Source organism: Roseateles sp. YR242 (genome assembly GCF_900109745.1).
In the GTDB taxonomy this organism is placed as follows: Bacteria; Pseudomonadota; Gammaproteobacteria; order Burkholderiales; family Burkholderiaceae_C; genus Roseateles.
In genome coordinates this window covers 230,686-288,035 of record NZ_FOAV01000007.1, presented here as the reverse complement: position 1 = coordinate 288,035, position 57,350 = coordinate 230,686, and the positions used below count along the sequence as shown (strand labels likewise).

General features: G+C 65.8%; 51 protein-coding genes and 1 tRNA gene (2 of these 52 only partly in view). 37 read left to right on the top strand and 15 right to left on the bottom strand.

All coding sequences use genetic code 11. From position 1 onward, the window contains the following. Positions 1-253, bottom strand: partial view of an MFS transporter gene (locus tag BMY53_RS15530; RefSeq protein WP_092947391.1) — the beginning only. 950 nt of this gene lie to the left of the window's left edge; 253 of the gene's 1,203 nt are visible here — the first part of the coding sequence; its start codon is at positions 251-253; its stop codon lies off the left edge, out of view. Further along, positions 250-1,521, bottom strand: a complete 1,272-nt coding sequence (locus BMY53_RS15525; protein ID WP_092947390.1) for an FAD-dependent monooxygenase — start codon at positions 1,519-1,521, stop codon at positions 250-252. Before BMY53_RS15525 ends, BMY53_RS15530 begins: the two co-directional genes overlap by 4 nt. 199 nt (positions 1,522-1,720) lie before the next feature. Here BMY53_RS15525 and BMY53_RS15520 point away from each other — a divergent pair, with 199 nt between their 5' ends. The 8 genes from BMY53_RS15520 (at position 1,721) to BMY53_RS15485 (ending at position 12,628) form a co-directional block, all read left to right on the top strand. Continuing rightward, a complete protein-coding gene (locus BMY53_RS15520; protein WP_092947389.1) occupies positions 1,721-2,701 on the top strand; it encodes a potassium channel beta subunit family protein in 981 nt (326 codons plus the stop codon). Between the two features lie 208 nt (positions 2,702-2,909). After that, a complete protein-coding gene (locus BMY53_RS15515) occupies positions 2,910-4,148 on the top strand; it encodes a cation:proton antiporter (protein ID WP_255370220.1) in 1,239 nt (412 codons plus the stop codon). Further along, entirely contained in the window at positions 4,145-5,272 is a 1,128-nt protein-coding gene (locus BMY53_RS15510; RefSeq protein ID WP_092947387.1) for a YbdK family carboxylate-amine ligase, read from the top strand. The genes BMY53_RS15515 and BMY53_RS15510 overlap by 4 nt, the downstream gene beginning before the upstream one ends. After that, a complete protein-coding gene (locus BMY53_RS15505; RefSeq protein ID WP_177200901.1) occupies positions 5,272-5,961 on the top strand; it encodes a nucleotidyltransferase family protein in 690 nt (229 codons plus the stop codon). Before BMY53_RS15510 ends, BMY53_RS15505 begins: the two co-directional genes overlap by 1 nt. Positions 5,962-6,124: 163 nt before the next feature. Further along, positions 6,125-8,182 (top strand): transketolase, encoded by a 2,058-nt coding sequence (gene tkt, locus BMY53_RS15500; RefSeq protein ID WP_255370219.1) that lies wholly within the window; start codon positions 6,125-6,127, stop codon positions 8,180-8,182. A gap of 81 nt (positions 8,183-8,263) precedes the next feature. Next, positions 8,264-9,361, top strand: a complete 1,098-nt coding sequence (locus tag BMY53_RS15495; protein ID WP_092947385.1) for a hypothetical protein — start codon at positions 8,264-8,266, stop codon at positions 9,359-9,361. 43 nt (positions 9,362-9,404) lie between these two features. Further along, positions 9,405-10,406 (top strand): type I glyceraldehyde-3-phosphate dehydrogenase, encoded by a 1,002-nt coding sequence (gap, locus tag BMY53_RS15490; protein WP_092947384.1) that lies wholly within the window; start codon positions 9,405-9,407, stop codon positions 10,404-10,406. Between the two features lie 311 nt (positions 10,407-10,717). Continuing rightward, positions 10,718-12,628, top strand: a complete 1,911-nt coding sequence (locus BMY53_RS15485) for a S8 family peptidase (RefSeq protein WP_177200900.1) — start codon at positions 10,718-10,720, stop codon at positions 12,626-12,628. On the opposite strand, the gene BMY53_RS15480 is transcribed toward BMY53_RS15485, so the two are convergent. From BMY53_RS15480 to BMY53_RS15470, 3 genes are all read right to left on the bottom strand, one after another. Next, complete coding sequence (locus BMY53_RS15480; RefSeq protein ID WP_092947382.1) at positions 12,605-13,309, bottom strand: hypothetical protein; 705 nt, start codon at positions 13,307-13,309, stop codon at positions 12,605-12,607. The two genes, BMY53_RS15485 and BMY53_RS15480, sit on opposite strands and share 24 nt — an antisense overlap. A 7-nt stretch (positions 13,310-13,316) precedes the next feature. Continuing rightward, positions 13,317-14,264 (bottom strand): biotin--[acetyl-CoA-carboxylase] ligase, encoded by a 948-nt coding sequence (locus BMY53_RS15475; protein ID WP_092947381.1) that lies wholly within the window; start codon positions 14,262-14,264, stop codon positions 13,317-13,319. Between the two features lie 109 nt (positions 14,265-14,373). Continuing rightward, positions 14,374-14,913 carry an SET domain-containing protein gene (locus BMY53_RS15470; protein ID WP_092947380.1) on the bottom strand — a complete coding sequence of 180 codons (540 nt, stop codon included), beginning with the start codon at positions 14,911-14,913 and terminating at the stop codon, positions 14,374-14,376. 118 nt (positions 14,914-15,031) lie between these two features. On the opposite strand from BMY53_RS15470, the gene BMY53_RS15465 reads away from it, so the two are divergent. The 11 genes from BMY53_RS15465 (at position 15,032) to BMY53_RS15415 (ending at position 31,016) form a co-directional block, all read left to right on the top strand. Further along, positions 15,032-17,773 (top strand): DNA topoisomerase III, encoded by a 2,742-nt coding sequence (locus BMY53_RS15465; protein ID WP_092947379.1) that lies wholly within the window; start codon positions 15,032-15,034, stop codon positions 17,771-17,773. A 247-nt stretch (positions 17,774-18,020) separates the two neighbouring features. Beyond that, positions 18,021-19,094: a hypothetical protein gene (locus BMY53_RS15460; RefSeq protein ID WP_143074090.1), complete on the top strand. Its 1,074-nt coding sequence runs from the start codon at positions 18,021-18,023 to the stop codon at positions 19,092-19,094. Between the two features lie 268 nt (positions 19,095-19,362). Continuing rightward, entirely contained in the window at positions 19,363-20,181 is an 819-nt protein-coding gene (locus BMY53_RS25970; RefSeq protein WP_177200899.1) for a hypothetical protein, read from the top strand. 98 nt (positions 20,182-20,279) lie between these two features. After that, entirely contained in the window at positions 20,280-22,115 is a 1,836-nt protein-coding gene (locus BMY53_RS15450; protein WP_177200898.1) for an ATP-binding protein, read from the top strand. 90 nt (positions 22,116-22,205) lie between these two features. Further along, positions 22,206-23,177, top strand: coding sequence for an AEC family transporter (locus tag BMY53_RS15445; RefSeq protein ID WP_092947375.1), 972 nt, complete (start codon positions 22,206-22,208; stop codon positions 23,175-23,177). Between the two features lie 108 nt (positions 23,178-23,285). Then, positions 23,286-26,150, top strand: coding sequence for a M16 family metallopeptidase (locus BMY53_RS15440; RefSeq protein WP_092947374.1), 2,865 nt, complete (start codon positions 23,286-23,288; stop codon positions 26,148-26,150). Between the two features lie 197 nt (positions 26,151-26,347). Next, entirely contained in the window at positions 26,348-27,622 is a 1,275-nt protein-coding gene (locus BMY53_RS15435; protein ID WP_092947373.1) for a glutamate-5-semialdehyde dehydrogenase, read from the top strand. Between the two features lie 260 nt (positions 27,623-27,882). Further along, a complete protein-coding gene (gene queC / locus BMY53_RS15430) occupies positions 27,883-28,638 on the top strand; it encodes a 7-cyano-7-deazaguanine synthase QueC (protein WP_092947372.1) in 756 nt (251 codons plus the stop codon). 9 nt (positions 28,639-28,647) lie between these two features. Further along, positions 28,648-29,196 carry a LemA family protein gene (locus tag BMY53_RS15425; protein WP_092947371.1) on the top strand — a complete coding sequence of 183 codons (549 nt, stop codon included), beginning with the start codon at positions 28,648-28,650 and terminating at the stop codon, positions 29,194-29,196. 207 nt (positions 29,197-29,403) lie between these two features. Beyond that, entirely contained in the window at positions 29,404-29,736 is a 333-nt protein-coding gene (locus BMY53_RS15420; protein ID WP_255370218.1) for a c-type cytochrome, read from the top strand. Beyond that, on the top strand, positions 29,733-31,016 hold the full coding sequence (locus BMY53_RS15415; protein ID WP_092947369.1) for an NAD(P)/FAD-dependent oxidoreductase: 1,284 nt from the start codon (positions 29,733-29,735) through the stop codon (positions 31,014-31,016). The genes BMY53_RS15420 and BMY53_RS15415 overlap by 4 nt, the downstream gene beginning before the upstream one ends. A 73-nt stretch (positions 31,017-31,089) precedes the next feature. Here BMY53_RS15415 and BMY53_RS15410 read toward each other — a convergent pair whose 3' ends face one another. Beyond that, the gene (locus BMY53_RS15410; RefSeq protein ID WP_092947368.1) at positions 31,090-31,527 is read right to left on the bottom strand and encodes a BLUF domain-containing protein; all 438 of its coding nucleotides are present in this window, start codon (positions 31,525-31,527) and stop codon (positions 31,090-31,092) included. 21 nt (positions 31,528-31,548) lie between these two features. Then, positions 31,549-32,265 carry a GTP cyclohydrolase I gene (folE, locus tag BMY53_RS15405; protein ID WP_092947367.1) on the bottom strand — a complete coding sequence of 239 codons (717 nt, stop codon included), beginning with the start codon at positions 32,263-32,265 and terminating at the stop codon, positions 31,549-31,551. A gap of 206 nt (positions 32,266-32,471) precedes the next feature. Here folE and rsmB point away from each other — a divergent pair, with 206 nt between their 5' ends. The 5 genes from rsmB to BMY53_RS15380 all read left to right on the top strand — a co-directional run bounded on the left by rsmB (position 32,472) and on the right by BMY53_RS15380 (position 37,641). Continuing rightward, the gene (rsmB, locus tag BMY53_RS15400; protein ID WP_092947366.1) at positions 32,472-33,851 is read left to right on the top strand and encodes a 16S rRNA (cytosine(967)-C(5))-methyltransferase RsmB; all 1,380 of its coding nucleotides are present in this window, start codon (positions 32,472-32,474) and stop codon (positions 33,849-33,851) included. Next, the gene (locus BMY53_RS15395) at positions 33,848-34,462 is read left to right on the top strand and encodes a DUF4390 domain-containing protein (protein ID WP_092947365.1); all 615 of its coding nucleotides are present in this window, start codon (positions 33,848-33,850) and stop codon (positions 34,460-34,462) included. Before rsmB ends, BMY53_RS15395 begins: the two co-directional genes overlap by 4 nt. Before the next feature lie 75 nt (positions 34,463-34,537). Beyond that, a complete protein-coding gene (locus tag BMY53_RS15390) occupies positions 34,538-36,781 on the top strand; it encodes a sensor histidine kinase (protein WP_092947364.1) in 2,244 nt (747 codons plus the stop codon). Between the two features lie 13 nt (positions 36,782-36,794). Next, on the top strand, positions 36,795-37,511 hold the full coding sequence (locus BMY53_RS15385) for a response regulator (RefSeq protein WP_092947363.1): 717 nt from the start codon (positions 36,795-36,797) through the stop codon (positions 37,509-37,511). Positions 37,512-37,565: 54 nt separating this feature from the next. Next, a tRNA-Phe gene (locus BMY53_RS15380) sits at positions 37,566-37,641 on the top strand. Positions 37,642-37,777: 136 nt separating this feature from the next. Here BMY53_RS15380 and BMY53_RS15375 read toward each other — a convergent pair. Next, positions 37,778-39,163 carry a HipA domain-containing protein gene (locus BMY53_RS15375; protein WP_255370217.1) on the bottom strand — a complete coding sequence of 462 codons (1,386 nt, stop codon included), beginning with the start codon at positions 39,161-39,163 and terminating at the stop codon, positions 37,778-37,780. Then, positions 39,160-39,453, bottom strand: a complete 294-nt coding sequence (locus BMY53_RS15370) for a helix-turn-helix domain-containing protein (protein ID WP_092947361.1) — start codon at positions 39,451-39,453, stop codon at positions 39,160-39,162. The genes BMY53_RS15375 and BMY53_RS15370 overlap by 4 nt, the downstream gene beginning before the upstream one ends. A gap of 570 nt (positions 39,454-40,023) precedes the next feature. Between BMY53_RS15370 and BMY53_RS15365 the strand changes: the two genes are divergently transcribed. Then, a complete protein-coding gene (locus tag BMY53_RS15365; protein ID WP_143074089.1) occupies positions 40,024-40,626 on the top strand; it encodes a hypothetical protein in 603 nt (200 codons plus the stop codon). Here BMY53_RS15365 and BMY53_RS15360 read toward each other — a convergent pair. The 4 genes from BMY53_RS15360 to BMY53_RS15345 form a co-directional block, all read right to left on the bottom strand. Continuing rightward, a complete protein-coding gene (locus BMY53_RS15360; protein ID WP_092947359.1) occupies positions 40,616-41,077 on the bottom strand; it encodes a group I truncated hemoglobin in 462 nt (153 codons plus the stop codon). The two genes, BMY53_RS15365 and BMY53_RS15360, sit on opposite strands and share 11 nt — an antisense overlap. An 18-nt stretch (positions 41,078-41,095) precedes the next feature. Next, positions 41,096-42,172: a DUF3034 family protein gene (locus BMY53_RS15355; RefSeq protein ID WP_092947358.1), complete on the bottom strand. Its 1,077-nt coding sequence runs from the start codon at positions 42,170-42,172 to the stop codon at positions 41,096-41,098. A gap of 92 nt (positions 42,173-42,264) precedes the next feature. After that, positions 42,265-42,684: a VOC family protein gene (locus tag BMY53_RS15350; protein ID WP_092947357.1), complete on the bottom strand. Its 420-nt coding sequence runs from the start codon at positions 42,682-42,684 to the stop codon at positions 42,265-42,267. A 402-nt stretch (positions 42,685-43,086) separates the two neighbouring features. Continuing rightward, positions 43,087-43,968, bottom strand: a complete 882-nt coding sequence (locus BMY53_RS15345; protein ID WP_092947356.1) for a ferritin family protein — start codon at positions 43,966-43,968, stop codon at positions 43,087-43,089. 233 nt (positions 43,969-44,201) lie between these two features. On the opposite strand from BMY53_RS15345, the gene BMY53_RS15340 reads away from it, so the two are divergent. Next, on the top strand, positions 44,202-44,807 hold the full coding sequence (locus BMY53_RS15340; RefSeq protein WP_092947355.1) for a glutathione peroxidase: 606 nt from the start codon (positions 44,202-44,204) through the stop codon (positions 44,805-44,807). A gap of 762 nt (positions 44,808-45,569) precedes the next feature. Here the strand turns inward: BMY53_RS15340 and corA are convergent. Beyond that, positions 45,570-46,559: a magnesium/cobalt transporter CorA gene (gene corA / locus BMY53_RS15335; RefSeq protein ID WP_092947354.1), complete on the bottom strand. Its 990-nt coding sequence runs from the start codon at positions 46,557-46,559 to the stop codon at positions 45,570-45,572. Between the two features lie 854 nt (positions 46,560-47,413). Between corA and hpf the strand changes: the two genes are divergently transcribed. The 3 genes from hpf (at position 47,414) to hprK (ending at position 49,406) form a co-directional block, all read left to right on the top strand. Then, on the top strand, positions 47,414-47,761 hold the full coding sequence (gene hpf / locus BMY53_RS15330) for a ribosome hibernation-promoting factor, HPF/YfiA family (protein ID WP_092947353.1): 348 nt from the start codon (positions 47,414-47,416) through the stop codon (positions 47,759-47,761). A gap of 198 nt (positions 47,762-47,959) precedes the next feature. Next, positions 47,960-48,430, top strand: coding sequence for a PTS IIA-like nitrogen regulatory protein PtsN (gene ptsN, locus BMY53_RS15325; RefSeq protein WP_092947352.1), 471 nt, complete (start codon positions 47,960-47,962; stop codon positions 48,428-48,430). A 7-nt stretch (positions 48,431-48,437) separates the two neighbouring features. Then, positions 48,438-49,406, top strand: coding sequence for an HPr(Ser) kinase/phosphatase (gene hprK / locus BMY53_RS15320; protein ID WP_092947351.1), 969 nt, complete (start codon positions 48,438-48,440; stop codon positions 49,404-49,406). Between the two features lie 285 nt (positions 49,407-49,691). Here hprK and fur read toward each other — a convergent pair whose 3' ends face one another. Continuing rightward, entirely contained in the window at positions 49,692-50,123 is a 432-nt protein-coding gene (fur, locus tag BMY53_RS15315; protein WP_092947350.1) for a ferric iron uptake transcriptional regulator, read from the bottom strand. 82 nt (positions 50,124-50,205) lie between these two features. Between fur and BMY53_RS15310 the strand changes: the two genes are divergently transcribed. The 8 genes from BMY53_RS15310 to BMY53_RS15275 all read left to right on the top strand — a co-directional run. Further along, positions 50,206-50,775: an outer membrane protein assembly factor BamE gene (locus tag BMY53_RS15310; RefSeq protein WP_177200897.1), complete on the top strand. Its 570-nt coding sequence runs from the start codon at positions 50,206-50,208 to the stop codon at positions 50,773-50,775. Beyond that, the gene (dapB, locus tag BMY53_RS15305; protein WP_092947348.1) at positions 50,772-51,596 is read left to right on the top strand and encodes a 4-hydroxy-tetrahydrodipicolinate reductase; all 825 of its coding nucleotides are present in this window, start codon (positions 50,772-50,774) and stop codon (positions 51,594-51,596) included. Before BMY53_RS15310 ends, dapB begins: the two co-directional genes overlap by 4 nt. A 4-nt stretch (positions 51,597-51,600) precedes the next feature. Further along, the gene (locus tag BMY53_RS15300; RefSeq protein WP_092947347.1) at positions 51,601-52,254 is read left to right on the top strand and encodes a MotA/TolQ/ExbB proton channel family protein; all 654 of its coding nucleotides are present in this window, start codon (positions 51,601-51,603) and stop codon (positions 52,252-52,254) included. Between the two features lie 48 nt (positions 52,255-52,302). After that, positions 52,303-52,743 (top strand): ExbD/TolR family protein, encoded by a 441-nt coding sequence (locus BMY53_RS15295; protein ID WP_092947346.1) that lies wholly within the window; start codon positions 52,303-52,305, stop codon positions 52,741-52,743. Positions 52,744-52,818: 75 nt separating this feature from the next. Then, entirely contained in the window at positions 52,819-55,458 is a 2,640-nt protein-coding gene (leuS, locus tag BMY53_RS15290; RefSeq protein ID WP_092947345.1) for a leucine--tRNA ligase, read from the top strand. A 4-nt stretch (positions 55,459-55,462) separates the two neighbouring features. Next, on the top strand, positions 55,463-55,972 hold the full coding sequence (gene lptE / locus BMY53_RS15285) for an LPS-assembly lipoprotein LptE (RefSeq protein ID WP_092947344.1): 510 nt from the start codon (positions 55,463-55,465) through the stop codon (positions 55,970-55,972). Continuing rightward, complete coding sequence (holA, locus tag BMY53_RS15280; protein ID WP_092947343.1) at positions 55,969-57,039, top strand: DNA polymerase III subunit delta; 1,071 nt, start codon at positions 55,969-55,971, stop codon at positions 57,037-57,039. The genes lptE and holA overlap by 4 nt, the downstream gene beginning before the upstream one ends. A 27-nt stretch (positions 57,040-57,066) precedes the next feature. After that, a protein-coding gene (locus BMY53_RS15275) for a methylamine utilization protein (RefSeq protein ID WP_092947342.1) crosses the window boundary here: on the top strand, positions 57,067-57,350 show its start. It continues 334 nt past the right edge of the window; the window shows 284 of its 618 coding nt (coding positions 1-284); the start codon lies at positions 57,067-57,069; the stop codon falls past the right edge of the window.

The window sequence follows — 57,350 nt, the reverse complement described above, 5'->3', positions numbered from 1 at the left end:
GTCGATCCATGCTCTCGGACAGCGCACCCGCACACATGATGGCGAAGGCGAGACAACCTGTGGCCAGAGACAGCGACAACGCGCTGGCTGCCGCGCCCACCTGGAACTCGTGCGCAAACAGCGGCAGCAGGGGCTGCACGCTGTAGAGCAAGGAGAAGGTCGTGAACCCCGCCAGGAACAGGGCGAAGGTGATACGGCGGTAGGCGGGCGTGCCGGGCTGGGCCCAGTCACTGGCGGAAGAGGTACTGCTCACCGTCGCCCGAACATCATCTGGCTGGCCAGCAACCGCTTCACTGGCGGCAAGGCCTGCAAGGCGGCCAGACCGACACCGCGCGCAGCCGGCAGGCCCGGCCAGCGCCACACAAAGCTCCGCGCCAGCGCGTCGGTGGTGACGATGGTGGCCCAGCGGTCCGGCGCACGCTGGAATTCGACACGGCGCAAGGCGCTGTCCACGGATGGTTGACGGCGCAGTGCCTCCACCAACGAGAACGCATCCCGCAACCCCAGGTTGAGGCCCTGCCCCGCCACCGGGTGCAGCGTCTGCGCCGCATTGCCGATGCGCACGCAGCGCCGGTCCACCAAGGTGCGTTCGGCATTCAAGCCCAGCGGGAAGCACTTCAGCGCACTGATGTCCAGCAGCGGGCCCACGGCGTCCGGCAGTTGCTGGTTCAGCACCATCAGACGCTGGGCGTCGCTCAACGAACCCACGTCATCATCATCCTGCGGCTGGCACCAGACGAGCGCGGCGCGGCGGCGGCCGTCCTGGTCGGGCAGCGGCAGCAAGGCCAGCGGCCCACGGCGCGTGAAGCGCTCGTAGGCCACGCCAGCGGGGCTGCCCGGCGACAAGGTCACCGTCCCCACCCAGGCGTTCTGGCGGTAGTCGTGGCTGAGCGATTTACGCGCCTGCTCCGAGAACACACCGCCCTCGGCAATGACGGCCAGGTCGAAGCGCTCCGCGATGTCGGCATCCACCTCGACCTCACCTGCGTTGTCCTGCTTGATCGCGGTCACCGGCTGGCCAAACCGGCTGAACAGCCGTGCGGGTTCCAGAGCAGCTGCGGTTTGCCACGCGGCCTGCAGCGGCGCGACCAATTGGCCGTAGCTCAGCACCGCACCCAGTTGCGGCACGGCCTGCTCCTCGGCAGAAATATGAACCTCGGGCTCGCCCGAGGCGCCAAACCAGGAGGCGCTCAAGGTCGGTGGCGCCTGGCTGACATGCACTTCGCGGATGGCCTGGGCCTGAGCTGCGGGCCACACCTTCAGCCGCTGCAACAGCTGCACGCTGCCCAGCGACAGCGCCAGCGTGCGCGGGTCCCCCGACACATCCCGCTCCAGCGGGCGTGCATCAAAGACGCTGATCTGGGCCAGCGGCAGATAACGCGCGGCGAGCAAGGCCAGCGCCAGCCCGGCCGGCCCCGCGCCCACGACCGCCAACCTCAACGAGGAGGGGCCCGTGGCGCCTTGCGACGAGGAATGGGCGCGCGAAGCGCCAAAGGGGTGGCTGGCAGTGGACTCTGGCATGGCGGTGGCCCCGTACGGCAGGTGCCGCCCGACAGTGGTGGCACGGTCCGGGCACTATAGCGCCGGGCCTGCACCCCGCCCCTTCAACGGCGCGGCCATCGCCCGTCTTCCGAACTGTCTTCTGCGGTTGAGCAATGTTCACGCAACTCCGCTACGCTTGCGTGTTGTCCGTGCGCGCCTTCCAAACAGAGGAACCCCTATGCAATACCGTCGCCTGGGCCGCAGTGGCCTGCAAGTCTCCGAACTGTCGCTGGGCTCCTGGGTCACGTATCACAACCAGGTGGACATCGGCGCCGCCGTGGAGCTGATGGCTGCCGCCCGTGACGCCGGCGTGAACTTCTTCGACAACGCCGAGGTCTACGCCATGGGCAAGAGCGAAGAGATCATGGGCCAGGTGTTCCGCCAGCTCGGCTGGGCGCGCCACACCTATGTGGTCTCCACCAAGTTCTATTGGGGCATCGCACGCGAAGGCCTGACGGTGAACTTCCAGAACACGCTCAACCGCAAGTACCTGATGCAGGCCATCGACGGCTCGCTCAAGCGCATGCAGCTGGAGTTCATCGACCTGGTCTATTGCCACCGCCCGGACCCGCACACGCCGATCGAAGAGACGGTGCGCGCCATGAGCGACATGATCACCCAGGGCAAGGCGCTTTACTGGGGCACCAGTGAATGGAGTGCGGCCGATATCCGCGCCGCCTACGAGATCGCCGAGCGCCACCACCTGCACAAGCCGGTGATGGAGCAGCCGCAGTACCACCTCTTCCACCGCCAGCGCGTGGAACAGGAATATGCGCGGCTGTATGAGGACATGGGCCTGGGCCTGACCACCTGGAGCCCGCTGGCCTCCGGCCTGTTGACCGGCAAGTACCGCAACGGCATACCGGAAGGCAGCCGCGCCTCGCTGGAAAGCATGAGCTGGATGCGTGATCAGTTGCAGGACACGGCGAAGAACGGGGCGGTGGTGCAGCTTGAGGCCGTCGCCAAGGACCTGGGCTGCACATTGGCGCAACTGGCCATCGCCTGGATCAATCACAATCCTCGCGTCTCGACCGTGATCCTGGGCGCGAGCCGGTTGTCCCAGCTGCAGGACAACCTGGGCGCGCTGGCGGTCACGCCGAAGCTCACCCCGGACGTGCTGGCCCGCATCGACGAGATCACCAAACCCCTGGCCACTTGATGCGCTGAACGTCAGGGGCAACGCCGGCGCGGCCTGTAGAAGCAGGGCGGGTCCGGCCCCGCCGCTACCGTGTGTCATGCGTGCCCTGCCCGCCAAGGGTTGAGGGTGCGCCAGCGCACGTTTCACCATCCGCCCCAGACGGTGGATCCTCCGCGACCGCGCCCTAGAATGGCCGGCCGCTCACCAACCGAGGAGTACCCCCGTTTTGATGAACGACCTCGCTAACTTTCTTCAGTTCAGTTCCTGGCCGCCGCGTCTGGACTGGCTGTTCTGGGCCTCGCTGATCATGGTGGCCGCCGGGCTGCTTGGCGAATTCGTCAACCGCCGTCTGGGCCTGCCCCGTGTGGTGGGCTATAGCGTCATCGGCATGCTGCTGGCGGCCCTGGGCCACGGCATCTTCGCCAATGGTGCGCTGGATGGCCGGCTGCGGCTGGTCGTTGACTTGGCGCTGGCGCTGCTGCTGTTCGAGATGGGCTCGCGTGTCCATCTACGCTGGCTGCGCAACAACAAGGCACTGCTGTGGTCCAGCGCGGCGGAAGCCGTGGCCAGCTTTGTGGTGGTGGGTTATGGCCTCACGCTGCTGGGCGTGGCTCCGCTGATGGCGATGAGCTGTGCCGTGCTGACGCTGGCCTCGTCGGCCGCCGTGATCGGCCGCGTGGGGTCTGAGCTGCAGGCTGCCGGCCAGGTCAGTGAGCGCATGGTGGCCCTGGCCGCGCTCAACACCATCTATGGTGTGCTGGCGCACAAACTGCTCATGGGCTGGCTGCAGCTGGACCAGAAGGGCGATTGGCTGGAAGCCATCGCCCAGCCGCTGTACGCCTTTGCGGGCTCCATCGTCGTGGCCATTGTGCTGGCGCGCCTCACGGCCTGGCTGATGCGCCGGCTGGATCTGCGCAATGAGAACTCGGTGCTGATGCTGCTGGGCCTGGTGCTGGTGGCGCTGAGCGTGGCGCGTGTCTTCAATCTCTCCACGCTGCTGGTGCCGCTGCTGGCCGGCATGGTGCTGCGCAACACCACCGAACGGCCCTGGGTGTGGCCGCGCCACTTCGGCACCGCAGGCGGTGTGCTGGTGCTGATGCTGTTTGTGGTGGTGGGCTCCGCCTGGACCCTGCAGGCGCTGGCCACCGGCGTGGTGCTGGCATTGGGGTTGCTGCTGCTGCGCCTGCTGGGCAAGGCGGTGGCGCTGGTGGGCCTGGCCCGGGTGAGCGGCATCGATGCCCGCCAGGGCATAGCGCTGGCGGTGTGCCTGAGCCCGCTCTCCGGCACCACCCTGGTGTTGTACAGCGAGGTCCAGGCCCGGCATCCGGATATTGCCGCCGTGCTGGCGCCCGTGATCCTCTCGACCATCGCGCTCATGGAACTGGTGGGCCCCATCGCCGTGCAGTGGGCCTTGCGCCTGGCCGGTGAACATCAGCCGCACACCTCGCACTCGGAGGCCAAGCGATGAGCCTGGAACCTTTTGCCACTTCGCGCCCTCTGACGATGGGGGTGGAGCTGGAACTGCAGATCGTCAACCGCCACGACTACGACCTGACGCCGGGGTCCAAGGACCTGTTGCGGCTGATGAAGGGCGTGGCGCTTCCGGGCGATGTGACGCCCGAGATCACTGACAGCATGATCGAGCTCTGCACGGGCGTGTGCGAGAGCTATGACCAGGTGCTGGACCAGCTCACGATCACGCGGGATGCGCTGGTGCGCAGTGCCGACAAGCTCAACCTGGGTCTGTCCGGTGGGGGTACCCATCCCTACCAGCACTGGAGCAAGCAGCGCATCTTCGACAAGCCGCGCTTCCAAGAGATTTCCGGGCTCTACGGCTATCTGAGCAAGCAGTTCACGGTTTTCGGCCAGCACGTCCACATCGGATGTGAAGGGCCGGACCAGGCGCTGCGGTTGCTGCACGGGCTCTCGCGCTTCATCCCCCATCTGATTGCACTGTCCGCGTCGTCGCCGTATGTGCAGGGGGCCGACACCGGCTTTCATTCAGCGCGCCTGAACTCGGTGTTTGCCTTCCCGTTGTCGGGCCGTGCGCCGTTTGTGCTGACCTGGGACGACTTCCTGGTCTTCTTCCAGAAGATGACCCGTACCGGCGTGGTCAAGAGCATGAAGGACTTCTATTGGGACATTCGACCCAAGCCGGAGTTCGGCACGATCGAGGTGCGTGTGCTGGATACGCCGCTGACCATCGAGAAGGCGTCGGCCCTGGCGGCGCTCATCCAATGCCTGGCGCGCTGGATCAGCCACGACCAGCCCTTCGCGCTGGCCGAGGATGACTATCTGCCCTACACCTTCAACCGGTTCCAGGCCTGCCGCTTCGGGCTGGACGGCACCTTCGTCGACCCGAAGACGGGTGAGCACCGCAGCCTGCGCGAAGACCTGAACGTGACCCTGCACGCGCTGGAGCCACACGCCGTGGCCTTGCGAGCGGAGCCGGCGTTGCGCTTTGTGCGCGAGGAAATGCGCTGGCAAGGCAATGACGCCACCTGGGCGCGCGGTGTGGTGGACAAGGAGCAACTGCTCAACGAGCTGGTGCGCCAGCAATGTGAGCGATGGGCGGGGCGAAGGATTTCCTGATGCGAGCCATGATTCTTGCGGCCGGGCGCGGCGAGCGCATGCGGCCGCTGACCGACCATACGCCCAAGCCCTTGCTGGTGGTGCGCGGCAAGCCGCTGATCGAGTGGCACATCGAGGCCTTTGTGGCGGCGGGCATCCGGGACATCGTCATCAACACCGCCTGGCTGGACGAGCAGTTCGAAGCCACGTTGGGAGACGGCAGCCGCTGGGGCATCCGCCTGCACTACAGCCATGAAGGCCGTCAGTATGGGGGGGCGCTGGAGACGGGCGGCGGCATTGCCACGGCGCTGGACCTGCTCTGCGCGGATGGAGACGACAGCTTCTGGGCGGTCTCGGCGGACATCTTCATCCCCGAGTTCGGCTTCGACCCCGCCGTGGCCGCGGCCTTCGCGGCCAGCCCGCTGCTGGCGCATCTCTGGTTCGTCCCCAAGCAGCCTTTGCACCCCAAGGGCGACTTCGGCATTGATAGCGACGGCTACGCCACCATTGATGGCGACCTGCAGGTATACAGCAACATCGGCCTCTACCGCCGGACCTTCTTCGACGGTGTTGCGCCGGGACGGCACCAGCGCATCCGTTTCAGCCTGGACCGAGCCATCCAGGCCCGTGCCGTCACAGCCGAGCTTTACTGCGGCCCTTGGGCCAACGTAGGGACGCCTGCACAGCTCGAAGCGCTGAACGGCGACTGACGCCCTCCGCCGCCTTCGGTCACCGTCACGGTCCCGAATCGTGGGCGACCTCGGTCCGGGCCGGTGCTTGCCAAGCCAACCCAGCGCTTTCCAAGCCCGCGGGCGATGAAATCCGACCGGGGCTTTAGAATCCCGGTTTTCCGCAAACTGCCCCCGAAAAGCCATGGCTGAGCCCACCAGCGCCGTTGTCGCCCCCACCTCCACCCTGATGGCCAACGCCATCCGTGCTCTGGCCATGGACGCCGTCCAGCAGGCCAACTCCGGCCACCCGGGCGCGCCAATGGGCATGGCGGACATCGCCGTGGCGCTGTGGAACCGTCACCTGCGCCATAACCCGGCCAACCCGCAATGGGCAGACCGCGACCGTTTCGTGCTGTCCAACGGCCACGGCTCGATGCTGATCTACGCGCTGCTGCACCTCACCGGCTACGACCTGCCGATCGAGCAGCTCAAGGCCTTCCGCCAGCTGCACAGCAAGACTCCGGGCCACCCGGAAGTGGGCATCACCCCCGGCGTGGAAACCACCACCGGCCCGCTGGGCCAGGGCGTGACCAACGCCGTGGGCCTGGCCCTCGCGGAAAAGATGCTGGCCAAGGAATTCAACCGTGATGGCCACAGCATCGTCGACCACCACACCTACGTCTTCCTCGGCGATGGCTGCCTCATGGAAGGCATCAGCCATGAAGCCTGCTCGCTGGCCGGCGCCTGGAAGCTGAACAAGCTGATCGCCATCTACGACGACAACGGCATCTCCATCGATGGCCAGGTCGCCCCCTGGTTCGCTGACGACACCGCCCGCCGTTTCGAAGCCTACGGCTGGCGCGTGATCGGCCCGGTGGACGGCCATGACGTGGACGCCGTGGACGCTGCCATCGGCCTGGCCAAGACCAGCACCGACAAGCCGACCCTGATCATTGCCAAGACCCACATCGGCAAGGGCAGCCCCAACCGCGCCAACACCTCCAAGGCGCACGGCGAACCCCTGGGCGCTGAAGAAATCAAGCTGACCCGCGAGGCCCTGGGCTGGTCGCATGAGCCCTTCGTGCTGCCGACCGAGGTCTATGACGCCTGGGACGCCAAGACTGCTGGCGCCAGCCTCGAAAAGGCCTGGGACGAGCGCTTCGACGCCTACGCCACCGCCTTCCCCGAGCAGGCGGCCGAGTTTGCCCGTCGCATTGCTGGCGTGTTGCCGCCCAACTTCGCGGAAGTGGCGGCCCAGGCCACCATCGGCGCGCACGAGAAGGCCGAGACCGTCGCCACCCGCAAGGCCAGCCAGATCGCCCTGGAAGCCTTCACCGCCGCCCTGCCTGAACTGCTGGGCGGCTCTGCCGACCTGACCGGTTCCAACCTCACCAACACCAAGAGCACACCGGCCTTCCGCCTGGAAGAAGACGGCAGCAGCAACGGTGGCCGCCATATCAACTACGGCGTGCGTGAGTTCGGCATGGCCGCCATCATGAACGGCCTGGCGCTGCACGGTGGCTACATCCCTTACGGCGGCACCTTCCTGACCTTCAGCGATTACAGCCGCAATGCCATCCGCATGGCTGCGCTGATGAAGCAGCGCGTCATCCACGTGTTCACCCACGACTCCATCGGCCTGGGCGAAGACGGCCCGACCCACCAGTCGGTCGAGCACATCTCCAGCCTGCGCCTGATCCCTGGCCTGGACGTCTGGCGCCCGGCCGACACGGCCGAAACGGCCGTCGCCTGGACCATGGCGCTGGCGCACGGCACCCGCCCCAGCGTGCTGGCACTGAGCCGCCAGAACCTGCCCTATGCCGCCAAGACCGGCCAGGCGGTGGACGACATCACCAAGGGCGGCTATGTGCTGTCCGAGCCGGCCGCCATCGGCCTGAAGAAGAAGGCCCAGGCCGTCATCATTGCCACCGGCTCCGAAGTGCAGCTGGCGATTCAGGCGCAACAGCAGCTGGCTGTGGCCGGCATCGCGGTGCGTGTGGTCTCCATGCCCTGCACCAGCCTGTTCGACCGCCAGGACGTGAAGTACAAGAAGTCCGTGCTGCCGGACGGCCTGCCCCGCGTGGCGGTGGAAGCCGGTGTCACCGACATCTGGTGGAAGTACGGCGTGTCCGCCGTGGTCGGCCTGGACACCTACGGTGAATCGGCCCCGGCCAACGTGTTGTTCAAGCTCTTCGGCTTCACCGCCGAGAACGTGGCGGACACCGTCAAGGTCGCCATCGGCGAAGCGCGTCTGAAGTAATGGAACGAAAGGGGGTGTGCAAACACCCCCTTCTTGTTTCGGGCGACGGGGACAACACCACGCCCGTGCAGGGAGAGTCATTTGAAATGCGATATCGAGCGGTTCGGCTGGCGCCAGACCTTCGTCGTGGTGAGCCTGATCATGATGACGGCCGGTGGCGCCCGGGCTCAGCAAGTGCCGACACTGGCCGCTACAGAAGCAGCAGCCAGCGACGAGAAAGAACTGGCAAGTTGCTTGCGCATGCCATTGCGCAAACCGGAGAAGCCCCTCCCCAGCCCCACACAGGAGCCTCCCGGGCAGCTGCGTGTGAACATGCGCTTCACCAGCCCCGAGCTGCCACCGGAAACCGAGGTGGATAACTCCAGCGCGCGTGACGACGTTCGCGACCTCGTGTTGAAGTACGTCGCCAACTATCGATTGCCCTGCCTGAAGCCTGGCGGCGAATACCAGACCTCGCAGGTCTTCGACTTCGGCGATGCCCAGAGGCCGACGCTGTTCACCGCCGCACTATGCGTCGTCCCGCCGGCCCAGCCATTCGACATGGGCGAACTCACACCTTCCAGGCGCCGCAACATCCTGCTGCGGTTGACCTTCGCTGGCGGCGGTCAGCAGCCGCCAAGCATCCAGGTGAACTATTCATCGGCCTCCCCGGCCCTGCAGGCGGCCCTGGTGGCCTGGGCCGCCGGCTATCGGATGCCATGCCGCAATGCCGGTGATAGTGTGGCCATCTTCGAGCAGGCCTTCTCGCTGGCGCCGGCTGACGACACCGCAGAGCCCACCTTCGGCCTGACCACCCTGAGCCTGTCCGATTTCCTGAAGCAGACCGACCACCCGGAGCGGCTGCGCGCCAGCTTCGACTTCAACACCATGGGATGCCCCTTCATCGTCCGCTTCATGAATCAGCGGCCGGTGCGACCCAACATGGCCAGCGCAGGCGACCCGGAGGACCCACGCCGGATCAATCTGGTCCGCTGGCTCGCTGGACTGCGCCTGGCTGTCGAGCCCCCGCAGGAGCCCGACGAGCTTTTCGGCACCACCTTCCAGATCAATGTGCCCTGCGGTCAGCTGGAATTGACCGGCGCCCCATTGGCCCGGAACACCCCGTCCGGGGATCTGTTCAAATCTGCACAAGTTCAGTCGACGGACCGCCCGGACAAGCAGGCGCCCAGCCACGACTGACACAGCATCGCCCACAGTTTTCATAAACCAAGGAGATTTCTTCATGACGATCAAGATCGGTATCAATGGCTTTGGCCGCATCGGCCGCATGGTGTTCCGGGCCGCTGCAGCGAACTTCAAGGACATCGAGATCGTGGGCATCAACGATCTGCTGGAGCCGGACTACCTCGCCTACATGCTCAAGTACGACAGCGTGCATGGCAAGTTTGACGGCGACATCTCGGTGGACGGCACCACGCTCATCGTCAACGGCAAGCGCATCCGCCTGACCGCCGTCAAGGACCCCTCCGAGCTGAAGTGGGCCGAGATCGGTGCCGACATCGTCGTGGAATCCACTGGCCTGTTCCTGACCAAGGACACCGCCGAGAAGCATCTGACCGCCGGCGCCAAGAAGGTGATTCTGTCGGCCCCGTCCAAGGACGACACCCCGATGTTCGTCTTCGGCGTGAACGACAAGACCTACGCTGGCCAGGCCATCATCTCCAACGCCAGCTGCACCACCAACTGCCTGGCCCCGCTGGCCAAGGTGCTGAACGACAAGTGGGGCATCAAGCGCGGCCTGATGACCACCGTGCACGCCACCACCGCCACCCAGAAGACGGTGGACGGCCCGTCCAACAAGGACTGGCGCGGCGGCCGCGGCATCCTGGAAAACATCATCCCCAGCAGCACTGGCGCCGCCAAGGCCGTTGGCGTGGTGATCCCTGAGCTGAACAAGAAGCTGACCGGCATGTCCTTCCGCGTGCCCACCTCCGACGTGTCGGTGGTGGACCTGACCGTGGAGCTGAACAACAACGCCACCTACGCCGAGATCTGCGCCGAAATGAAGGCCCAGAGCGAAGGCGCCCTGAAGGGCGTGCTGGGCTACACCGAGGACAAGGTGGTGGCCACCGACTTCCGCGGTGACGCACGCACCTCCATCTTCGACTCCGAAGCCGGCATCGCGCTGGACGGCACCTTCGTCAAGCTGATCTCCTGGTACGACAACGAATGGGGTTACAGCAACAAGGTGCTGGAAATGGTCCGCGTGGTGGCCGCCAAGTAAGGCGTCTTCACCCGGGGTGCCGGCAGGACGCTGCCGAGCCACCTGCGCCTCAGAGGCCCCGCTTGCGGGGCTTTTTTCTGCCCCGGCTGGTGGGGCTTTGTTTTTCGCCCCGCTTGCAGGGCTTTCCATTGGCCCCGTTTACGGGGCTTTCTTTTTGAGCGCCTTCAGGGTTCAAATGGGCGCGGCTTCCGCTGGTTGGGCGGGCACACCGTCGTGCCCCGCATCAGCCGCCACGGGTGCACGAATTGCCGGCCTGGATGCCGGTCCGGATGGCCGGCCGCAACAGACCGCGCCACGCTGATGGAGCCTCCATGCCCGCTCGCAGACTGAAGTCGATGCACCTGGCCACCATGGCTGCCATGAGGACCACCATGACAGCCTGCAAGAGGGCCATCCTTGCCACGCCCTCCCTGACCGCCATCCTCACCGTCATGGCTGCAACCGCAGCCGCCACCCTCTGCGCCATGCCCTTGCCGGCCCAGGCAACCCCCAGTGACGGCCAGACGGGCGCTACTCCCCCAGCGCAAGCCGGGCCCGCCGGCGTGCTGACCCGCAGCCGTGCCTCAGCAGCACCCGATCAGCGTGCCGACTTCGCCCGGGTCATCGTCCGCTTCAAGGCGGACGCTTCGTCCGTCCGCGCGCGCCCGCTGGCCGCTCGCGCGACTGCGCTGGAGGCGCAGGACATCGCCCAGGTACGTGCCACCACCCTGGGCCTGCGCCATGGCAACCCGCTCAACGCCCGGCGCAGCCTGGACAGCCGTACCCATGTTTTCACCGCCGCGGGCCTCAGCTCCGCCGCACTGGCACGCCAACTGGCGCAGGACAGCGAAGTGGAGTCCGTGGAGGTGGACCGCTGGTGGCGCCCTTATGCGACGCCCAATGACCCGCTCTACGCCACCGCAGCCGGCGGCGGTGTCACCGCCGGCCAGTGGTACCTCAAGGCCCCCGACGCTTCGGTGCTCTCCCCAGTCAACGCACCGACAGCGTGGGATGTGAGCACCGGCTCCGGTGTTGTGGTGGCGGTCATCGATACCGGGGTGCGCTTTGACCATCCGGACCTCAGCGGCCAGATCCTCAACGGTTATGACCTCATTGGCTTTGCGAGCGCGGGCACCACCGCCACCGCCACGGCCAATGACGGCGACGGTGCTGACAGCGATGCCAGCGACCCCGGCGACTGGGTGAGCCAGGCGGACATCGACAGCGGCCGGTTGGGCAACACCTGCACGGCGGACGACATCGCCTCCAGCTCCTGGCATGGCACCCGGGTCAGCGGCCTGATCGCCGCCACCGCCAACAACGGCCTGGGCATGGCCGGACTGGCTTACGGTGCCAGGTTGCTGCCCGTGCGTGCGCTGGGCAAATGCGGCGGCTGGCAATCGGACATCGAGGCCGGCATGCGCTGGGCGGCCGGGGTCCTGGTGCCGGGCCTGCCCACCAATGCCAACCCGGCGCGGGTGATCAACCTCAGCCTGGGCAGCGACGGCAACTGTTCCTCCAGCTATCAGTCCGCCGTCAATGCCGTACTGGCCCAGGGGGCGGTGGTGGTGGCTGCGGCAGGCAACGGCAATGACGAGGGCGGAATTGCCGTGGGTGCGCCAGCGAACTGCCGCAACGTGATTGCAGTGACCGCCGTGCGGCACTCCGGGACCAAGGTGGGCTTCTCCAACCTGGGGCCGGAGGTGACGATCAGTGCACCGGGCGGCAACTGCGTCACCAGCAGCGGCTGCCTCTACCCCATCCTCTCCACTACCAACAGTGGCAGCACCACGCCGGTGGCTGCGGACAATGCCTACAACTATGTCGGCACCGGCACGAGCTTCTCGACCCCGCTGGTCAGCGCCACGGCAGCCCTGATGCTCGCAGTGGATTCAACCCTCACGCCCGCGCAGGTGAAGAGCCTGCTCATGAGTTCGTCGCGGCCCTTCCCGACCACCGGCGCCCAGACGGTCTCCGCCAGCCAGTGCCGGGACCCCGCCACGGTGGGCACCTCGGCGCAGCTGGAGTGTTATTGCACCACCAGCACCTGTGGGGCCGGCATGCTGGACGCCAGCGCCGCCGTACGGGCGGTGGTGGCGGCGCGGGATGGCCCGGCACCCGCACCAGCCCCGTCCAGCAGCAGCGATGGCGGGGGAGGCGGCGGCGGAGGTGGCGCCATCAGCGCCGCCTGGCTGGCCGGCCTGCTGGCGCTGGTGTGCTTACTTCGTCGCTGGCGCACCTGAGGCGCCGACGGCGGGTGCGCTTGCAACCAGTGCGCCTGCGGGCGATGCCGCCGCTACTTCACAGCTCTTGCGGTTGGCGCCCCAGGGTGGATTGGCCACGGCATCCAACCGGGCCAGTTGCAGCCCGTCCACCCGCGGCAAGCGCAGCGTGGTGTGCTGGGTGGGCGCCTGCAAGCGCAACACCCGCAGCCCCTTGTAGTTGCGCTTGCTCATGCCGTCCAGGGCCGCCTGCGCAGCGGCCTCGCTGTCATGGCGGCTCAGCACGAGCGTCGGCTGCTCGTCCGGGAAACCCTGCAACGGCTCGAACGCAATGCGTGCGCTGCGATAGGTGTCTTCCTTGCGGGCCTGGAATTCCTTGCTGGGCATCTTGATGGTGGCCAGCGCCCAGGTCCCGCCCGATGCCGTGCTTTGGGCTTCCCAGGCGCCATTGGGCACGCCGGAGCGGGTCAGCAAAGCCGTGGTCTGGCGCAACGCGTCGTCAGTCTCCAGCGGGCCCAGTTCCACGCAGGCCACCTTGCTCAACTGGGTCGCGGCTTTTTGGCCGAGCAGTTTCAGCTGTTCCGGCCGGACCTGTTGCTCCAGCCGCGATGGCGCGGCCGCCCCGGTGGACATCCAACCCTGATGCCAGGCCAGGAACAGCGCGTTGACGATGAGAAGCAGGACAACAATGGCGCGCAACATCAGCGGCTCACCCCTGACCTGCCGGCGCGCCGGGCGTGCCGCCCAGGCGCACGCTGACTTCGCCACCGGTCACGGCCTGCGGGCCCTGCGCGGTCTGCACCAGCAACTCGCCGCGTTCGCTCACGCCCGCGGCCGTTCCTTCCAGGACGCCGGCGGTGACCGGCCGGCCCTGCAGCAGGTCGCGGCTGGCAAAACGTTCCCGCCAGGCCCCGAAACCCGTGGACGGGAAACCGGCCAGCGCCTGCAGCAACGCGGGCGCCAGACGGGCCAGCGCTTGCGGGGGCGTGATGTCCGGCACCAGTTCCTGCAAGGCGGCAAAGCCGGTGTTGAGCTGGGAATCGGCCACGCGGGCGCGGTCCGAGATGTTCAGACCCACGCCGATCACCGCCATGCGCGAGCTACCCGCCGGCACGGTTTCGATGAGGATGCCGCCGAGCTTGCGCTCATCCAGCCAGAGATCGTTGGGCCATTTGAGCTGCAGGCGCTGCCCTTGCGGGTCCAGGGCCTCGGCAACGGCCGTCCCCACCACCAGTGACAGGCCGGACCAGTCCGAAACCTCCAGCGGCAGCGAAATCGAGAAGGTGAGCGAGGCGCCAGCCGTGCTGTGCCAGCTTCGACCCTGGCGGCCACGGCCGTGGGTCTGATGCTCGGCTACCAGCAGGCAGGGATGCAGATCGTGCTGGCGACGGCCGTACGGACGGGATTCGCGGGAGTCGCCCGCACGGAAATCGCTGCGTCCGTCATGGCGCCCCTCCCCGCGTGCGTCGCCTCGGGCATCAGCTGTGCGTCCATCGCCCTGCTGATGCGTGCGCGTGGCATGCTCACGCCGAACCCGATCCACCAGGATGGCATTGGTCGACTCCACCCGGGCCAGCACCTCGATGCTGAGGCCGGGCAGCAGCGGCTCCAGGTCTTGCCACAGGGCTTCAACGCCCCACTGTTGATGTTCTTGCATCGCCACGAGAAAGAGTCTTGGTCGTCCCGGTGTTCCGGTACAGCGGCTTGAGAGCGGTTGGAGGAAGGACCGGTGCTTGATAGGGTGTGAGGGAGAGGCCAGCGCGAATTTAACGCTTTGGCGCCAGCATCGTGCCACGACAGCTCGGGCTCCCGCAACGGCACTCAAACCGCTTTTTCAGTTTGGCGGTATAGCGTTCGTCAATGATCAGACCATAGTCGTAAAACAATTCTTCGCCCGGCGAAATATCCGTCAGCGCATGGATGAAAACCCGCCCCTCGTGCTCCCGCGCCTCGCAATTGGGGGTGCAGGCATGATTGATCCAGCGCGCGTTGTTGCCGTTCACGGCCGCATCGATCACATCGCCCCCCTCCAGATGGAAGTAGAAGGTGTGGTCGGGTTGGGAAGGGTCGTGCGGATGGCGGCGCAGGGCCTCGTCCCAGTCGATACGCTCGCCCTTGTATTCGATGAGTTGTTCCCCGGCCTGGAGGTCGGCCACGGCGTACACGCCACGGCCGTGCACCCCCGAGGCCCGGACCTGGATGCGGGTGCTTCGTGCGGACCCGGCCTTGGCGCGGTTACCCTGTGGGGCTGCGTCGGGCGTGACGCCCTCGGTGGGCGGACGCTTGGCGGGGCTTTGTTGCGGCATGGGGCGAGTCCGTTACATTGAAATCATGGGTGCGCGCGCGTGTACGCGCGAGGCCGGATTGTAGGCAGGCGTTCCGGACGTTCCGACGCCGCCTTCGACAGGAAAGAAGCAAGAGCACATGAGCAAGGCATTGGTGATCGCGGAGAAGCCCTCGGTGGCGCAGGACATCGTCCGTGCCCTGACCCCGCAGTCGGGCAAATTCGACAAGCACGACGAGTACTTCGAAAACGACCAGTACATCGTCAGCTCGGCCGTGGGCCACCTGGTGGAGATCAAGGCACCGGAAGAGTTCGACGTCAAACGCGGCAAGTGGAGCTTCGCCCACCTGCCGGTGATCCCCCCGCATTTCGATCTCAACCCGATCGACAAGAGCAAGGGCCGGCTGAACGCGCTGGTGAAGCTGATCAAGCGCAAGGACGTGACCACGCTGATCAACGCGTGTGACGCGGGGCGCGAGGGTGAACTGATCTTCCGACTGATCGTGCAGTACGCCGGCTCGGCCAAGACGCCCATCCAGAAACCGGTGTCTCGCCTGTGGCTGCAGTCCATGACGCCGCAGGCCATCCGCGACGGTTTTGACGGCCTGCGCAGCGACGCGCAGATGCTGCCGCTGGCCGACGCCGCCCGCTGCCGCTCCGAAGCCGACTGGCTGGTGGGCATCAACGGCACACGCGCGATGACCGCCTTCAACTCGCGCGACGGCGGATTCTTCCTCACCACCGTGGGCCGGGTGCAGACGCCCACGCTGTCCATCGTGGTGGAACGCGAGGAGAAGATCCGCAAGCACGTCTACCGGGACTACTGGGAAATCCGCGGCACCTTCGATGCGGTCGCCGGCCAGTACGAAGGCAAATGGTTCGACACCGCCTGGAAGAAGAACGAGCAAGACCCCGAGCTGCGGGCGGACCGCGTCTGGACGGCGGCCGAGGCCGAGGCCATTGCCGCCGCCGTGCGGGGCCAGCCCGCCACCGTGACGGAAGAGTCCAAGCCCAGCACCCAGGCCAGCCCGGGCCTGTATGACCTGACCACGCTGCAGCGCGAGGCCAACTCGCGCTTCGGCTTCTCGGCCAAGACCACGCTGTCCCTGGCCCAGGCCCTGTATGAAAAGCACAAGGTCCTGACCTACCCCCGGACCGACTCCCGCTACCTGCCCGAGGACTATCTCAGCGTCGCGAAGCAGACCGCGCAGATGATTGCCACCTCTGACATGCCCGGCCCTCTGCGCCCCCTGGCCCCCCACGCGCAGACCGCCCTGGCCAACGGCTATATCAAGCCGACCAAGAAGGTCTTCGACAACAGCAAGGTGTCGGACCACTTTGCCATCATCCCCACGCTGCAGGCACCTTCCAGCCTCACCGAGGCCGAGGCCAAGCTGTACGACATGGTGGTGAAGCGCTTCCTGGCGGTGTTCTTCCCGCCGGCCGAGTTCCAGGTCACCACCCGCATCTCGACAGTGAAGGCGGTGGGCAAGTCCTTCAGCTTCCAGACCAACGGCAAGGTGCTGGTCAAGCCGGGCTGGCAGGCCGTTTACGGCAAGGAAGCCACCGACGAGAACGCCGAGCCGGGTACCAGTGGTGCCATGCTGGTGCCGGTGGCGCCGGGTGAGATGGTCCGCACCGAAAGCGCCGACGTGAAGGCGCTGCAGACCAAGCCGCCCGCCCGCTACACCGAAGCCACGCTGCTCTCCGCCATGGAAGGCGCGGGCAAGCTGGTGGACGACGACGAATTGCGCGAGGCCATGGGCGAAAAGGGCCTGGGCACGCCGGCCACCCGTGCCGCCATCATCGAAGGGCTGATCGCGGAAAAGTACATGCTGCGTGAAGGCCGGGAGATGATCCCCACCGCCAAGGCCTTCCAGCTGATGACGCTGCTGCGGGGCCTGGGTGTGGAGGAGCTGACCAAGCCGGAGCTGACCGGCAACTGGGAGTACCAGCTCTCCGAGATGGAGAAGGGCCGGCTCAAGCGAGAGGCCTTCATGGCCGAGATCGCCGCCATGACCCAGCGCGTGGTGCAAAAGGCCAAGGAATACGACCGGGACACCATTCCCGGCGACTACGCCACCCTCAAGACCCCCTGCCCCAAGTGCGGTGGCGTGGTGAAGGAGAACTATCGCCGCTTCACCTGCGTGGGCAAGACCGGCAACGGCGACGAATGCGGCTTCTCCATTCCCAAGATCCCGGGCGGCCGCAGCTTCGAGCTGCCGGAGGTGGAAACCTTCCTGCGGGACAAGAAGGTCGGCCCGCTGGAGGGCTTCCGGTCCAAGGCCGGCTGGCCGTTCACGGCCGAACTGGCGCTGGTGTTCGATTCGGAGATCGACAACTGGAAGCTGGAGTTCGACTTCGGCGAGGACGCCCGCAAGGCCGAGGAATCGGGCGAGCCGGTGGACTTCAGTGGCCAGACGCCGCTGGGCCATTGCCCCAAGTGCAACGGCCGCGTCTTCGACCACGGCGCCAACTATCTCTGCGAGCATGCGGTGGGAGCCAACATCACCTGCGACTTCAAGAGCGGCAAGATCATCCTGCAGCAGCCCATCGAGGCGGCCCAGATGAGCAAGCTGCTGGAGCACGGCAAGACGGATCTGCTGGAGAACTTCGTCTCCAACAAGACACGACGCAAGTTCAAGGCCTTCCTCACCTACGACCGCAAGGAAGGCAAGGTGGTGTTCGAGTTCGAACCTCGTGCAGCCAAGGGTGCACCGGCCCGCAAGACAGGCGCCGCCGCCAAGGCGGCCGCTGCGCCGACAGAGGAAAAGGCGACAGAAACGGCGGCAGAAAAGGCGACAGCACCTGCGAAGAAGGTGGCGGCCAAGAAGGTTGCCGCCAAGAAAGTCGCCATCAAGAAGGCCACCGCCAAGTCCTGAGCGATCCGATACGGCGTTAGGTCCGACTGACTGGTTTCCTCAACTTCTCAGCGGACCCATGAGCTTCTTTCCCACAGGCCCCACGGCCAGCTTTGCCACGTCCGCCACGGGTGGGTGGCAACCCACGTCAGGGAGCGAGCTGGCGCCAGCCACCAGACACAGCCTGGCCGTGGATGAATGGAGCACGGCCGACCTGCGCCAATGCAACGACGCGGTCGGTACATTGCAGGCCGCATTGAGGGCGCTCATGAAGCAGATCCCCTCCCAGCGCGCGGAGCTGCAGGAGTTGCTGAACAAGAAGGTCGATTGGATCCTCGCCTTGCAGACGAAACTGCTGACTGATCTGGCGAAGCTGCCTCGCCGCGAGGAGGAACTGGCGCCTGTGAGACAGCTGCTTCGCATGCACCGCGATGCGACAGACGCCACTTGCCACATGCTGGCGAACCTCCCAGCGCACCAACACATCCTGATCCTTCGGCGCTGGTCCGAGGAGATGACGTCCGCGGCCAGGACCCTTGAGAAGTTGCCCCCTTCTTCCGGTACGGCCGAATGCAAAACGCTTCTTGACGAACTGCAGGGGAAGTTCCACCGCATCAGTGCGAGCGAGGATCTCGAACTCCTGCTTCAGTTGCTACTGCTCTGCCACGAACGGATCGCCCTTGAACAGCGGCCGCCAGCCGAGTGGCGCAGCCACCGCGCCCTCTCTCAGCTGCCCTCGGTCCCGCTGCCTCGGCTCACTCCCAGCGCGCAACCACCCCTGCTCGCCGCCCTCGTCAAGCGGGGAACGTCAGAGTCTGCGCCCACCGCAGACCAACCTCTATCCCTACCCCTGCCCTTGCCCCTGCCGATATCACACGGCCGCAGCGAATCCACCAGCAAGGAGGAAACCCTCGCCTCCGTCCATGAATACATGAAACTGTTGGACCGCGCCCAGGCCTCAACAACGGCCTCATCTGCGACGGTCACACCCACATCGACAGACCCCGATATCGCCGAAGCGCCCGCCAGGGTCACCAGGAAGACGGGAAGAACCCGGCCATCAAATGCCCCCAGCGCTTGCGAAGGGCCCACCACCACTGCGAAACGCGGTCGCCGTGCGGCCTCAACATCATCGGCACCCGTTGCCACGGTCGGCTGGAAGTCAACGGGCTCGTCTCCCGCGCACGGATCGTCCAACGACCTCGATCCGTTGATGGAAGCCGCTGACATGGGATCGTTCGGACTGATCGATTTCATCAACGACTCCGCAATGCCAGATACCTCCCTGCAGCCGTCTCCGACGGCGACAAGCCTGGCGACGCCCAAGAACGAAACGAGCTGAGGCGGGCGGGAGCACGGCCCGGGCAAGGCGGAAGGAGTCTCCGCGATCTGACGATCTGAACCGGCCTTCGGGTTGACTGACCCCCGTCATGGTTTTGATATGAGGAACTACCTTGAGCTTCACACCTCTTGGAGCATCTTCCGCGCCACTGTTCACCGGGTGGGCATCATCGTCGGCATCCGAAGCCTCTCGGTTTTGTCCCACCGGCCTTGTGGAGCTCTCACGGCTCAACAATCGGGAGGACTGCTTACATTTCTTGGATAACGCCATGAAGGCCGTTCACTCGCTGATGGAGGCCATTCAGAAAAAACCGCTCGACTTGGCGGGATTGCTGTCGACAAGGCTGGAGGGAGTCCTGGAGATTCAGGACAAGCTTCTGAAGTGTCTGAATTCGACACCATTTGAGCTAAATGAGTTGCAGGAGACGAAGGACTTGTTGCGCCAACTCACCGGTTCCATCCACGCGATGAATCGCCTGGGACGGGAATTGCCAGACGCTGACCACACTCAGCTGCTGCGCGAATGGCGGGATCTCAAGAACGCTGGCTCTGAAATATTGACTCGGTTGGATCCGCAGACGGCCATCGGCCGCGACACCCAGCCCTTCAATGAGGCTCTCGACCGATTCCAGATCGCCAGCACGCCACAGACCTGCGAGCGTGGGTTGACCGACCTTCGAGCAGCCGTGCTTTTCTTGCATGGACTCCTTCCTCCTATGCCGGCGCGATCGGCGGCGCCAGCGACTCGTGGTCTCTTCATGCACCACTCGGGAGGTCAGCTTGTCGTTAACAAGGAAAAACCTGAGAGGCCAATCATCCCTCACGGATGCATACCGACGCTGCACGCGCTCAGCTTACCCACCAGCAGTCCTTCGGCGGACACCCCCTGTATCGAGGACCTCCAGGACCTGCCGTTGACCAGTCTCAGCCTGTTGCTCGCCAGCGATGTCGCATCAGCGCCGGCCCCGCTGGCGCCCGTGCCGATCTTGGAACTCGTGACTCTGTACGACGCAGACCCCACCGAGCCCATCCCGACCCTATCGCCCCCCACCGTTCAGGCTGCGTCCTTCAGCGGATCGAAGCCGTAGCAACAGCCCGCTTTCGGGACACCTGGCCCGAACTCACCGGGAACCTCCGGAAGCCCGGTTTTTTTTGCGACACTGCGCTTCGGGCATCAGGAGAGTGCATGGGTCGATCGACGCTGAGCATCCAGACGCGGCTGGTGGCCGCGCTGAGCCTGAGCGCGACCATCCTGGTGGGGCTCATCGGCCTCTACTGGGTGAACCGCCACGAGCGAGAACTCGACGCCGAGCTGCTGGAGCGCCAGCGGCGCATGGCCCAACTGGTCGCTCGGGGTTTTGCCGAGCCGGTCTGGAACCTGGACGGCGCCGCACTCTCCGAGCTGCTGGATGCGGTCATGGCCGACCCCGAGGTGCATTCCATCGAGCTGACCGCACCCGGCCTGGAGACGCTGCGGCGTGAACGCACCGACCCTGCCGTCCGCCCCGCCACCATGGAATTCGAGCTGAGCCATCGCGCCGGTGTGGACACCGGCCCGGCCGGTGCATTGGGGCGGGCCAGCATCGTCTACACCCGCGCCTACATTGACCAGAGCGTGGGGGAAACCCGCAGGCTGGTGGCCAGCCTGCTGGCCACCGTGCTGCTGGCCATCGGCCTGACCAGTTATGTGCTGGTACGCCGGCTGGTGGAACGCCCGGTGTCGCGGCTGCGCGGCCTGGCGCAGCGGGTGGCCAGCGGGGAGCTGGGCGCGCAGATCACGCCCGAGCATTCCGACGAAATTGGCGACCTGACCGACCAGCTCAACGCCATGAGCACCAAGCTGCATGAGTTCGCCGAAGGCCTGCGCGACAGCGAGCAGCGTTACCGCAGCCTCTTCGAGAATGCGGCGGAAGGCATCTTCCAGGCGGACAGCCAGGGCCGGCTGCTGCGCATCAACAAGGCCCTGGCCCATATGCTGGGCATGCACAGCCCCGCGCAGGCCCAGCGCCTGACATTGCGCCGGGCCGTGCGCATCGAGCACGACGAATACCGCCGCCTCGCCCGCGCGCTGGAACGCCACCGCCTGCTGCAGCAGGTGCCGCTGCTGGTCACCACGCGGGACGGGCGCGACCTCTGGATGGAACTCAGCCTGCATCTGGTCCAGGACGGCGGCGAGCCCCGGATCGAGGGCCTGGTGAGCGACATCACCCAGCGCCGCCTGGCCGAGCAGGAAGTGAGTCAGCATCGGGACCACCTGGAAGACCTGGTGACCGAGCGCACCGTGGAGCTCTCCCAGGCCAAGCAGCGCGCAGAAACCGCCAACCAGGCCAAGAGCCGCTTCCTGGCCACCATGAGCCATGAGTTCCGCACCCCGCTCAACGCCATCCTGGGGTTTGCGCAGCTGCTGCAGATGGACAAATCGCTCACCGAGAGCCAGCAGTCCAAGATCCGGCTGATGCGGGAATCGGGCGAACACCTGCTGGTGCTGATCACCGACTTGCTGGACGTCGCCAGCATCGAAGCCGGCAAGCTCACGCTGCAGCTCAACCCGCTGGACCTGCGGGCGCTGCTGGAGATGTGCAGCGAATCCATGCGGCCCCGCGCGGCAGAAAAAGGTCTGGCCTTTGATGTCGAACTGGACCCGGAGCTGCCCGCCCGCGTGCGCGCCGACGGCCAGCGCCTGCGGCAGGTACTGCTCAACCTGCTCTCCAACGCCGTGAAGTTCACCGACACCGGCCGGGTTGGGCTGACGGTGGATCTGGTCGCCAGGGGCCCCAGCAGCATCGTGCTGCGCTTCACGGTCACCGACACCGGCATCGGCATGGAGCCGCAGCAGATGCGCCGGCTGTTCCAGCCCTTCGAACAGGTGGCGGACCAGACCCGTCGCGCGGGTGGTACCGGGCTGGGGCTGGCGATCAGCCAGCAACTGGTCCGGTTGATGGGCGGCACGATCGACGTCGAGACCCAGCCGTCCCACGGCAGCCGCTTCAGCTTCGCCCTGGAGTTGCCGCTGGCGTCCTGAGGCCCCGGGCAGGCACCGCCGCTTCACTGACGAACACCCATGTGCGGCGCCCGCCCGGGCCGGGCGCGTGCCACCGGCATACTTTGGCCCATGACAGGCATCTTGTTTTCCAAGCTGCTGGCGATCTTCATCGCCTCGGCGATGGGCTGGTTTGTCGGACACATGCGCTGGCTGGGCAAGGCGGGTGGCGACAACGACCCCGCGCGCGTGCTGTCCAACCTGGCCTTTTATCTGTTTGTTCCGGCACTGATGTTCCGCACCACGGCGCGGGTGGATTTCGACACCCTGCCGTGGCTGACCATCGCCGCCTTCTTTGCCCCCGTCGTGGTGGCGCTGCTGGGGGTCTACCTCTGGCAGCGGGCTCGCAGGCCCGCCAACCCTGCCGTGCCGGCGGTGCGCAGCATCACGGCCAGCTTTGGCAACACGCTACAGGTGGGGGTGCCGCTGGTGGCCGGCGTGTTCGGCGAGGACGGCCTGGCGGTGCACATCACCATCGTCAGCCTGCATTCCCTCACGCTGCTGACCATCGCCACCGTGCTGGTGGAGTCCGACCTGGCCCGCCATCACGCCACCGGGGCCAGCCTGATGTCCACGCTGCTGGTCACCATGCGCAACACCATCATCCATCCGGTGGTGCTGCCGGTGCTGGCCGGCTTTGCCTGGAATCTGACCGGGATGGCGCTGCCCCGGGTGCTGGACGAGGTGCTGCAGATGCTGGGCAGCGCCGTGGTGCCGCTGTGCCTGGTGCTCATCGGCATGTCGCTCTCTTATTACGGCTGGCCCACCGAATGGCGGGAGATGCTGGGGCTGATCGCCATCAAGCTGCTGCTTCTGCCCACGCTGGTGCTGGTGGTGGCGCATTGGCTCTTCGGCCTGTCCGGCCTGGGGCTGGCGGTGATCGTCATGATGGCGGCGCTGCCACCGGGCTCCAATGCCATGATGTTCTCGCAGCGCTACCGCACGCTGGAGCGCGAAGCCTCCGGCGCGGTGGTGGTGGCGACCTTGCTGTTTGCCGTCACCGCGCCGATCTGGCTGGCCATTCCGGTCTGGCTGGGGCGCTGAACCTGCCGGTTGCCCATGTCCACATGAGCTTCCCGCACTTGTGAGCCGGCGCCACCCTGTGTAGGGTGCGCCCATCGACATTTTTCCTATCCCACAGGGATACACGCCATGCGCATCAAGACCTTGACTCTGGCTGTCTGGGCCGCCCTGAACGTCGGGGGCCTGGCTGCCGCCACCGCCTGGGCCGCCACGCCCCCGGGCGCCGGCAGTGCCATCACGACCGATGGCGGCACGCTGCAGGTCAAGCTGGAGAAGGTCAAGCTGGCCAACGGCTTCGAGGTGATCCTGGTGGAAGACCACCGCCTGCCGCTGGTGGCCTTCAACCTGTGGGTGCATGCCGGGCCCCGCAACGAGGCAAAGGGCCAGACGGGCTTCGCCCACCTCTTCGAGCACCTGATGTTCGCCGGCACCCGCCACATCCCGCGCGGCCAGGCGGACCAGATCATTGATGCCGCGGGGGGCACCGACTCCAACGGCTCCACCGATTTCGACCGCACCAACTATTTCTTCACGCTGCCCTCCAACCAGCTGGAGCTGGGCCTGTGGCTGAAGTCGGACATGCTGGGCTACATGATCGACGAGGTGGATTCGGTCTCCCTGGCCAACCAGCAGGACGTGGTGCGCAATGAACGCCGCCAATCCGTGGAAAACCGGCCCTACGGCATCGTCGAGGAAGCCCTGTTCCACGCGCTGTATCCGGAAGATCACCCCTATTACGCCTCCGTCATCGGCTCGCATGCGGATATCCAGTCCATCCAGCTGCGTGACGTGAAGGCCTTTGCCCGCCGCTACTACCGGCCCAACAACGCCACGCTGGTGCTGGCGGGCGACTTCAACCCGGCGGACGCGCGCAAGTTGGTGGAGAAGTATTTCGGGCCCCTCAAGGCCGGTGAAGCCGTACCGCCGGTGCAGGTGGCGCAGCCGAAGATCACCGAAGAGAAACGCATTGCGGTGACCGACCGGATCGAACTCTCGCGTCTGAACATCGCATGGCAAACCCCCGCCGTGTTCCAGCCTGGTGATGCGGAAATGGACGTGGCCTCGCATGTGCTGGGCGGCGGCAAGTCCAGCCGGCTCTACAAGACGCTGGTCTACGACAAGCAGCTTGCCCAGTCCGTGTCGGTGCAGCAGTACTCGCTGTCCCTGGGTTCGGTGTTCAACATCGAGATCGTGGCCCGGCCGGGCAAGTCGCTGGAGGAGATCGAGAAGCTGGTGGACGACGCCGTGGCCGACATCTCCCAGAACCCGCCCACGCCCGAGGAAATGGCCCGTGCCCGTGCAGCCATCGAGACCGGTCTGCTGACCCGGCTGGAAAAGCTGCAGGGCCTGGCGGACCAGATCAACTATTACAACCAGCAGGCGGGCGACCCCAACTACATCGCCAAGGACCTGGGCCGTTACCAGGCCATGACCGGTGCGCAGGTGCGTGACGTGGCGGCGCAGCAGCTCAAGAAGCAGTCCCGCGTGGTGATCTACGCCACACCGGGCGAGCAGCAACTGGCCGCTGAAGTGGCGACGCCCCCGGCGCCCACCAAGGCGGGCAAGAACGAACGGGAATCGCTGAACGCGGACGCCGCCTGGCGCCACCAGCAGCCCAAGGGGGGCAAGGCCAAGGCGCTGTCGCTGCCGGACGGCCACCGATTCACCCTTGCCAACGGCCTGACGGTGATCCATGTGGCCAACCCTGGCCTGCCGCTGGCCAGTGCCACGCTGGTGGTTCATGCCGGCCAGACCACCAACCCGGCGGACAAGCCGGGCCTGGCCAGCTTCACCGCCGCCATGCTGCAGCAGGGCACGCAATCGCGCAGTGCACAGCAGATTGCCGATGAATCCGGCAACCTGGGCGCCACGCTGACCAGCAGCTCCAGCCGTGACGAGGCCCGCGTGGAGGTCAGCAGCCTCAAGACCAATTTTGCGCAGAGCCTGGCCCTGCTGGCCGATGTGACGCAGAACCCGGCCTTTGCCGAGACCGAGGTCGCCCGCCTGAAGGGCGAGCGCCTGGCCGCCCTGGCCCAGCAGCGCGAACAGGCGCCGGCGGTGGCCTCCCTGGTCGGCAACCGCGTGGTGTACGGCGACGGCCATCCGCTGGCTGCCAATGGCCTGGGCACGGAAGCCTCGATCGCGGCCACGGACACGGTGGCGCTGCGCCAGTTCTGGCAGGCTCATTACCGGCCGGACGAGGCGGCCCTGGTGGTCGCTGGTGACCTGACCGAAGCCGAACTCCGGCCGCTCGCCGAGAAGTTGTTCGGCGGCTGGGTCAAGCCGACGTCGGCCGCCCCCACGGTGAACGCCGCACCGGCCCGCCCGGTGGCTGCCCGTGTGGTGCTGGTGGACAAGCCGGGTTCGCCGCAGACGGCGCTGGCCGTGGTGTCGCCCGGCCCGAAGGCTGGCGTGCCGGTGGCGACCGACATCAAGGTGATGAACGCAGCGCTGGGCGGTCTTTTCACGTCGCGCATCAACACGCAGCTGCGTGAGGTGAAGGGCTACACCTATGGCATCTACTCCGGCTTCTCGCTGAACCGTGACAGCGGCACCTTTGGCATCCGGGGCAGCGTGCGCACCGATGTGACGGGTCCGGCCCTGAGCGACATGTTCAAGGAGATTGACGGCATCCGCGCCAAGCCCATGGGTGCGGCCGAGCTGAACCGGGTCCGCAACGCGCAGTTGCTGGCCTTGCCCGGCCTGTTCGACACCAATCGCGTGGTGGCGTCCACCTATGCCAGCGAGTGGGCCGTGGGCCAGCCGGCCGACAGCATCACCTCGCTGCCGCGCAAGTACAGCGCCGTGACGGCGGCCAGCGCCTTGCAGGCGGCGCGCACCTATGTCGATCCCACCGGCCTGATCGTGGTGGCCGTGGGCGACAAGTCCAAGGTGCTGCCGCAGCTGCAAACCTGGGGCCGCACACCGCTCGAAGTGCGTGACGTGAACGGCGCCCTGCTCCCCGCCGCGGTACCCGCCGCCCCCAAGCCGTAACGGTCCTGGGGCCGGACACTCGCTCATGCCGCTCGGTCGCGGGATCGGGTCGGGTGTCCGGCAAGGCGCAAACCGCAGCCATAGCAGCGCTATGGCGAGGATTTGCAACGCCGCCGGGCGCCCGACCCGGCCCCGCGAAGGGTGGGGTGGTGGGATTCGATGGGCAGGCCAGTCCCAGCTTGGTTCAGAATCGCACCATGACCGACCTCGTTGCCTACATGACCAGCGTGGGCCAGGCCGCACGTCGCGCCGCGACGTTGATGGCCGCCGCACCGACTGCTGCCAAGAACAACGCCCTTCTGGCGCTGGCCCGCCGCCTGCGCGAGAGTGGCCCGGCCCTGGCCGCCGCCAATGAGCGCGACCTGAGTGCCGCCCGCGAAGCCGGTCTGGCCGCCCCGCTGGTAGACCGCCTGCGGCTGGACGCCAAGACACTGGACACGGTGGCACAAGGCTGCGAACAGATCGCCAGCATGCCGGACCCCGTCGGCGAGATCACCGGCGTGAAGCGTCGCCCCACCGGCATCAGTGTGGGCCAGATGCGGGTGCCGCTGGGCGTGTTCGGCATGATCTACGAGAGCCGCCCCAATGTGACCATCGAGGCGGCCTCCCTGGCCATCAAGAGTGGCAACGCCTGCATCTTGCGGGGTGGCTCCGAGGCCTTGCACAGCAACCTGGCCCTGGCCGCCCTGGTGGCGCAAAGCCTGGAAGAAGCGGGTCTGCCCGCCGAAGGTGTGCAACTGGTCAACACCACCGACCGCGCCGCCGTGGGCCTGCTCATCGCCATGCCCGATGCCGTGGACGTGATCATCCCGCGCGGGGGCAAGGGCCTGATTGAGCGCATCAGCCGCGACGCCCGCGTACCTGTGATCAAGCATCTGGACGGCAACTGCCACTGCTACGTGGACGCCCAGGTGGATCTGGAACAGGCGCTGGTGGTGGTGGAAAACGCCAAGACCCAGAAATACAGCCCCTGCAATGCGACCGAATCGCTGCTGGTGCATGCCGATCAGGCGGCCGCCTTCCTGCCCCGCATCGGCCGGCTGTTTGCCGCCAAGGGGGTGGAGATGCGTGCCTGCCCGCAGGCCTTTGCGGCCCTGCTGGAAGTGCCGGACGCCAAGCTGGCACTGGCCACCGAGGAAGACTGGGGCACCGAATACCTGGCGCCCATCATCAGCATCAAGGTGGTGGACAGCCTGGACGAAGCCATCGCCCACATCAACCACCATGGCTCGCACCACACCGACGCGATCCTGACCACGCTGCATGCCAACGCGATGCGCTTTCTGCGCGAGGTGGATTCCGCCAGCGTGATGGTGAACGCCAGCACCCGCTTTGCCGATGGCTTCGAATATGGGCTGGGGGCCGAGATCGGCATCTCGACGGACAAGTTCCACGCCCGCGGTCCCGTCGGCCTCGAAGGTCTCACTTCGATGAAATGGATCGTCCTCGGCCAAGGTGAAACAAGACAGTAGCCCCCGGCTGTTCGGGCCAAAGGCCCGTCCATCCGCCCCCCAAGGGGACTGCGGGCCACCTTGGGGCGGCCCGGCGGTGGCCCTCTTTCCTAACCAGAGCCCCGCTTGAACGACGCTGCGTGCGTTCGGCGCGCTCTGGTGCGCAGAGGCGGCTCCGGCCGGGTCCGTTACCTGGAGTTGCTGCCGGGGGCGAGCATCGCAGCGTTGCGGGCGCAGCCCTGGCACACTTCTGGCCTGGCACGCCCTGAACTCCGCTCCCCATGTCCGACGCATCCCTCCCCCTGACACCCCCCAACGCCGTCATCGCCTCCAGCCGCAAGGCCGTGGTGCTGTTTTCCGGCGGCCAGGATTCCACCGCGTGCCTGGCCTGGGCGCTGGACCGGTTCGCCGAGGTGGAGACGCTGGGGTTCGACTATGGCCAGCGCCACCGCATCGAACTGGACTGCCGCCAGACCGTGCGCCAGCAGATCACCGCACAGTTCCCGCAATGGGCCGGCAAGCTGGGCGAAGACCACCTGCTGGACCTGAGCCTGCTGGGCCAGATCTCGGACACCGCCTTGACGCAGGAACGCGCCATCGAGCTGCAGGCCAACGGCCTGCCCAACACCTTTGTGCCGGGGCGCAACCTGCTGTTCCTGACCTTCGCTGCCACGTTGGCCTACCGCCGCGGCGCCTCCGTGCTGGTGGGCGGCATGTGCGAGACGGATTTCTCCGGCTACCCGGACTGCCGGGACAACACGCTCAAGGCGCTGCAGGTGGCTCTGAGCCTGGGCCTGGACGCGCCCATGACGGTGGAAACGCCGCTGATGTTCATCACCAAGGCCCAGACCTGGGCCCTGACTGAGGCGCTGGGCGGCACACCGCTCAACGAGCTGATCATCGAACACACCCACACCTGCTACCTGGGCCAGCGCGAGACCCGTCACGCCTGGGGTTGGGGTTGCGGCCAGTGCCCCGCCTGCGAGCTGCGGGCCAAGGGCTACGAGGCGTTCATGCAGGCCAAGGCCCGCGGCTGAGGATCGATCGTGAGCGTGATCTGGGAACGTTGCCTGTGGTTCATCGGCGCGGTGCTGCTCTTCTGGGGCATCGGCGCCTACAACCGGGTGATGCTGCTGCGCAATGAGATCGGCAAGGCCTTCGGGCAGCTGGACGACGCCCTCACCCGGCGGGCCGCGCTCGGCGAATCGCTGCTGGCCCATCTGCGCGAGCGGCTGCCCAGTGAGCAGGCCAGCATCGACGCACTGGCCGCCGCTCAGGCCGAGGCGCAGGCCGCCACCCTGGCCGTGCGCACCAAGCCCCATGCCGCCGACCCGATTGCCCAGCTAGCCATCACCTCCGCCGTGCATGGCGCAGCGTTGACGCGGCTGATCTCGCTGGTGGAGCATCACTCCGAACTGGTGTCGGATGCGGCACTCTCCAGCATCGTGGATGAACTCAAGCTGGTGGACCGTCAGCGGGCGTTCTCCCGCCAGATGTTCAACCAGGCGGTGCAGAACTACAACGAGGCTGTACGGCAGTTTCCCACCCGGGTGCTGGTCAGCTTCTTCGGGTTTTCAGAGTCACGCAGCCTCTGACGAGGCCCTGGCCGTCTCTTCGCGGTTTTCCTACACTCGCTCAGCGTCACAGGGGCTGGCGCGAGGGAGGGGCCAATGTTCGAACAGGCGGGATGGTCGCTGGTGTTGAGAGCGTTGGGCGCGTGGGCCGCGCTGTCGCCTGTGGCATGGGCGGACACTCCCGCCATCCCCACCGACCGTGCCCTGCACGATGAAATCCCCCTCGCCATGAAATCCCTGGCGGCCACCTGTGCCGCCTGCCATGGCACCAACGGCCACGCCGTCGCCGACACCGCCATCCCGGGTTTGGCCGGACGCCCGGCGGATGAGCTTGCGGCGATGCTGCGCGCCTTCAAGAACGGCACCCGCCCGGGAACCGTCATGCCGCAACTGGCCAAGGGCTATGACGACGGCCAGATCACGGCATTGGCGCAGTATTTTGCCGCGCAACGTTCATCACGACGTGAGGCGAGAGGCGCATCGGGGGCATCCAGGCCCTCCGAACAGCGGGCGCACCAAGACCACTCCGGCGATCGGCGAGGCCGAGGAGAACAACCATGATGCGGCGCCGCGATTGGCTGCTGGGCAGTGCCGCTGCGGCCGCATGGGGGACTGCACAGGCCCACACAGGCTGGCGTGCCGCCCGGGTGGTGGTGATTGGCGGCGGCATCGGCGGGGCCACCGCAGCGCGCTATCTGCGGTTGTGGTCGGGCCACCAACTGGAGGTGGTGCTGATCGAACCTCAGGCGGGATTTGTGTCGTGCCCGCTGTCCAACCTCGTGCTGGGCGGGTTCACATCCATTGATGCGTTGAGCCGCCCGCTGGCTTCGCTGGAACAGCAGCACGGCGTGCGGCTGGTGCGCGACCATGTGGTCCACATCGACACCGCCCGGCGGCTGGTCCTGCTGGCCCACGGGGACCCGCTGCGTTATGACCGCCTGATCGTCTCGCCCGGCATCGACCTGCAATGGGACAGTGTGCAAGGGCTGCAGGCGGCCCATCAATCAGGCCAGATTCTTCAGGCCTGGAAGGCGGGGCCGGAAACGGTGAGCTTGCGGCGGCAGATCGAAGCCATGCCGGAGGGCGGCGTCTTTGCAGTCACCATCCCCGAAGCGCCCTACCGTTGCCCCCCCGGCCCATACGAGCGCGCCAGCGTGGTGGCCGCCTGGCTGAAGAAGGCCAAGCCGCGCGCCAAGCTGCTGGTGTTCGACGCCAATCCGGACATCACCTCCAAGGGGCCGCTGTTCAAGAAGATCTGGGCCGAGCGCTACGCGGGCATCCTTGAATACCGGCCGCTGCACAAGGCCGTGGCGGTGGAGACGGGGCGTGACCCAGGGGGTTCGGTGCGCTTCGAGCTGCAACCACCGGAGCGGGCGGACGTACTGAATGTGCTGCCAGCGATGCGCGCCGGCACCATTGCACGCACGGCAGGGCTGGCAGGCGAGACCGCGGCGGGCCGCTGGTGCCCCATCCACTACCAGACCTTCACCTCCACCGTGGCGCCGGACGTGCACATCATCGGCGACGCCATCCAGGTGGCGCCGGCCATGCCCAAGAGCGGGCACATGGCCAATGCCCATGCCAAGGTGGCCGCCGCCGCCGTGCTCAGCGCATTGGCTGGCCAGGCGCCGGATGCAGAACCGATGCTGACCAACACCTGCTACAGCCATGTCGATGGTGAGCAGGTGATCCACGTGGCCAGCGTGCATCGCTATCTGGCGCAGGAGCGGACCTATCGGACGGTGCCCGGGTCAGGCGGTGTCTCCGACGGACCGACGGCGCTGGAGGCCCGTTACGCCTGGCACTGGGCCCGCACCTTGTGGAGCGACATGCTGGCGTGAGCCCCACGAGACGCAGCACTGCTTCAGCGGTGATCAGCAGCGGCCAGCGACCCTCGGTGGCCTTCGGCGGCGGTCAGCGACTCTCAGGTCCGGAACATTCGATCGCGCCGGCCGTGACCAGTTCGTCAAACAGCGCCGTCAGCGCCGCGCCAGTCATGCGGAAGGGATCGAGCTTCTGCGTCTCCCCGTACTTCAGCAGCAGCGCCGTGTTGAGCCGCTGCAGGTTCACCTGCCCCATCGCCCAGCCGGCGAAGCGCCGTTCCGAGATCTCCTCATAGTCGATCAAGGTGGGTGTGTCGTGGCGCTCATCCATCACGATGCGCTTGTAGCGGGCATTCACCGGCTCGCGCGCCCCCTCCAACACCTGGATGAAGGTGCCGCCGGAGAAGCAGAGCAGGCCGGTGATGCCGTCCTCGGTGTTGTGCTCGCGCGAGCGGCGCACGATGTCCTGCAGGTCATGCGGGCTCAGGTCATGCGAAGCACGGCTGGCATAAACAAGGCGGACAAGCATGGCAACTCCTTGGGGTGTTGATCAGTCCCTGCCGCGAATCAATGAGTGGAATTCACGCCGCAGGTTGGGGTCTTTCAGGAAGGCGCCGCGCATCACGCTGTTGATCATGGAGGATTCCATGTCTTTCACGCCGCGCCAGTGCATGCAGAAGTGGTCGGCATCCATCACGATGGCCAGCCCGTCCGGGCGCACGCGCTGCTGCAATTCGTTGGCCAGCATGGTGACGGCTTCTTCCTGGATCTGCGGGCGGCTCATGACCCAGTCCGTCAGGCGCACGTATTTGGACAGACCGATCAGGTTGGAATGCTCATTGGGCAGCACGCCGATCCACACCTTGCCGATGATGGGGCAGAGGTGGTGCGAGCAGGCGCTGCGCACGGTGATGGGGCCAACGATCATCAGCTCATTGAGCCGCTCGGCGTTGGGGAACTCCGTCACCGAAGGCGCCTGGTCATAACGACCGGCAAAGACCTCGCGCAGGAACATCTTCGCCACGCGCTTGGCGGTCTCCTGCGTGTTGTGGTCGCTGTCCGTATCGATCACCAGCGCCTGCAGCACCTCCTGCATCTTGGCCTGGACCTCGATCTGGAGCTGGTCGAGCTCGCCGGGTTCTACGAAATCCGCGATGTTGTCATTGGCATGATGGCGCTTACGCGCTTTGACCAGTCGGTAGCGGATTCGCTCGGACGCCGGCAGAGCCGCCAGGGCCTCGGCGCTCAAGTTGGGGGTGCCTGTCATGGATCGTGGGTGCGCGGACGAGCCGTGTCCCGTAGGTAAAGGTCGGTAAAAAGGAACCCTGAGGGAACGCTGCGCAGACCCGTCGGGGCACGAGCCTGCGTAGTGATTGTCCCTGCAAATACAAGTCATTGCGAGATGCGGGGCGTTGGAACAAGGTTCGCCCGCGTCAGGCGACCGACCCCACCACCCCTTAAACTGCAGCGGTGTTGTCCGCCCCTGCCTCCTCTCCCCCGCTGCACCGCCTGTTGAGCGCTGCCGCAGACGCCGTCCAGGCCGTCCGCGATGGGCATTCCCTGACCGATTGGCTGGCCCGGTGCCCTGCCGACGTGCGCCCCGGCGCCCAGGCCCTGAGTTTCACCGTGCTGCGCCGGCTTGGCGCCGTGCAGGCCGTCCGGGCCCGCCTGGCCCCCAAGGCGCCGCCCCCGCGGGTGGACGCGTTGCTGGTGACGGGCCTGGCGTTGCTCTGGCCCGGCGAGACTGCTTACACGGAACATACCCTGGTGGACCAGGCGGTGGAAGCCGCCCGGCGGCGCTCGCCCAAAAGCGCCGGTTTTGTGAACGCGGTACTGCGCCGTTTCCTGCGCGAGCGCGAGGCGCTGCTCGACGCACAGCGAGACGACCCGATCGCCACCTGGAACCACCCCCGGTGGTGGCAGGAGCAATTGCAAAAGGACTGGCCGGACGTCTGGACCGAGCTGTTGGCCGCCAATCAGCAACGCCCGCCCATGACACTGCGGGTCAACCCCGCGCAGGGCAGCACCGCCAGCTATCAGCAACGGCTGACAGAGGCCGGTATCTCGGCACACCCGGCCGGTGAGCTCTGGACCCAGGCCTTGGTGCTGGACGAACCCAAGCCGGTCCAGGCCCTGCCGGGCTTTTCCGAGGGGGACGCCTCGGTGCAGGACGCCTCGGCCCAGCTCGCCGCCCCGCTGCTGCTGGGCCAGATGCAGCCACAAGACCTGTCCCCAGGCGAGGCCTGGCCGCTGCTGGCCCATGGCGCACGGGTACTGGACGCCTGCTCTGCACCGGGCGGCAAAACGGCGCATCTGCAGGAATTGGCTGGCAACCACCTGGATCTCCTGGCGTTGGATACCGATGCCAAGCGCCTGGAGCGTGTGCAGCAGAACCTGGAGCGCCTGCATCTTCAGGGCCAGGTGAAGGCGGCAGATGCCCGCAATACCGCGGTGTGGTGGGATGGCCGGCCCTTTGACGCCATCTTGCTGGACGCTCCCTGCAGCGCCTCCGGCATCGTGCGCCGCCATCCGGACGTGCGCTGGCTGCGCCGGGCGACCGACATCCCGGCCCTGGCCAAGATCCAGGCGGAACTGCTGGAGGCCCTTTGGCCCTTGCTCAAGCCGGGCGGACGGCTGTTGTATGCCACGTGCTCCGTCTTCAAGGCGGAGGGTCAGGATCAAATCGACGCGTTTTTGCAACGCCATGGCGACGCCCGGTGGCGTCAGTTCGCGCGGGGAGCCGGTCACCTCCTTCCGCTCGCTGACAATGCTTCGCAAGACCCACCGCGAGGCGGCGCGGCCGTAACCGACGGCTTCTTCTACGCCTTGCTCCAGAAGTTGCCTTCCGCGTGACCTGTTTCCGCCCGTTCGTTTCGCTGCGCTCCTGGCTGCGGCGCCTGACCCTGGTCGGCGCCCTGCTGGCCATGCACGCCTGGGCGCTGGCGCAGGGCGTGGCGCTGCAGCAGCTCAATGCCGAACGGGCAGAAGACGGCCTGGCCCTGAGTTTCAGCACCCGATTCGAGCTGCCCAAGCCCGCCGAAGACGCACTGCTCAAAGGCGTGGCCATCTATTTCGTGGCGGATGTGCAGGTGCTGCGCAACCGCTGGTACTGGCGCGATGCCCGCGTGGCCCAGGCCACCCGCACCTGGCGCCTGACCTGGCAACCCCTGACCCGCCAATACCGCGTCAGCACCGGCGGCCTGCACCAGAGTTATGACACGCTCGGCGAGGCCGTGGCCTCCCTGCGCGGTGTTTCCGGCTGGCGGGTGGCGGATGGCAAGGACATCGAAGACGATGGCCACTATTACGTCGAGTTCAGCTACAAACTCGACACCAGTCAGTTGCCCCGTCCGATGCAGATTGGCCTGGGTGCCGGGCAGGGATGGGCCTTGTCGGTGGAGCGCTTGCTGCAGCTCAACCTGGATGTGCCCGCCACGCCGCCGCCCAACCGACCGCAGCCCTGACAGGCCTCGACCTCCCATTGCGCCGCGACAGACTGTTCCTGCCCCCGTGGACCCGACCCTGAAGGACTCCCACCTGTGACCAAAGCGGCACGCCTGGCCTGGCTGATTTCGGTGGTGGCCATTGCGGGCGCCAGCGGCATGCTGGCCTTCCTGCTGTCCATCAGCACGACCGCGCAGCGCGGCTTCCTGGAGCGTCACTACGTCTGGCTGTTCTGGGTGAACGTGGCGGTGGCCACCGCACTGATCATCGTCATTGGTGTGGCCGGCGCGCGCTTGGCGCTTCGTGTGAAGCGCGGGCGCTTCGGCAGCCGCCTGCTGCTGAAGCTGGCCGGCATCTTTGCATTTGTCGGCGTGGTGCCGGGGGTGCTGATCTACACGGTCTCCTACCAGTTCGTGAACCGCAGCATCGAGAGCCTGTTTGACCAGCGGCTGGCGAGTGCGCTGGAGGCGGGCCTGGCGCTGGGCCAGGACACGCTGGACAACGCGCGCAGTGAACTCAGCGCTCGCACCCGCAGCGCGGCGGAACGCTGGGAAGACAGTGCGTTGGCTCCACTGGCGCTGGAACGGCTGCGAGACCAGTTGTCGGCCCGCAGTGTGGCCCTGCTTGGCGGGAATGGCCAGGTGCTGCTGGCTGCGGGCGGTGATGCCGACGGCATTCCAGACCGCCCCACCTCCACCATGCTCAGCCAGGCCCGCGCCAACGGGGTCGTGTCCCGGCTGGAGGGGCTGGAGGACGAACAGCAGGCGGCGTTGGGTGAAGCCCGCATCCGCGCTATTGCCCTGCTGCCCAGCAGCGCCTTGCAACTGACCAACAGCGACCGCTACCTCATGGTGGTGCGCAACATCAGCGGCAAGGTGGTGAGCAATGCACTGAATGTGCAGGCGGCTAACCAGGAGTATCTGCAACGCTCGCTGCTGCGGGATGGCCTGCGGCGCATGTACCTGGGCACACTGACACTGGTGCTGATCCTGGCGGTGTTTGCGGCATTGCTGCTGGCAGTCGCCCTGTCCAACCAGCTGGTGCAGCCGCTGCTGCTGCTGGCCGAGGGCATGCGGGAAGTGGCTACCGGGGACCTGAAGGCCAAGCCGGTGTTCCGCTCCCGCGATGAACTGGGCGGGTTGACCCGCTCCTTTGCGGACATGACCCAGCAGTTGGCCGATGCCCGCGCCCAGGTCGATCAGAGCGTGACGCAACTGGAAAGCGCTCGTACCCACCTGCAAACCATTCTGGACAACCTGACCGCAGGCGTTCTGGTGTTCGGTGCCGATCAGCGCATTGAATCGGTCAACCCGGGGGCGACACGCATCCTGCGGCTGCCGCTCTCCGCCTATGTGGGCCGAGGGCTGGAAGAACTGGAGCCGCTGGAAGCCTTTGCCAAGTCGATCTGGCAGCGTTTCGAGTTGCAGAGCCCCGAGTCTGGCGAGCGCGAGCACTGGCAGGATTCCTTCGAGCTGCAACTCAATGACCAGACCACGCTGACCTTGCTGGTGCGTGGCGCGGCCCTGCCACATGACGCGCGCCTGGTGGTGTTTGACGACATCAGCGAGGTGGTATCCGCCCAGCGCTCCGCCGCCTGGAGCGAGGTGGCGCGACGGCTGGCGCATGAGATCAAGAATCCGCTGACACCGATTCAACTGTCGGCAGAACGGCTGCAGTTCAAGCTGGAATCCAAGCTGGAAGGCACCGACCAGGCCATGCTGGTGCGCTCCGTGAGCACCATCGTGAACCAGGTGCAGGCGATGAAGCAGTTGGTCAATGAATTCCGCGACTATGCTCGCCTTCCGGCCGCCAAGCTCGCGCCGCTGGACGTGAACGAACTGGTGACGGAGGTGTTGACGCTGTACGCCGAGGCCCAGGAGGCCGGCCGGCTGGTGGCCGATCTCACCCTGGCCTCCCCCCTCATCCTGGGGGATGCGCCTCAGCTGCGCCAGGTCATCCACAACCTGGTGCAGAACGCGCTGGACGCGGTCAGCGAGCGGCCGGATGGGCGCGTGACGGTGCGCACACAGAAGGCGCTCAGCGAGCTGGGCGAACTGCGCGCCTTGCGACTGGTCATCACGGACAACGGCCCGGGCTTCGCGGAGAAGGTGCTGAACCGCGCCTTCGAGCCATACGTCACGACCAAGGCCAAAGGCACGGGCTTGGGACTGGCCGTGGTGAAGAAAATCGCAGATGAGCACGGGGCCCGCATCCGTTTGATCAATCTTCATCCTGCAGGTGACGCCGATCAGGCCCCGATAGGTGCGCAAGTTTCGTTATCATTTTCAAAACTCGCGACTGCACCGAGCCTTGCGCCAGACGCGCCTCGGCCCGCGTGAACAGTAGGCATACATGGCAACCATTCTTGTTGTTGACGACGAACTGGGCATTCGTGCCCTGCTGTCAGAAATCCTCTCGGACGAGGGGCACACCATCGAACTGGCAGAAAACGCTCAGCAGGCGCGTGCTGCGCGTGAGCGTTCGCGGCCGGACCTCGTGCTGCTGGACATCTGGATGCCGGATGTGGATGGCGTCACGTTGCTGAAGGAATGGGGCAGCACCGGGCAGCTGACGATGCCGGTGATCATGATGAGCGGCCACGGCACCATCGACACGGCGGTGGAAGCCACCAAGTTTGGTGCCATGGCCTTCCTGGAAAAGCCCATCACGCTGCAGAAGCTGCTGCGTTCGGTGGAGCAGGCGCTGGTGAAGACCGCCCCGCGCCCGGCGCCGCCGGCACCGGTGGTGGGCCTGCCCAGCTATATCCGCCCCGAATCGCTGCCGGTGATGCCGGCGAGCACCTCGCTGGCCGGTGTGCCCAGCCTGGCGGCGCCGGCCCCGGTGCAGCATCAGGGGCTGGCCTCCGAACAACTGTTTGAGCTGGACCGCCCGCTGCGTGAAGCGCGCGATGCGTTCGAGAAGAGCTACTTCGAGTTCCATCTCGCCAAGGAAAATGGCTCCATGACCCGCGTGGCGGAGAAGACGGGGCTGGAACGCACCCATCTGTACCGCAAGTTGAAACAGCTGGGTGTTGATCTTTCGCGGAACAAGCGCGGGGGCGGAATTTAGTGCTATAGTCGCGGTCTTCGGTGTTCAGCAGCGCTGGCAGCGAAGACAAAAAAAGGCCAAGTAGCTCAGTTGGTAGAGCAGCGGATTGAAAATCCGCGTGTCGGTGGTTCGATTCCGCCCTTGGCCACCAAATTAAGAGCCATTGAACATCGGTGGCTCACAGAAACAGAAACGGCGATCACGAAAGTGGTCGCCGTTTTTCGTTTGGGATGCCGGTAGGCAGCGGGTACGCAGCGCGTGCATAGCGGTCTGGTAGATTTCTGGCCCTACAGATATTCGTCTTTTATCTTGGCCGCATCACTCGTGAGCTTTGTCAGCTTGACGGCTTGGCCGAGCACGAAGTCCCGAAGTTGGCCGGCGAACGCGCGCTCGCCATCGTCCACATAGTCCGGACTCAACGCCTGCACCGGGGCATGCGTCGTCGCCAGCTTGGCCAGTCGCAAGGCCTCCCGGTGGAGCAAACGCCTATCGACACCGCAGCGCTGGGCGAAGTCTGCCATCTGAAACCCCGCCACCTCCTCCAGCTTGAACGCGTCGCCCCAGGCCATGGCCAACTCCTGGTCGATGCCCGGGTACTGCACCACACTCACCAAGTCGTACCAAGGCGCAGGCTCTAGCCCTTCGCGTCGCACAAAGAACGAAAAGTTCTTGCCATGCGCGTCGCAGTTGCCAATCAGGAACTGGAACAGCGCCCACCTGAGCAGGGTCAGGCGCGCAGTAGCCTTGTTAACGGTTTGCGCCACTCGATCGAAGAGCACCTCGAAGCTCACGCCCTCGCGGATGTTGCGCACGTGCTCTCCGCTCCCGAGGTTGCGCTCGTACTTGTAGGCGGCAGGCAGGTCCGATGCCTGGCAAGCGTCGATGATGTGCAGACGCCTCACCTTGACCCCTGGTTGGCCTCGGTCGCTGTGCACGACCTCGCGGTCAAAGCGACGGACCACCAGGACGGGTCTCGGCGTCCTGTAGATGGCGACCTCGGCCACCGGCAGCCTCATGCGATGGGCCAAGGACATGCAGAAGTGCTCGTTGACCACCAGATGTGGTGTCCCGAGTCGCTCGGGCTCCGGCTTGAGGATGTGCGTCGACGCCAAGGGGGGCTCGACCAGGAACATGCGCCCCCCCTCCACCAAGGCACCGTCCACATAGACCATCAGCTTGTCCTGCACACCTGCGATAGACATGCGCACCTTGCCGTCCCAGACCGCCAGCGGAATGTCGTCGCGCTCGTCCAGTCGCTTGTTCAACTCCTGGCGGGTCACCTCTCGCAGCGGGGTCGTGGTGGTGGCAGGCGGGACTTCGCCGGATGGCCAAAAGCGAAACGCACCCGTGGTCTCTGTGCCCAGCGCGCTGATGAGCGCATAGATGTTGGACTTGGACACCTTGTAGGTCGTCGCCGTGATGTCGAGCGCACGCCCTTCGGGGAGCAGGTTGTCCACGAAACGCTTGACGGCGCCGGCAGCGTAGCCGTCGACCGGTGGCTCAAGCGGCAGGGCAGGCGACAGCGGAAACGACGTCGGCATCTTGACCCAGTCGGGGTCGTAGTCCAGCGACCAACGGTCGTCCAGCGAGGCATAGCCCAAGGACGCGACGCTCTGACCATCGGCCCATAGGTTCAAGGCGTGGGGCATGGCGGGTCCCGGGATCGGCGTCATGACTGCTCAGGGGGAGTGGCCTGCGGGCGCGCCGTCGCCTGCATCCACGGATGGTCCTTGGGGCCAAGCACGAGCATCAGCCCCAGTCCATCGAGCACGCCCAGCAGTTTGTCGAGCCGGACCGACCCCTTGCCGTTTTCCAGGCGGGACAGTAGATCGACAGAGACGCCGGTCAGAGAAGCCGCGTCATCGATCCGAAGTGATTGCTCGCGGCGACGCGCGCGAATGGCTGGCCCCAGGTCGGCTGGACCCGTGATGCGCATTAACTCAGAGGAGGTGCTTGCGTTCATTTCGGAATTCCCAAGATGTCGATGACCAAGGCCTGTCTTAGCGGAAAATTTCTTGAATTCCGAAATGATGCCACATTCGGACCTTCCAATCGACTAATTCCTCAAACTCCGAAACTACCGCTGTTCTGAGGGGCGGTACCTCGTGATTCACTTGAATTCCGAAACGGTGGCGCTTTGATTTCGATGGCCCGATGCCCACATTTCGAGGGGAGCCGCAGCCCGAGCGGTAGTCCGTTCCCCACGCGTCACAGCGTGGGGCCATCCAGGATGCCGTGCGAGCGCGGAACCCCTCAAGCAAGCACCTTACTCATCCTCCACCGCAGCCACTTACCGCCGAGGAGAGTCAACATGTTCGTGTCGCCGTCCCATTCCTCACCCATGCTCGACCCGGAGGTGAGCGCTAGCGCGACTGCCCCCAGGGCCCCGAATTCTCACACCCTCGGCACCGGCGAATTGAACACTGCCTCGAGGTGGTTGGGAACCATGCAAGCACTCGGGTGCGAGGGGACCGACGCGCTGTTAGTGCTCCACGAATACCTGGGTACTGGCTCTCACGAGGGTTACCTGCACATGTTGAAAGTGCATGCACCTCCGACCCTTCGGCCCCCAGAAACCGCTGCTCAGGCCCAGCGCGCCAAGCCGCCGGTTCGCAAAACAGCGGCTCAAGCCAAGCCCCCCTCGTGGCCCGAAAAGGTGAAATTGCTGGAAGAACGCAACATCAGGACCAGGATGCTCTTGGGCATGCTCTCGGACATATTCCGTGACCCGGCCATGCAGGGCCCCATGTGCCAAGGCCACGAAAAGCTGGACCCGTCCCTCTTCGAACTGATGCCGCTTCCCAGGGATTCAGGAAAAGGCTGGAAGCTGGACCTGTTCGAACGCGTGATTAACCCTGCCGTGAACGCCCTGCGGCCAGGCCAGACGCTCCTGATGTGCACTCCCGAAGCCCATAGCATGCTGCTTGGCAAGGATGCAAATGGCGAAAACTTCGGCATTTCCACCGAAGATTGGAAGCAGCCCCCGCGCCAGAGCGGCTGGATTCTCCGAGGCAGACGGCTGGAAGAGGCTTACGACAGAGCCAAAAGCTTTCCATCACAAGCCCGGCCCTGGATGTTGCTGGAACCGGCATCTACCGCCCCGCCTCACGACGCTGCCGCACGCCCTAGCGCGTGATGACGTCCCGGTGCATGGGCGCCAGCAGCGCCAGCAGGCGGTTCTGCGCGATGAAGGGCACCCCCTGCGCATCCATCGCAGCCTGCAGGTCCTCCACCAGCGCATTGAAGTGAGCCTTGTTGATGGCCAGCTTGGCGTGTGAGTTCTTCATGTTCTCACCGTCGTACTTGCAGGGCCCTCCACTAAGCTCGCAGAACTGCTTGCGCAGTTGCTCAGCCAGGAAACGGGGATTTGTCTCCTGAAAGATGTGCTTGATCCGCTCATCGGCATAAGCGCGCTCCACCAGGCCGGCGCTGATGCGGGTAATGCCCTCTTCACCTCCCAGCGCGCGATAGAGCGAATCGTCCGCTGCGCGAGCGGCCCCTGCAGCCAGGGCCTGCATCACCATCAGCACGGCAGCGCACACCAGCGCCCCCACGCCACGACGGATCAGGGAAGCTTGGTGATTCATGCGGTGCTCCTCTCGGATTCAGTACGCCAGCTGGATAGAGCCATACACGCCTCGCTGGCGGCGGGGCTGGATACCAGGCACCACCTGGCCCAGATCCACATAAGCCGCCGTCAGTGACACCCGCTTGTTGGGGGCCCACGCCACGAAGATGTCCTTCCAGTCGTCCTCCTTCAGGGCATCGCCCAGCACGGACGGATTGAGCTTGTCCGGCTTCATGCGGTATTCAGCCCCAATGGCCCAGTGCTTGTTCAGCAGGTAGGCCACCGACACCTCGGGCAGCAACGAATAGCGGCTGCTGGCCGTGCCACCGAAGCCCAGAAGCCCGTTCTGGTTGGCTTTGCTGGCTCGCAGCGTGAGGTTCACGAGAGTGCTCTGCGCCAGGAACAGCTTGGTGGCGCTGAGGTAGATATCCACCCCATGGCGCTTGGCCCCCAGCGCGGACAGTGTCGGATTCAGCCCACCTGCGTCCACATGCTTGTATTGCACGCCCAGCGCCAGTTGCGGCATCCAGGTGTCTGCGTCCAGAACGGCATCGCCGGCCAACCGCAGCTTGGCCCCCACGATGGTTTGCTTGAGATGCAGGCCCGGCAAGCCGAGCGCCGCGCCAGTGCCGCCCGCCGCGAAGTCCTGGCGGGCCACGGAGAGTTCGGCACGTTCGCCGAAAGCCACCAGAGCGCCATAACCTGTCAGGCCATAGTCCTGCGTGGGCAGGCGTGTGTAGAAAGCGGTCGCGCCCACCTGCCCATCAGTGGCGTAGCTGCCGGTGAGGGCCCAGGGGGTCAAGCCCCCCCCAGCGGCGCCGTCTATGCTGCTCACTCCGCCAGTGAGCAGCAGCTTGCCTTGGGTGGGCAGCAAGGAATAGCGGGGCGCGGGCGTGACAGGGGAAGCGGCAGGTGATGCGGCCGACGATGGAGCGGGCGCTGGGGCAGACAGCCCGGCTGACGCACCCACCGATGGCGGCTGCGGCGCGGCGCCTTCGCCGACCTGGGCGCTGGCCGCGCCACTCCAGGCGCCGCAGCAAGCGGCCACCAGCGTCAGCGCCCGGGGCACTGAACGCCAGCCACTGGCGCAAGGATTCAAAGCCGTCTCACGCATGACCTTACCTTCCTTGAATCAAGGTCGTCCTCCGCCCCAGGGCCCGCAGGTTCGATCCTATCCAGCCTTGCGAAGGGATCGGAGCCAGCGCTTTACCAGGCGCCGGTGTTGGGCATCGAAATCCAGGGCTCGGCCGGCGGCAGCGCCGGACCGTCCTGCAGCAATTCCACTGAGATGTTGTCAGGGGAGCGCACAAAGGCCATGCGCCCATCACGCGGCGGACGGTTGATGAGCACACCGTGCGACATCAGCCGTTGGCAGGCAGCGTAGATGTCGGGCACCGCATAGGCCACGTGACCGAAATTGCGTCCGCCCGTGTAGGTCTCGGGATCCCAGTTGTAAGTCAACTCGATCTGGGCCTCTTCGTCACCGGGGGCCGCCAGATAGATCAACGTGAAGCGTCCAGCCTCATGCTCGAAACGGCGGACTTCCTGGAGGCCCAGGGCATCGCGATAAAACTGGAGGGAGGCTTCGATGTCGGTCACGCGGACCATCGTGTGGAGATATTTCATAGCGCTTCACCAAGGGGCGAGGCCAGCTCCACCAGGATTGGCAGGGCCAGCGTTTCACCGTGGGGGTCAATCGCTGCATTGTGTCTTCGTCCTGTGGGCGGCGCAGACGTCAGGTCTTGCGTGACGCCCGGCTATATGGCCCGGCTGTGCGCAATCCGCTCAGTGTCTACCTGCTGGTGCGGTCTTGGAACCTGGCAAGACCTTGTGTCCCATGACCTCGGCTCATTCACCGCTGCCTTGACGCGTAAGGCACCTCGCTCGTTCGCGCACGTTCGCACGCTCATATCTGCCCGGCACCACGGACGGCCATTCACCAAAACAAAGGCCCGCCGAAGCGGGCCCATAGCGGCAGGAACGTCGCCCTGACCACGGCCAGGCACATGCGGCCCAGCCATTGAGGGATCAGTGGCCTTGAGGCGCCAGATCACCGCCACCTTGCTGCTGGGCGGCCTGCGCCAGGCGCTGGGTGATTTCCTTGCGGTAGCGGTTGAGCTCCTGAACGCTGGCGAAGCTGCGCTCCATGAGCAGGCTCATGTTGTGCAGGATGCGGTCCACCACCTTGTTCTCCCACACGCTGTCGAACTGGATTTGCTTGTCCAGCCAGCGTTCCAGCCATTCCGGATCCGGCAGGCGGCTCTGGATGGTGTCACGCGGGAACAGCTTTGCGTTCACATGCAGGTTGGTCGGGTGTAGCGCCTGGGCCGTGCGGCGGGCACTGGCCATCAACACACCCACCTTGGCAAACGCCGCCTTGGCCTCATCGCCAAACTTGGACATGGCGCGCTTCATGTAGCGCAGATAGGCGCCACCGTGGCGGGCCTCATCACGCGACAGGGTTTCGTAGATGGCTTTGATGACAGGCTCGGTGTGCCACTCGGCGGCACGCCGATACCAGTGGTTCAGTCGGATCTCGCCGCAGAAGTGCAGCATCAACGTTTCCAGCGCCGGGGCGGGGTCGAATTCGAAGCGCACTTCATGCAGCTCCGCCTCCGTGGGCACCATATCCGGACGGAAGCGGCGCAGGTACTCCATCAACACCAGCGAATGCTTCTGCTCCTCGAAGAACCAGACGCTCATGAAGGCCGAGAAATCGCTGTCATCCTTGTTGTCGCGCAGGAACATCTCGGTGGCCGGCAGGGCCGACCATTCCGTGATGGCGTTCATCTTGATGGTGCGCGCCTGGTCATCGGTCAGCTTGGCAGGATCGAATGTGTCCCAAGGGATATCCGTGTCCATGTTCCAGCGCACGGCTTCGAGTTGCTTGAAGAGTTCGGGGTAAAGCATGGTGACGGTCCTTGGATAACGCCCGACATTTTATCGGGTCGAACATGACAAACACTTACGGCGGTCGCGTCTGGCGTACTTCTGGCCTAATTCGCCCTGTTCGGCGCCTTGTTTGGCGCCTTGCATCGGGCCCTGTTCGCGCCCTTTTCGCGCCCTGTTCGCGATGCCTGCTGCACGGCACGGCCGATGCGGTCAGACCTCACAGGATCCGCGCTATTTCCAGGAGAGCTTTCATGACGTTGTCTTCGCTGCCAGCCCTGTGCCGGCGTCTGTTGGTGGTGCTGGCGGTTGGCTGTGCACCCTTCACTGCGCAGGCAGCTTCCGCGCCTGCCGCCCCCACCACCACTGGCGCCGCATGCCCGGAGGTTCTGCAGCGGCAGTTCCCGCGCTTGCAGGACGAAAAGCCGCAAGCACTGTGCCAATACGCCGGCAAGGTGGTGTTGGTGGTGAACACTGCAAGCTTCTGCGGCTTCACCCCGCAATACAAGGCATTGGAAGCCCTCTCTGCCAAGTACAAGGAACTGGTGGTGCTGGGTTTCCCTTCCGGCGACTTCGGAAATCAGGAGTACGGCAGCAACAAGGAGATCGCCGAGTTTTGCGAGAACACCTTCAACGTGAAGTTCCCGATGTTCAGCAAAAGCAGTGTGGCAGCCGGCAAGCCTGACCTGAACCCACTGTTTGCCGACCTGGCCAAGCGTACCGGACAAGCGCCCAAGTGGAACTTCCACAAGTACCTCATCTCCCGCAATGGGCAGGAGGTGCTGAGCTTCGGTTCGAAGGTGGAGCCGCAGAGCCCCGAGTTCACCCAGGCCCTGGAAAAGCTGCTGAGCGCGAATTGAGCAAAGGGCCGATGCCCAGACGCATGGGCTCGTTTCTTCAGGCTTGCGACGTGCGCAAGCCAACCCCACAAAGGGCAATTGGCGAGCCTGCTTTTTTGACCCCAAAACCTGTCCCGGCTAGCCGGTACAACGGTGACACTTGCTCACTTTTTCCCACCGAATCGGGATGACAAGAGGCCGGTTGCATTGCACTATAGAGACCAGTGCAGCGCTTCACGACTACGTGACAGGCACCTTGTTCAGATCCGCATGCAACTCCCTGCAGGCTCCCCGTCACAGGGGCCAGTAATCGGGGCAGATGAACGGCAGCAGTGCGATGGCAGTCATGTCATGGCAGCAATGCCAGCGCCACAGCCAGCTTCCGGGCAGCTTGTGGGCAGATGCGTAGCAGGTCGAGCAAGGCAGCGTCGTCAGGACTGCCAAAACTGAAGATTGAACCGAGGGCTTTCAGGGTTTCTACCAATCTGGAAGCTATTGAGGGTAAAGTCCACACGACGCGCACACCATTTCAGCCGCAAGACCTGCTTGTTCGCAAGCTGCAATCCCGAGGCCTTTCTCCTCCTCCTCCCTCCCTCCCTCGTTGGCCCGGGGCGTCTTGAGGCTTCTTTTCTACCCAGGGGCTTCCGCAACAGCGGAGGCCCCTTTTGTTTTCCTGCGCTGCGCGGGATCGAACAGCGCGCCCTGCCCGGCGCACCACGCAACAAGGGCCGCACAGAGGCGGCCCTTGGCGTTGGAGGCAGCGGCGCCCGTGGCGCCCGACCCTCAGGCCAGCCAGCCCTTGCGGCGGAAGTAGACAAACGGCGCCACCACGGAGGCCAGCATCAGCCCCAGCGCGAACGGGTAACCGTACTCCCAGCGCAGCTCCGGCATGGCCTGGAAGTTCATGCCGTAGATGCTGGCGATCAGCGTTGGCGGCAACAGGGCCACGCTGGCCACCGAGAAGATCTTGATGATCTTGTTCTGGTTGATGTTGATGAAACCGACGGTGGCGTCCATCAGGAAGTTGATCTTGTCGAAGAGGAAGGCCGTGTGGCTGTCCAACGACTCGATATCCCGCAGGATCTGGCGCGATTCCTCGAATTGCTCGGCATTGAGCATGCGGCTGCGCATCATGAAGCTGACGGCTCTGCGGGTGTCCATGACATTGCGCCGGATGCGGCCATTCAAGTCTTCCTCGCGGGCGATGGCGGCCAGCACTTCACCGGCCTCCGTGTCGTTCACCGCCTTCTTCAGTACGCGCGCGCTGACCTTTTCCAGGTTGTCGTAGATGCCTTCCAGCACATCGGCCGAATATTCGGCGTCTGCGTCGTAGAGCTTGAGCAGCACGTCCTTCGCATCCTCGATCAGCGCCGGGATGCGGCGCGCCCGCAGGCGCAGCAGCCGGAAGACCGGGAGGTCCTCGTTATGGACCGAGAAGAGCACGTTGTTGAAGAGGATGAAGGCCACGCGTACATTGCGCGGCGCCTCCATGTCGTCGATCAGGAAGTCGGAGCGAATGTGCAACTCGCCGTTGTCTTCCTCGTAGAAGCGCGCCGACTCTTCCAGGTCTTCGTCAACGATGTCCTCTGGGATCACAAGGCCGAAGCGCTCGCGGATCCAGTCCTTTTCTTCGGCGCTCGGAGATTCCAGGTCGACCCAGATCGGCTTGCGTGGGGAGTCGGTCACCGCGGTCAGGTCGGCTGCGGTGGAGATCTCTTCCTGGACCATGCCACCCTTGAGGCGGCCATTGTCCAGCGTGAACACATTCAGCATGCAGGTCCTTCGTCTGCGTCGGAGCGCTCCAAGGCGAACGCTCAAGCAGGATGGCGCGTTGACGAGGGAATGTTGTCAGGCGCACGGTTCTCTGGGAGGACGGCCTGAATCAGCACGTCCGGAACGGGGCATGGGGCCCGTCTCACTCCGGACAAGCGACGCGGCGGTGACTGGCGAAGCAACCAGTGACTGCTGTGGGCTGTTCACCAAGACCAGGGTGGGGCCTTTGGCTTCAGCTGCGGCGGTTTGACGCTGGAGTGGACGGCCACCGAGGGTGATCGCTGTCCAAGTGGGACTCCAGTGATGGGGACGCCGAATTATCACATCGCGAGAAGGCGCCCAGCAAGCCTGATGAAAGGGTGCACCGGCTCCGGCGACAACTCGCATTGCAGCACGGTCGTTGCTGACGCGCAAGGCGAAAAGATTCGCCCCCAAACCTTGCTTTTCATCACTTGTGTTCGATTCCGAACGCGCGCAGACTGGATTTGTCCAGGCCACTTCACCTCCGCTACCGGGTGCAACAGCGCCACTCGCAGACCTACTTACCGACCCGCCTACACACCCGCCTACAGAGCCGCTTAAAGACCCACTCCTGTCACCGCCAGTCTTCGATCAGCCAGGTACCGAGTCACGTTTGCGCCCACGCCCCACCTCCTGTCGCCCGCCGTCTTCACGGCACCGCCTCAACCGCTTCGGGCCACTGTCAGCCCTTCGCACCGTCGGCCCCCTCGATTTCTCCACCCCTGACCCCCAGCATCAAGACCCAGAGTTCCCCTACCCATCCCCAGCGTTTCCTCATCTTCTCGGCGCCCCCGAGGCGCAGTTTTCGACTCAGCCCTGTGAAAGGAGGCTTTATGAACCTGACCATCAGCGGCCACCATCTCGAAGTGACTCCAGCGTTGCGCGAGTACGTGCTGACCAAGCTCAGCCGGGTACTCCGACACTTTGACCAGGTCGTGGACGTCAACGTCCTGCTTACCGTGGAAAAGCAAAAGGAGAAGGACCGCCGGCAGCGAGCCGAAGTGACGCTACATGTGAAGGGCCGCGAAATCTTCGTGGAGAACTCTCACGAGGACCTTTACGCCGCCATCGACGAGTTGATGGACAAGCTGGATCGGCAGGTATGCCGCCACAAGGACCGGGTGCAGGATCATCACCACGCATCCGCCAAGCGTCTGGACATCCCGGCGCAAGGCAATTGATCACCTAGGGGTTTTCCCGTAACACAGCCACGGGAGGCGGCCGCAAGGCCGCCTTTGCTTTTGCCGCTTCGCCGCATAATGTTGCAACGCAACACCAATACCGATGTTTTCAACGAGGCGTCGCATTGGTCACACCCTCGATGCCATCGGGGTTCCTATAATCCCGGTTGTCTCTGACCCTATTGGCGCACCGCCCCGATGAACCGTCTCGCCGCCATCCTTCCCGCCAGCAACGTGCTGGTCGATGTGGACGCATCCAGCAAGAAGCGCGTGTTCGAACAAGCCGGGCTGCTCTTCGAGAACAACCATGCCATTGCCAGGGCGTCCGTCACGGACAACCTGTTCGCTCGTGAGCGGCTGGGCTCCACCGGGCTGGGTCACGGCGTGGCCATTCCGCACGGTCGCATCAAGGGCCTGAAGAATCCGTTGGCGGCGGTGCTGCGTGTGCAGCAGCCCATCGGTTTCGATGCGCCGGATGATGAGCCGGTCAACCTGCTCATCTTCCTGCTGGTGCCTGAAGCGGCCACCCAGCGCCATCTGGAAATCCTCTCCGAAATCGCGGAGATGCTCTCGGACCGGGAATTGCGCGAGCGGCTCAAGACCGAGACCGACGCCAGTGTGGTCCATCGGCTGATCGCCGAATGGGAACCGCTGAAGTCGGTGGCGTGAAGCTTTCGTGAAACCCACCTCCATCAGCGCGGACCGGCTCTTTGAGGAGCACCGCGAGGCCCTGCGTTGGGAATGGGTCGCCGGGCATGCGCATCCGGAGCGCCGCTTCGATGAAGCCGCGCTGCGAGACGCCCAGTCGGCCGCCGACCTGGTGGGTTATCTCAACTACATCCATCCCTACCGGGTCCAGATCGTTGGCACCCGTGAGGTCGGCTATTTGAGCCAGGCGTCTGGCGACGTGCTGGACCGCCGCATTGCCCGCATCGTCACGCTGGAGCCGCCGGTGATCATCGTGGCGGACGGCCAGACTGCGCCGGACCGCCTGATCGCCATGTGCGACCGGGCGGAGATCCCGCTTTTCACCACGGCGGAATCTGCGGGCCACGTCATCGACCTGGTGCGTGCCTATCTGGCGCATGTCTGCGCCAACCGCACCACTCGCCATGGCGTGTTCATGGACATTCTGGGCCTGGGTGTGCTGCTGACCGGCGAATCCGGCCTGGGCAAGAGTGAATTGGGCCTGGAGCTCATCTCGCGGGGGCACGGCCTGGTGGCCGATGATGCGGTGGACTTTTTCCGCATTGCCCAGACAGCCATCGAGGGGCGCTGCCCTGAGCTGCTGATGAATCTGCTGGAAGTCCGCGGCATTGGCCTGCTGGACATCAAGGCCATCTTTGGCGAGACGGCGGTGCGCCGCAAAATGCGGCTGAAGCTGATCGTGCACCTGGTCCGCAAGGAGACCATGGAGCGCGACTTCGAGCGCTTGCCCTACGAGCCGCTGTACGAGGACGTGCTGGGCATGCCGGTTCGCAAGGTGGTCATTGCAGTGGATGCGGGCCGCAACTTGGCGGTGCTGGTGGAGGCGGCGGTCCGCAACACCATCCTGCAGCTTCGCGGCATCGACACTTACCGCGAATTCGTCGAGCGCCACCAGCGCGCCATCGAAGAGGGTCTGAACGACTCCTCCGCCGACTGACCAGTCGCGCCCAGCGCAAAAGCCCCTTCTGCGCACGAGTGGCTCCACTGCGTGAGCGCCGGTTAGCGGGGGAGCGTCGGTTAGCGCGAGCAGGCCGACGCCGGGCCGCCCCAAGGCGGCCTGCCAAGCCCCCTCGGGGGGCGGGATGAAAGCGCCCCAGGCGTCTTTCAGACCGGGGGTCAACATCAATTTGCCGACGCCGGGCCGCCCCAAGGCGGCCTGCCAAGCCCCCTCGGGGGGCGGGATGAAGGCGCCCCAGGCGTCTTTCAGACGGGGGTCAACAACTTACCTGTCGTTTTTGTGGGGGCAATCGGTCTTCACGCAGGAAGCGTAGAGCGCGAGCGAGTGCTCCTGCAGCGAGAACCCACGCTCTTCCGCGATGGCCCGCTGGCGCTCTTCGATTTTCGGGTCGTAGAACTCTTCCACCCGGCCGCAGGTCAGGCACACGAGGTGGTCATGATGATGACCCTCGTTGAGTTCGAAGACCGCCTTGCCGGATTCGAAATGGTTGCGCGAAAGCAGGCCCGCCTGCTCAAACTGCGTGAGCACGCGATAGACCGTGGCCAGGCCGATGTCAGCTCGCTCATCGAGCAAAGCTTTGTAAACATCCTCCGCAGTCATGTGACGCCGCTGCGTCTTCTGGAAGATCTCCAGAATCTTGATGCGGGGGAGCGTGGCCTTCAGCCCGCTGTTCTTGATTTCTTCAGACCGATTCATGGGGTTTGCGCCTGCGGAAGGCCTGACGCCTCCCGCTAGAATTCCCGCCATCATAGCCCTAGCACTTCCGCGAAGCCCCGCCATGTCATTGAATTCCCAAATCGCCTTGCTTGCGCGATGGACAGCCGCCGCTGCTGGCCTCGTTGCGCTCGGCGCGTGCTCGCAGATGCCCAAGCTGGACGTGTTCTCCGTCAGCGGCGACAAGGTGCTCGGCCTCGTCCAACCCTATCGCGTGGAAATCGTGCAGGGCAACGTGGTCACCAAGGAGCAGATGGAACGCCTGAAGCCGGGCATGGCCCGCGCCCAGGTGCGCGACACCATCGGCTCGCCCCTGCTGACCGATGTATTCCATGAGGCTCGCTGGGACTATGTGTTCACCATCCGCCGGCAGGGCGCCGCCCCACAGAGTCGCCGTATCCAGCTGACCTTCGACGGCGACGTGCTCGCCAAGATCGACGCGCCGGAAGACCTGCCGTCCGAGAACGAATTCATCGCCGCCATCGACACCGCCAAAGCCAAGGGCCCGCTGCCCAAGCTTGAGATGACGGAAGCGGAACGCAAGGCCCTGCCGCCCCCGGTGAAGCAGGCCGCGGCCACCCCGGAGCCGACCGGCCCCATCCGTGAATACCCGCCGCTGGAGGCGCGTCGATGAGCAGCAGCGCCGCCGCGAGCCCCCTGCGCATTGCCATCACCGGCGCATCCGGCCGCATGGGCCGCATGCTGGTCGAGACGGTGCTGAACGCGCCGGACTGCCGCCTGGCGGCCGCGCTGGTCCGCGAGGGCAGCCCGGCGCTTGGCCAGGATGCTGGGGCCTTCCTGGGTCGGGACACCGGCGTGGTCATTTCCAGCGACCTGCGGGCCGGCCTGTCCCAGGCTGACGTGCTGATCGACTTCACCCGTCCCGAAGGCACGCTGGCCCACCTGGCACTGTGCGCCGAGCTGGGCGTGGGCATCGTCATCGGGACCACCGGCTTCACCGACGCCCAGAAGGCCGAGATCAGCACGCTGTCCAGCCGCGCCGCCATCGTGATGGCGCCCAACATGAGCGTGGGGGTGAACCTGGTGCTCAAGCTGCTGGAAAGCGCCGCCAAGGCACTGGCCGAAGGCTACGACATCGAGATCGTCGAGGCGCACCACCGCCACAAGGTGGACGCGCCCAGCGGCACCGCGCTGAAGATGGGCGAAGTGATCGCCGACGCGCTGGGTCGCGATCTCAAGCAATGTGCCGTCTACGGCCGCGAGGGCGTGACAGGCGAACGTGACCCGTCCACCATCGGCTTTGCCACGGTGCGCGGTGGCGACATCATCGGCGACCACACCGTGCTGTTCGCCGGCATCGGCGAGCGCATCGAGATCAGCCACAAGGCGTCGAGCCGGGCCACTTTCGCGCAGGGCAGCGTGCGTGCGGCGCGCTTCCTGGCGGCCCATCGCACCGGCCTGTTCGACATGAACGCCGTGCTGGGCCTGGCCTGACGCGATGCAGGAGCTGTCGGCGCTGTGGTCCCGCTGGGAGGCTGGTGACGGGGTCTCCCGCCTGGTCGCCCTGCTCTTGCTGGCCATGTCGGTCAGCAGCTGGGTGCTAATCCTGTGGCGCGGCTGGACCCTGGCCCGTGCCCGCAAGGACCTGCAGCGCGGCCTGCCCCTGTTCTGGGCAGCGCCCGAACTGCCGGCCGGCCGGCAGCAGATCCTGCACCTGGACCGCGAAGGCCTGATGCTGCCGCTGGTGGATGCCGCGCTGAGCGACAGCCCGCAAGGCAGCCTGGGGGCCACGGGCCGCCCCCATTCCCAGCTCACCCGCAAGCTGCGCGACGCCCTGCACCAGGTGCTCAACACGCTCAACCGAGGCCAGGTCATCCTGGCCACGGTGGGCAGCACGGCGCCCTTCATCGGGCTCTTCGGCACGGTCTGGGGCATCTATCACGCGCTACTGAGCATCGCCAGCGCCGGCAACTTCAGCCTGGACAAGGTGGCAGGGCCGGTGGGCGAAGCACTCATCATGACGGCGGCGGGCCTGGCCGTGGCCATTCCAGCCGTGCTGGCCTACAACCTCTTTGGCAAGTGGGTCGCGGCCTGCGAGGCGGAGCTCGAAGGCTTCGCCCACGACCTGCGCGAGCTGCTGGCAGCGCCCTGAGCCGGCCGCCGTGCGCCCCTCCCCTGCCCGCATACGCACACGCACACCATGAGCTTCGGTCGCCTCGAACGCCGTGACGCCGCCAAGCCCATGAGCGACATCAACATGACGCCGCTCATCGACGTCATGCTGGTGCTGCTGGTCATCTTCATCATCGCGGCCCCCCTGATGGCCAGCGCCCTCAAGCTGGAGCTGCCCAAGAGCGACGCGGCCACGCCGGGCACCGGCAGCCCGCAGTTCGTGGCCATCAGCATCGACGCGGACGGTCGCTACTTCATCGGCGACGAACCGCTCGCCGGCCCCGCCCTCCAGGCCCGCCTCCAGACACTGGCCGCGCAGCGCCCTGACGCCGAACTGCGCCTCAGCGCCGACCGCAGCGTGCCCTACGGCCAGGTGGCCCAGCTCATCGACTGGGCGCAGACGGCCGGGCTGCAACGCATCGCCTTCGTGTCCGAGAAGAACGCCCCGGCCGACAAGGCCACTCATTGAGGGCTGGCGGGCGGCCTGGGGACAGGCAGGTCCGGCTGCCCTCCTACAATGGGGCTATTCGCCCATAGAGCCATCATGAACGAGAAATACGCCCCTAGCGAAGTCGAACAGGCTGCCCGCGACCATTGGAACGCCGCTGACGCCTACCGCGTCACCGAAGACGCGAGCAAGCCGAAGTTCTATGCCTGCTCCATGCTGCCCTACCCCAGCGGCAAGCTGCACATGGGCCATGTGCGCAACTACACGATCAACGACATGCTGACCCGCCAGCTGCGCATGAAGGGCTACAACGTCCTCATGCCCATGGGCTGGGATGCCTTCGGCCTGCCGGCGGAAAACGCGGCGATGAAGAACAAGGTTCCGCCAGCGGCCTGGACCTACGACAACATCGCCTATATGAAGAAGCAGATGCAGGCGATGGGTCTGGCCATCGACTGGTCGCGCGAGATCGCCACCTGCAAGCCCGATTACTACCGCTGGAACCAGTGGTTGTTCCTGAAGATGCTCGAAAAGGGCATCGCCGTGCGCCGCACCCAGGTGGTCAACTGGGACCCGATCGACCAGACCGTGCTGGCCAACGAGCAGGTGATCGACGGCCGCGGCTGGCGCTCCGGTGCGGCCGTGGAAAAGCGCGAGATTCCCGGCTACTACCTCAAGATCACCGACTACGCCGACGAGCTGCTCGCCGCAGTGGCGGACCCGGCCGACAAGAACTTTCTGTCTGGCTGGCCCGAGCGCGTACGTCTGATGCAGGAGAACTGGATCGGCAAGAGCGAGGGCGTGCGTTTCGCCTTCCCGCATGACATCAAGGGTGCCGACGGCGAGTTGATCCAGGGCGGCAAGCTCTACGTTTTCACCACCCGTGCCGACACCATCATGGGCGTGACGTTCTGCGCAGTGGCGCCGGAACACCCCCTGGCCACCCACGCGGCAGCCACCAACCCGGAACTCGGCGCCTTCATCGAGGAATGCAAGCAAGGCGGCAGCACCGAGGCGGAACTGGCCACGCAAGACAAGAAGGGCCGGTCCACTGGCTTGTGGGTCACCCACCCGCTGACCGGCCAGCCGATCGAGGTCTGGATCGGCAACTACGTGCTGATGAGCTACGGCGACGGCGCGGTCATGGGCGTGCCCTCGCATGACGAGCGTGATTTCGCGTTCGCGAAGAAGTATGGGATCCGGATCCAGCAGGTCGTGGCGGTGGAAGGCGAAACCTTCTCGACCGACGCCTGGGGCGAGTGGTACGGCGACAAGCAACGCGGTGTGGCGGTGAATTCCGGCGTGCTGGATGGCCTGGGCTACAAGGCGGCGGTGGACAAGGTGACCAGCCTGCTGGCCGACAAGGGCCTGGGCGAAAAGAAAACCACCTGGCGCCTGCGCGACTGGGGCGTGAGCCGTCAGCGCTACTGGGGCACACCCATCCCCATCATCCACTGCGAGAGCTGCGGCCCCGTGCCGGTGCCGGAGAAGGACCTGCCCGTGGTGCTGCCGGAAGACTGCATTCCGGACGGCAGCGGCAACCCGCTGAACAAGCGCGCCGACTTCCTGAATTGCAGCTGCCCGAGCTGCGGCAAGCCGGCCAAGCGCGAGACCGACACGATGGACACCTTCGTGGACAGCTCGTGGTACTTCATGCGTTATTGCGACGCGGGCAACCACAACGCCATGGTCGGCGACGGCAGCGATTACTGGATGCCGATGGACCAGTACATCGGTGGCATCGAGCACGCCATCCTCCACCTGTTGTACGCGCGGTTCTGGACCAAGGTGATGCGCGACCTGGGCCTGGTGAAGTTCGACGAGCCCTTCACCAACCTGCTGACGCAGGGCATGGTGCTCAAGGGTGCCTTCTTCCGCAAGCCCCCCGAGGCCGGCAAGAACTATTACTGGGAACACGAGGTCGACGTCCAGCGCAACGAGCACGGCCAGCCGGTCGGCGGCACGCTCAAGGCCGATGGCCTGCCGTTGGAGTACGAGATGACGACCATGTCGAAGTCCAAGAACAACGGCGTGGACCCGCAGGCCCTGATCGACCAGTACGGTGCCGACACCGCGCGACTGTTCGTCATGTTCGCCGCCCCGCCCGAGCAGACTCTCGAATGGAACGATGCCGCCGTGGAAGGCGCCCACCGCTTCCTCAAGCGCGTGTGGGGCTTCGGCGCCAAGCAGGCCGACGCCATCAAGGCCGCCGGCCAGGACTTCTCCGCCCTGGGCGAGGAGGCCAAGGCGCTGCGCCGCGAGGTGCACCTGGTGCTGAAGCAGGTCAGCTACGACTACGAGCGCATGCAGTACAACACCGTGGTCTCCGGTGCGATGAAGCTGCTGAACGCGCTGGAAAGCTTCAAGGGCACCACGCCGGGCGACCATGCGGTCATCCGCGAGGGCTTCTCGGTGCTGCTGCGGGTGATTTATCCCGCCTGCCCGCACATCAGCCACGCGCTGTGGGTGGACCTGGGCTTTGCCACCGAACTGGGCGAGCTGCTGGACACGGCCTGGCCGGCCGTGGACGAGGGCGCCCTGGTGCAGGACCAGATCGAGTTGATGCTGCAGGTCAACGGCAAGCTGCGGGGCGCCATCAAGGTGGCCGCCGGCGCTGACAAGGCCGCCATCGAGGCGGTGGCCCTGGCCAGCCCGGACTTCGAGAAGTTCGCCGAAGGCAAGCAGCCGAAGAAGGTCATCATCGTGCCAGGTCGCCTGGTCAACCTGGTGGTCTGACACCATGCAACGCCGTGATCTGCTCAAGGCGGGTGCCCTCGGTACCGCCGTTGCCGCCGCCCTGCTCGCCGGTTGTGGGTTCGAGCTCCGCAAGGAGCCCGAATACCACTTCAAGACCCTGGCGCTGAAGGGCTTCGTGCCGCATTCCCCGTTGGCCCAGGAGCTGCGCCGACAGGTGCAGCGCAGCACCCTGCAGTTGCTGGAAGACCCGAACCGCGCGGACGTGATCATCGAAATCGAACGCGAGGTGCGCGACAAGACGTCGGTGGCCACCACCACCGCCGGGCAGATCACGGAATGGCAGTTGCGGCTGCAGCTGGATTACTCGCTGCATTCGGCGGGCGGCGAAATCCTGCTGCCCCGCACCGAGCTGCGCCTGACCCGCGACATGAACTACAGCGAAAGCGCCGCCCTGGCCAAGGAGCAGGAGGAAGCGGCACTGCAAAAGGCGATGCAGGTGGAAGCCGTCGGGCTGCTGCTGCGCCGCCTGGCCGCCGTCCGGTTGCCAACGTGACCCAGATCAAAGCGGACGCACTGGCCGGGCACATCGCCAAGGGCCTGAAGGCGGTCTACACCATTCATGGCGACGAGCCTTTGCTCGCCCAGGAGGCTGCCGATGCCCTGCGCGCGGCTGCCCGCCAGCAGGGCTACAGCGAGCGCCAGGTGTTCATCGTCTCTGGCGCCCATTTCGACTGGGGCCCGGTCATCGCGGCATCCCAGGCGATGAGTCTGTTTGCCGAGCGCCAGCTGATCGAGATCCGCATTCCCAATGGCAAGCCTGGCAAGGACGGCTCGGACGCGCTGCAGCGCTATTGCCAGGGACTGCCTCCCGACGTGCTGACCCTGGTGACACTGCCCCGCCTGGACAAAACCCAGCTCTCCAGCGCCTGGTTCACGGCGCTGGACACCGCCGGTGTCTCGGTGCGGGTGGATCCGGTGGAGCGGCGCGAGCTGCCCGCCTGGATCGCCCGCCGCCTGCAGCAGCAAGGCCAACCCGTGGCCGCCGGCCCGGAAGGCCAGCAGGCGCTGGAATTCTTCGCCGACCGGGTGGAAGGCAACCTGCTCGCGGCCCACCAGGAGCTGCAGAAGCTGGCGCTGCTGCATCCCCCCGGTGAACTCAGCCTGCAGCAGATCGAGGCCGCCGTGCTGGACGTGGCGCGTTTTGATGTCTTCAAGCTCAGCGAGGCCCTGCTCAGCGGCAAGGTTGCCCGCGTGCTGCGCATGCTCGAAGGCCTGAAGGCCGAGGGCGAAGCCGCCGTGCTGGTGCACTGGACCATGGCGGAGGACATCCGCGCCCTCAAGCGCGTGCATGACGCCGTGGCCGCGGGCAAGCCGCTGCCCATGGCGCTGCGCGAGGCGCGTGTCTGGGGCCCCAAGGAACGCCTGTTCGAGCGGCTGGTACCCCAGCTCGGTGGTGCCGCCTTGTCCCGCCTCCTGGTGGCAGCCCAGGTCTGCGACGGCATCGTCAAGGGCCTGCGCCACCCCGACTGGCCCACCGATGCCTGGGACGCGCTCGGGCGTTTGGCCCTGATGCTGGAACAAGCGCTGCGCCCATCCGCCCCCAAAACCCGCTATGGTTGACGCCTGAAGATCACCAGGCCCCGAACGATGCCCTCGAGCCGCCAGACTGTTGCAGCCCTGCTCCTTGCTGCTTCGGCAGTTGGTGGGGCCCTTTGCGCGCTGCCCTGCCTGGCAGCCCCCTGGACCCTCCAGGTGAAGGACAGCAGCGGCGCCCCGCTGGCGGGTGCGGTGGTGGCGGTGGAGCTCAAGGGCCAGGGCAGCCACGCGCCGCCCGGCACCTCCGCCCAGATGGCGCAACGCGACCGGCAATTCCAGCCCGGCACCTTGGTGGTGCAGACCGGGACCGCCGTGAATTTCCCGAACTTCGACAC

Bases quoted from the DNA above. Each gene is read 5' to 3' on its own strand.
- BMY53_RS15525 (WP_092947390.1), bottom strand. From the start codon at position 1,521: ATGCCAGAGTCCACTGCCAGCCACCCCTTTGGCGCTTCGCGCGCCCAT.
- BMY53_RS15520 (WP_092947389.1), top strand. From the start codon at position 1,721: ATGCAATACCGTCGCCTGGGCCGCAGTGGCCTGCAAGTCTCCGAACTG.
- BMY53_RS15515 (WP_255370220.1), top strand. From the start codon at position 2,910: ATGAACGACCTCGCTAACTTTCTTCAGTTCAGTTCCTGGCCGCCGCGT.
- BMY53_RS15510 (WP_092947387.1), top strand. From the start codon at position 4,145: ATGAGCCTGGAACCTTTTGCCACTTCGCGCCCTCTGACGATGGGGGTG.
- BMY53_RS15505 (WP_177200901.1), top strand. From the start codon at position 5,272: ATGCGAGCCATGATTCTTGCGGCCGGGCGCGGCGAGCGCATGCGGCCG.
- tkt (WP_255370219.1), top strand. From the start codon at position 6,125: ATGGCTGAGCCCACCAGCGCCGTTGTCGCCCCCACCTCCACCCTGATG.
- gap (WP_092947384.1), top strand. From the start codon at position 9,405: ATGACGATCAAGATCGGTATCAATGGCTTTGGCCGCATCGGCCGCATG.
- BMY53_RS15485 (WP_177200900.1), top strand. From the start codon at position 10,718: ATGCCCGCTCGCAGACTGAAGTCGATGCACCTGGCCACCATGGCTGCC.
- BMY53_RS15480 (WP_092947382.1), bottom strand. From the start codon at position 13,309: ATGTTGCGCGCCATTGTTGTCCTGCTTCTCATCGTCAACGCGCTGTTC.
- BMY53_RS15475 (WP_092947381.1), bottom strand. From the start codon at position 14,264: ATGCAAGAACATCAACAGTGGGGCGTTGAAGCCCTGTGGCAAGACCTG.
- BMY53_RS15470 (WP_092947380.1), bottom strand. From the start codon at position 14,913: ATGCCGCAACAAAGCCCCGCCAAGCGTCCGCCCACCGAGGGCGTCACG.
- BMY53_RS15465 (WP_092947379.1), top strand. From the start codon at position 15,032: ATGAGCAAGGCATTGGTGATCGCGGAGAAGCCCTCGGTGGCGCAGGAC.
- BMY53_RS15460 (WP_143074090.1), top strand. From the start codon at position 18,021: ATGAAGCAGATCCCCTCCCAGCGCGCGGAGCTGCAGGAGTTGCTGAAC.
- BMY53_RS25970 (WP_177200899.1), top strand. From the start codon at position 19,363: ATGAAGGCCGTTCACTCGCTGATGGAGGCCATTCAGAAAAAACCGCTC.
- BMY53_RS15450 (WP_177200898.1), top strand. From the start codon at position 20,280: ATGGGTCGATCGACGCTGAGCATCCAGACGCGGCTGGTGGCCGCGCTG.
- BMY53_RS15445 (WP_092947375.1), top strand. From the start codon at position 22,206: ATGACAGGCATCTTGTTTTCCAAGCTGCTGGCGATCTTCATCGCCTCG.
- BMY53_RS15440 (WP_092947374.1), top strand. From the start codon at position 23,286: ATGCGCATCAAGACCTTGACTCTGGCTGTCTGGGCCGCCCTGAACGTC.
- BMY53_RS15435 (WP_092947373.1), top strand. From the start codon at position 26,348: ATGACCGACCTCGTTGCCTACATGACCAGCGTGGGCCAGGCCGCACGT.
- queC (WP_092947372.1), top strand. From the start codon at position 27,883: ATGTCCGACGCATCCCTCCCCCTGACACCCCCCAACGCCGTCATCGCC.
- BMY53_RS15420 (WP_255370218.1), top strand. From the start codon at position 29,404: ATGAAATCCCTGGCGGCCACCTGTGCCGCCTGCCATGGCACCAACGGC.
- BMY53_RS15415 (WP_092947369.1), top strand. From the start codon at position 29,733: ATGATGCGGCGCCGCGATTGGCTGCTGGGCAGTGCCGCTGCGGCCGCA.
- BMY53_RS15410 (WP_092947368.1), bottom strand. From the start codon at position 31,527: ATGCTTGTCCGCCTTGTTTATGCCAGCCGTGCTTCGCATGACCTGAGC.
- folE (WP_092947367.1), bottom strand. From the start codon at position 32,265: ATGACAGGCACCCCCAACTTGAGCGCCGAGGCCCTGGCGGCTCTGCCG.
- BMY53_RS15385 (WP_092947363.1), top strand. From the start codon at position 36,795: ATGGCAACCATTCTTGTTGTTGACGACGAACTGGGCATTCGTGCCCTG.
- BMY53_RS15375 (WP_255370217.1), bottom strand. From the start codon at position 39,163: ATGACGCCGATCCCGGGACCCGCCATGCCCCACGCCTTGAACCTATGG.
- BMY53_RS15370 (WP_092947361.1), bottom strand. From the start codon at position 39,453: ATGAACGCAAGCACCTCCTCTGAGTTAATGCGCATCACGGGTCCAGCC.
- BMY53_RS15365 (WP_143074089.1), top strand. From the start codon at position 40,024: ATGTTGAAAGTGCATGCACCTCCGACCCTTCGGCCCCCAGAAACCGCT.
- BMY53_RS15360 (WP_092947359.1), bottom strand. From the start codon at position 41,077: ATGAATCACCAAGCTTCCCTGATCCGTCGTGGCGTGGGGGCGCTGGTG.
- BMY53_RS15355 (WP_092947358.1), bottom strand. From the start codon at position 42,172: ATGCGTGAGACGGCTTTGAATCCTTGCGCCAGTGGCTGGCGTTCAGTG.
- BMY53_RS15350 (WP_092947357.1), bottom strand. From the start codon at position 42,684: ATGAAATATCTCCACACGATGGTCCGCGTGACCGACATCGAAGCCTCC.
- BMY53_RS15345 (WP_092947356.1), bottom strand. From the start codon at position 43,968: ATGCTTTACCCCGAACTCTTCAAGCAACTCGAAGCCGTGCGCTGGAAC.
- BMY53_RS15340 (WP_092947355.1), top strand. From the start codon at position 44,202: ATGACGTTGTCTTCGCTGCCAGCCCTGTGCCGGCGTCTGTTGGTGGTG.
- corA (WP_092947354.1), bottom strand. From the start codon at position 46,559: ATGCTGAATGTGTTCACGCTGGACAATGGCCGCCTCAAGGGTGGCATG.
- hpf (WP_092947353.1), top strand. From the start codon at position 47,414: ATGAACCTGACCATCAGCGGCCACCATCTCGAAGTGACTCCAGCGTTG.
- ptsN (WP_092947352.1), top strand. From the start codon at position 47,960: ATGAACCGTCTCGCCGCCATCCTTCCCGCCAGCAACGTGCTGGTCGAT.
- fur (WP_092947350.1), bottom strand. From the start codon at position 50,123: ATGAATCGGTCTGAAGAAATCAAGAACAGCGGGCTGAAGGCCACGCTC.
- BMY53_RS15310 (WP_177200897.1), top strand. From the start codon at position 50,206: ATGTCATTGAATTCCCAAATCGCCTTGCTTGCGCGATGGACAGCCGCC.
- dapB (WP_092947348.1), top strand. From the start codon at position 50,772: ATGAGCAGCAGCGCCGCCGCGAGCCCCCTGCGCATTGCCATCACCGGC.
- BMY53_RS15300 (WP_092947347.1), top strand. From the start codon at position 51,601: ATGCAGGAGCTGTCGGCGCTGTGGTCCCGCTGGGAGGCTGGTGACGGG.
- BMY53_RS15295 (WP_092947346.1), top strand. From the start codon at position 52,303: ATGAGCTTCGGTCGCCTCGAACGCCGTGACGCCGCCAAGCCCATGAGC.
- leuS (WP_092947345.1), top strand. From the start codon at position 52,819: ATGAACGAGAAATACGCCCCTAGCGAAGTCGAACAGGCTGCCCGCGAC.
- lptE (WP_092947344.1), top strand. From the start codon at position 55,463: ATGCAACGCCGTGATCTGCTCAAGGCGGGTGCCCTCGGTACCGCCGTT.